Annotated in this window: 52 protein-coding genes (2 of these 52 cut by a window edge); 25 read left to right on the top strand and 27 right to left on the bottom strand. The window is 67.0% G+C overall.

Annotated elements, in window-relative coordinates:
• Nucleotides 1-279, top strand: partial view of a LysR substrate-binding domain-containing protein gene (locus HPA01S_RS06055; protein ID WP_066267855.1) — the end only. 627 nt of this gene lie to the left of the window's left edge; 279 of the gene's 906 nt are visible here — the last part of the coding sequence; its start codon lies off the left edge, out of view; the stop codon is at nucleotides 277-279.
• Nucleotides 280-297: 18 nt separating this feature from the next.
• On the opposite strand, the gene HPA01S_RS06050 is transcribed toward HPA01S_RS06055, so the two are convergent.
• Entirely contained in the window at nucleotides 298-678 is a 381-nt protein-coding gene (locus HPA01S_RS06050) for a hypothetical protein (protein ID WP_066267852.1), read from the bottom strand.
• A gap of 326 nt (nucleotides 679-1,004) precedes the next feature.
• On the opposite strand from HPA01S_RS06050, the gene HPA01S_RS06045 reads away from it, so the two are divergent.
• Nucleotides 1,005-1,877, top strand: a complete 873-nt coding sequence (locus HPA01S_RS06045; protein ID WP_066267851.1) for a DMT family transporter — start codon at nucleotides 1,005-1,007, stop codon at nucleotides 1,875-1,877.
• 69 nt (nucleotides 1,878-1,946) lie between these two features.
• On the top strand, nucleotides 1,947-3,554 hold the full coding sequence (locus tag HPA01S_RS06040) for an MFS transporter (RefSeq protein WP_066267849.1): 1,608 nt from the start codon (nucleotides 1,947-1,949) through the stop codon (nucleotides 3,552-3,554).
• Between the two features lie 42 nt (nucleotides 3,555-3,596).
• Here the strand turns inward: HPA01S_RS06040 and HPA01S_RS06035 are convergent, their stop codons facing one another.
• A complete protein-coding gene (locus HPA01S_RS06035; protein ID WP_066267848.1) occupies nucleotides 3,597-3,983 on the bottom strand; it encodes a DUF1090 domain-containing protein in 387 nt (128 codons plus the stop codon).
• Between the two features lie 50 nt (nucleotides 3,984-4,033).
• Entirely contained in the window at nucleotides 4,034-4,471 is a 438-nt protein-coding gene (locus tag HPA01S_RS06030) for a PACE efflux transporter (protein ID WP_066267847.1), read from the bottom strand.
• A gap of 122 nt (nucleotides 4,472-4,593) precedes the next feature.
• Between HPA01S_RS06030 and HPA01S_RS06025 the strand changes: the two genes are divergently transcribed.
• Nucleotides 4,594-5,490, top strand: coding sequence for a LysR family transcriptional regulator (locus HPA01S_RS06025; RefSeq protein WP_066267845.1), 897 nt, complete (start codon nucleotides 4,594-4,596; stop codon nucleotides 5,488-5,490).
• 18 nt (nucleotides 5,491-5,508) lie between these two features.
• Here HPA01S_RS06025 and HPA01S_RS06020 read toward each other — a convergent pair whose 3' ends face one another.
• Together HPA01S_RS06020 and HPA01S_RS23325 are read right to left on the bottom strand one after the other, a co-directional pair.
• Nucleotides 5,509-5,712: a putative motility protein gene (locus tag HPA01S_RS06020; RefSeq protein ID WP_066267843.1), complete on the bottom strand. Its 204-nt coding sequence runs from the start codon at nucleotides 5,710-5,712 to the stop codon at nucleotides 5,509-5,511.
• 90 nt (nucleotides 5,713-5,802) lie between these two features.
• Entirely contained in the window at nucleotides 5,803-6,750 is a 948-nt protein-coding gene (locus tag HPA01S_RS23325) for a helix-turn-helix domain-containing protein (RefSeq protein ID WP_066267841.1), read from the bottom strand.
• 216 nt (nucleotides 6,751-6,966) lie between these two features.
• On the opposite strand from HPA01S_RS23325, the gene HPA01S_RS23320 reads away from it, so the two are divergent.
• The 7 genes from HPA01S_RS23320 to HPA01S_RS05980 all read left to right on the top strand — a co-directional run bounded on the left by HPA01S_RS23320 (nucleotide 6,967) and on the right by HPA01S_RS05980 (nucleotide 13,790).
• Nucleotides 6,967-7,800 (top strand): nuclear transport factor 2 family protein, encoded by an 834-nt coding sequence (locus tag HPA01S_RS23320; RefSeq protein ID WP_169801506.1) that lies wholly within the window; start codon nucleotides 6,967-6,969, stop codon nucleotides 7,798-7,800.
• Between the two features lie 120 nt (nucleotides 7,801-7,920).
• Complete coding sequence (locus HPA01S_RS06005; protein ID WP_066267839.1) at nucleotides 7,921-8,556, top strand: response regulator transcription factor; 636 nt, start codon at nucleotides 7,921-7,923, stop codon at nucleotides 8,554-8,556.
• Nucleotides 8,553-10,334 (top strand): hybrid sensor histidine kinase/response regulator, encoded by a 1,782-nt coding sequence (locus tag HPA01S_RS06000; RefSeq protein ID WP_066267837.1) that lies wholly within the window; start codon nucleotides 8,553-8,555, stop codon nucleotides 10,332-10,334. The genes HPA01S_RS06005 and HPA01S_RS06000 overlap by 4 nt, the downstream gene beginning before the upstream one ends.
• 188 nt (nucleotides 10,335-10,522) lie before the next feature.
• Nucleotides 10,523-11,461, top strand: a complete 939-nt coding sequence (locus HPA01S_RS05995) for an alpha/beta hydrolase (protein WP_066267835.1) — start codon at nucleotides 10,523-10,525, stop codon at nucleotides 11,459-11,461.
• On the top strand, nucleotides 11,458-12,381 hold the full coding sequence (locus HPA01S_RS05990; protein ID WP_066267833.1) for a patatin-like phospholipase family protein: 924 nt from the start codon (nucleotides 11,458-11,460) through the stop codon (nucleotides 12,379-12,381). Before HPA01S_RS05995 ends, HPA01S_RS05990 begins: the two co-directional genes overlap by 4 nt.
• A gap of 25 nt (nucleotides 12,382-12,406) precedes the next feature.
• Nucleotides 12,407-13,336 (top strand): hypothetical protein, encoded by a 930-nt coding sequence (locus tag HPA01S_RS05985; protein ID WP_066267983.1) that lies wholly within the window; start codon nucleotides 12,407-12,409, stop codon nucleotides 13,334-13,336.
• A 91-nt stretch (nucleotides 13,337-13,427) separates the two neighbouring features.
• Complete coding sequence (locus tag HPA01S_RS05980; RefSeq protein WP_066267830.1) at nucleotides 13,428-13,790, top strand: SEL1-like repeat protein; 363 nt, start codon at nucleotides 13,428-13,430, stop codon at nucleotides 13,788-13,790.
• Nucleotides 13,791-14,054: 264 nt separating this feature from the next.
• On the opposite strand, the gene HPA01S_RS05975 is transcribed toward HPA01S_RS05980, so the two are convergent.
• Nucleotides 14,055-15,485 carry an SIR2 family protein gene (locus HPA01S_RS05975; RefSeq protein WP_066267828.1) on the bottom strand — a complete coding sequence of 477 codons (1,431 nt, stop codon included), beginning with the start codon at nucleotides 15,483-15,485 and terminating at the stop codon, nucleotides 14,055-14,057.
• 591 nt (nucleotides 15,486-16,076) lie between these two features.
• Here HPA01S_RS05975 and HPA01S_RS05970 point away from each other — a divergent pair.
• From HPA01S_RS05970 to HPA01S_RS05960, 3 genes are read left to right on the top strand one after another with little or no spacing between them, the layout of a single operon-like run.
• On the top strand, nucleotides 16,077-16,979 hold the full coding sequence (locus HPA01S_RS05970; RefSeq protein ID WP_066267826.1) for a glutamate ABC transporter substrate-binding protein: 903 nt from the start codon (nucleotides 16,077-16,079) through the stop codon (nucleotides 16,977-16,979).
• Between the two features lie 3 nt (nucleotides 16,980-16,982).
• The gene (locus HPA01S_RS05965; RefSeq protein ID WP_066267822.1) at nucleotides 16,983-17,645 is read left to right on the top strand and encodes an amino acid ABC transporter permease; all 663 of its coding nucleotides are present in this window, start codon (nucleotides 16,983-16,985) and stop codon (nucleotides 17,643-17,645) included.
• The gene (locus tag HPA01S_RS05960; RefSeq protein WP_066267820.1) at nucleotides 17,642-18,442 is read left to right on the top strand and encodes an amino acid ABC transporter permease; all 801 of its coding nucleotides are present in this window, start codon (nucleotides 17,642-17,644) and stop codon (nucleotides 18,440-18,442) included. Before HPA01S_RS05965 ends, HPA01S_RS05960 begins: the two co-directional genes overlap by 4 nt.
• Nucleotides 18,443-18,497: 55 nt before the next feature.
• Here the strand turns inward: HPA01S_RS05960 and mnmH are convergent, their stop codons facing one another.
• From mnmH to HPA01S_RS05940, 4 genes are all read right to left on the bottom strand, one after another.
• Nucleotides 18,498-19,550 (bottom strand): tRNA 2-selenouridine(34) synthase MnmH, encoded by a 1,053-nt coding sequence (mnmH, locus tag HPA01S_RS05955; RefSeq protein WP_066267818.1) that lies wholly within the window; start codon nucleotides 19,548-19,550, stop codon nucleotides 18,498-18,500.
• Nucleotides 19,547-20,626, bottom strand: coding sequence for a selenide, water dikinase SelD (selD, locus tag HPA01S_RS05950; protein ID WP_066267816.1), 1,080 nt, complete (start codon nucleotides 20,624-20,626; stop codon nucleotides 19,547-19,549). The genes mnmH and selD overlap by 4 nt, the downstream gene beginning before the upstream one ends.
• Nucleotides 20,627-20,700: 74 nt before the next feature.
• Nucleotides 20,701-21,660, bottom strand: a complete 960-nt coding sequence (locus HPA01S_RS05945) for a response regulator transcription factor (RefSeq protein WP_066267810.1) — start codon at nucleotides 21,658-21,660, stop codon at nucleotides 20,701-20,703.
• Nucleotides 21,644-25,093: a hybrid sensor histidine kinase/response regulator gene (locus tag HPA01S_RS05940; protein WP_370670981.1), complete on the bottom strand. Its 3,450-nt coding sequence runs from the start codon at nucleotides 25,091-25,093 to the stop codon at nucleotides 21,644-21,646. Before HPA01S_RS05940 ends, HPA01S_RS05945 begins: the two co-directional genes overlap by 17 nt.
• A gap of 124 nt (nucleotides 25,094-25,217) precedes the next feature.
• Between HPA01S_RS05940 and urtA the strand changes: the two genes are divergently transcribed.
• The 7 genes from urtA (at nucleotide 25,218) to HPA01S_RS05905 (ending at nucleotide 31,850) form a co-directional block, all read left to right on the top strand.
• On the top strand, nucleotides 25,218-26,483 hold the full coding sequence (gene urtA / locus HPA01S_RS05935) for an urea ABC transporter substrate-binding protein (protein WP_066267807.1): 1,266 nt from the start codon (nucleotides 25,218-25,220) through the stop codon (nucleotides 26,481-26,483).
• Nucleotides 26,484-26,626: 143 nt separating this feature from the next.
• Nucleotides 26,627-27,541, top strand: coding sequence for an urea ABC transporter permease subunit UrtB (gene urtB, locus HPA01S_RS05930; protein ID WP_066267980.1), 915 nt, complete (start codon nucleotides 26,627-26,629; stop codon nucleotides 27,539-27,541).
• A 24-nt stretch (nucleotides 27,542-27,565) separates the two neighbouring features.
• Complete coding sequence (urtC, locus tag HPA01S_RS05925; protein ID WP_066267806.1) at nucleotides 27,566-28,774, top strand: urea ABC transporter permease subunit UrtC; 1,209 nt, start codon at nucleotides 27,566-27,568, stop codon at nucleotides 28,772-28,774.
• Between the two features lie 19 nt (nucleotides 28,775-28,793).
• Complete coding sequence (urtD, locus tag HPA01S_RS05920; protein ID WP_066267978.1) at nucleotides 28,794-29,537, top strand: urea ABC transporter ATP-binding protein UrtD; 744 nt, start codon at nucleotides 28,794-28,796, stop codon at nucleotides 29,535-29,537.
• A gap of 10 nt (nucleotides 29,538-29,547) precedes the next feature.
• A complete protein-coding gene (gene urtE / locus HPA01S_RS05915) occupies nucleotides 29,548-30,237 on the top strand; it encodes an urea ABC transporter ATP-binding subunit UrtE (protein WP_066267805.1) in 690 nt (229 codons plus the stop codon).
• 37 nt (nucleotides 30,238-30,274) lie between these two features.
• The gene (fmdA, locus tag HPA01S_RS05910; protein WP_066267801.1) at nucleotides 30,275-31,501 is read left to right on the top strand and encodes a formamidase; all 1,227 of its coding nucleotides are present in this window, start codon (nucleotides 30,275-30,277) and stop codon (nucleotides 31,499-31,501) included.
• Between the two features lie 4 nt (nucleotides 31,502-31,505).
• Nucleotides 31,506-31,850, top strand: a complete 345-nt coding sequence (locus tag HPA01S_RS05905; RefSeq protein ID WP_066267800.1) for an FmdB family zinc ribbon protein — start codon at nucleotides 31,506-31,508, stop codon at nucleotides 31,848-31,850.
• Here HPA01S_RS05905 and HPA01S_RS05900 read toward each other — a convergent pair.
• Both HPA01S_RS05900 and HPA01S_RS05895 read right to left on the bottom strand, forming a co-directional pair.
• Nucleotides 31,840-33,519, bottom strand: coding sequence for an FAD-dependent oxidoreductase (locus HPA01S_RS05900; protein ID WP_066267798.1), 1,680 nt, complete (start codon nucleotides 33,517-33,519; stop codon nucleotides 31,840-31,842). The genes HPA01S_RS05905 and HPA01S_RS05900 overlap by 11 nt on opposite strands.
• Nucleotides 33,520-33,526: 7 nt before the next feature.
• Nucleotides 33,527-34,546 carry a Bug family tripartite tricarboxylate transporter substrate binding protein gene (locus HPA01S_RS05895; RefSeq protein WP_066267796.1) on the bottom strand — a complete coding sequence of 340 codons (1,020 nt, stop codon included), beginning with the start codon at nucleotides 34,544-34,546 and terminating at the stop codon, nucleotides 33,527-33,529.
• A 102-nt stretch (nucleotides 34,547-34,648) separates the two neighbouring features.
• Between HPA01S_RS05895 and HPA01S_RS05890 the strand changes: the two genes are divergently transcribed.
• Nucleotides 34,649-35,560 (top strand): LysR family transcriptional regulator, encoded by a 912-nt coding sequence (locus HPA01S_RS05890; protein ID WP_066267976.1) that lies wholly within the window; start codon nucleotides 34,649-34,651, stop codon nucleotides 35,558-35,560.
• A gap of 125 nt (nucleotides 35,561-35,685) precedes the next feature.
• Nucleotides 35,686-35,940: a PsiF family protein gene (locus tag HPA01S_RS05885; protein ID WP_066267794.1), complete on the top strand. Its 255-nt coding sequence runs from the start codon at nucleotides 35,686-35,688 to the stop codon at nucleotides 35,938-35,940.
• A 21-nt stretch (nucleotides 35,941-35,961) separates the two neighbouring features.
• Here the strand turns inward: HPA01S_RS05885 and HPA01S_RS05880 are convergent, their stop codons facing one another.
• Nucleotides 35,962-36,561, bottom strand: a complete 600-nt coding sequence (locus HPA01S_RS05880; RefSeq protein WP_066267792.1) for a hypothetical protein — start codon at nucleotides 36,559-36,561, stop codon at nucleotides 35,962-35,964.
• A 93-nt stretch (nucleotides 36,562-36,654) separates the two neighbouring features.
• Between HPA01S_RS05880 and HPA01S_RS05875 the strand changes: the two genes are divergently transcribed.
• A complete protein-coding gene (locus tag HPA01S_RS05875; RefSeq protein WP_066267791.1) occupies nucleotides 36,655-36,879 on the top strand; it encodes a hypothetical protein in 225 nt (74 codons plus the stop codon).
• 27 nt (nucleotides 36,880-36,906) lie between these two features.
• Here HPA01S_RS05875 and HPA01S_RS05870 read toward each other — a convergent pair whose 3' ends face one another.
• The 6 genes from HPA01S_RS05870 to HPA01S_RS05845 all read right to left on the bottom strand — a co-directional run bounded on the left by HPA01S_RS05870 (nucleotide 36,907) and on the right by HPA01S_RS05845 (nucleotide 44,183).
• On the bottom strand, nucleotides 36,907-37,302 hold the full coding sequence (locus HPA01S_RS05870; protein ID WP_066267790.1) for a RidA family protein: 396 nt from the start codon (nucleotides 37,300-37,302) through the stop codon (nucleotides 36,907-36,909).
• Nucleotides 37,303-37,319: 17 nt separating this feature from the next.
• Nucleotides 37,320-38,972 (bottom strand): AMP-binding protein, encoded by a 1,653-nt coding sequence (locus HPA01S_RS05865; protein ID WP_370670980.1) that lies wholly within the window; start codon nucleotides 38,970-38,972, stop codon nucleotides 37,320-37,322.
• A gap of 118 nt (nucleotides 38,973-39,090) precedes the next feature.
• Nucleotides 39,091-40,290: an acyl-CoA dehydrogenase family protein gene (locus HPA01S_RS05860; RefSeq protein ID WP_066267789.1), complete on the bottom strand. Its 1,200-nt coding sequence runs from the start codon at nucleotides 40,288-40,290 to the stop codon at nucleotides 39,091-39,093.
• Nucleotides 40,291-40,376: 86 nt separating this feature from the next.
• Nucleotides 40,377-41,234: an enoyl-CoA hydratase family protein gene (locus HPA01S_RS05855; protein WP_066267788.1), complete on the bottom strand. Its 858-nt coding sequence runs from the start codon at nucleotides 41,232-41,234 to the stop codon at nucleotides 40,377-40,379.
• A 109-nt stretch (nucleotides 41,235-41,343) separates the two neighbouring features.
• Nucleotides 41,344-41,826 (bottom strand): MarR family winged helix-turn-helix transcriptional regulator, encoded by a 483-nt coding sequence (locus HPA01S_RS05850; protein ID WP_066267787.1) that lies wholly within the window; start codon nucleotides 41,824-41,826, stop codon nucleotides 41,344-41,346.
• A complete protein-coding gene (locus tag HPA01S_RS05845) occupies nucleotides 41,823-44,183 on the bottom strand; it encodes a bifunctional salicylyl-CoA 5-hydroxylase/oxidoreductase (RefSeq protein WP_066267783.1) in 2,361 nt (786 codons plus the stop codon). Before HPA01S_RS05845 ends, HPA01S_RS05850 begins: the two co-directional genes overlap by 4 nt.
• A gap of 181 nt (nucleotides 44,184-44,364) precedes the next feature.
• Here HPA01S_RS05845 and HPA01S_RS05840 point away from each other — a divergent pair, with 181 nt between their 5' ends.
• Nucleotides 44,365-44,694 (top strand): DUF1840 domain-containing protein, encoded by a 330-nt coding sequence (locus HPA01S_RS05840; protein ID WP_066267782.1) that lies wholly within the window; start codon nucleotides 44,365-44,367, stop codon nucleotides 44,692-44,694.
• A gap of 109 nt (nucleotides 44,695-44,803) precedes the next feature.
• Here the strand turns inward: HPA01S_RS05840 and HPA01S_RS05835 are convergent, their stop codons facing one another.
• The 8 genes from HPA01S_RS05835 to HPA01S_RS05800 all read right to left on the bottom strand — a co-directional run.
• Nucleotides 44,804-45,790, bottom strand: a complete 987-nt coding sequence (locus HPA01S_RS05835; RefSeq protein WP_066267781.1) for a tripartite tricarboxylate transporter substrate-binding protein — start codon at nucleotides 45,788-45,790, stop codon at nucleotides 44,804-44,806.
• A gap of 177 nt (nucleotides 45,791-45,967) precedes the next feature.
• On the bottom strand, nucleotides 45,968-47,221 hold the full coding sequence (locus HPA01S_RS05830; protein WP_066267779.1) for a phenylacetate--CoA ligase family protein: 1,254 nt from the start codon (nucleotides 47,219-47,221) through the stop codon (nucleotides 45,968-45,970).
• 116 nt (nucleotides 47,222-47,337) lie between these two features.
• The gene (locus tag HPA01S_RS05825; protein WP_066267777.1) at nucleotides 47,338-48,147 is read right to left on the bottom strand and encodes an ABC transporter ATP-binding protein; all 810 of its coding nucleotides are present in this window, start codon (nucleotides 48,145-48,147) and stop codon (nucleotides 47,338-47,340) included.
• Between the two features lie 180 nt (nucleotides 48,148-48,327).
• Entirely contained in the window at nucleotides 48,328-49,665 is a 1,338-nt protein-coding gene (locus HPA01S_RS05820; protein WP_066267775.1) for an ABC transporter substrate-binding protein, read from the bottom strand.
• A gap of 94 nt (nucleotides 49,666-49,759) precedes the next feature.
• Nucleotides 49,760-50,836 (bottom strand): branched-chain amino acid ABC transporter permease, encoded by a 1,077-nt coding sequence (locus HPA01S_RS05815; RefSeq protein ID WP_066267772.1) that lies wholly within the window; start codon nucleotides 50,834-50,836, stop codon nucleotides 49,760-49,762.
• 11 nt (nucleotides 50,837-50,847) lie between these two features.
• Complete coding sequence (locus tag HPA01S_RS05810; protein WP_066267769.1) at nucleotides 50,848-51,777, bottom strand: branched-chain amino acid ABC transporter permease; 930 nt, start codon at nucleotides 51,775-51,777, stop codon at nucleotides 50,848-50,850.
• A gap of 18 nt (nucleotides 51,778-51,795) precedes the next feature.
• The gene (locus HPA01S_RS05805; protein ID WP_066267765.1) at nucleotides 51,796-52,593 is read right to left on the bottom strand and encodes an ABC transporter ATP-binding protein; all 798 of its coding nucleotides are present in this window, start codon (nucleotides 52,591-52,593) and stop codon (nucleotides 51,796-51,798) included.
• Nucleotides 52,590-54,395: the 3' portion of an AMP-binding protein gene (locus HPA01S_RS05800; RefSeq protein WP_066267763.1), read on the bottom strand. 141 nt of this gene lie beyond the right edge of the window; the window shows 1,806 of its 1,947 coding nt (coding positions 142-1,947); the start codon falls outside the window, past its right edge — the gene reads right to left on this strand; its stop codon occupies nucleotides 52,590-52,592. Before HPA01S_RS05800 ends, HPA01S_RS05805 begins: the two co-directional genes overlap by 4 nt.

Below are 54,395 nucleotides of genomic sequence, written 5' to 3'. Positions count from 1 at the left end.
AGCGTGCCGCACCTGGCGGCGCCGCCGGGGCCGCTGCGCACGTTGGCGAGTTCGCTCATCGCGGCGGTGAGCGTGGGCCAGGGCGTGGCGCTGATGCCCGAGTGCCTGGTCCGCCCTGAGGTGCAGAGCGGTGCGCTGAGCGTGCCGTTCGCTCCCTTCGTGCACAGCGAGGGTTACTTCCTGAGCTACCCCGAGCGCGCGCTGGCGTTGCCGGCCTTCCAGGCCTTTCGCGCCTGGTTGCTGGCGCTGGCCGAACGCACGTTGCAGGCACCCGGGTAGCCCGGGGTGCGCGGTGTATCAGCCGGCGCACTCGATGCGCAGGCGGGCGGTCACCAGATAGGCCAGCAGCAACACGGCGGCAATCAGCATGCCGCTGCCGGTGATCACCATGAACAGGAAGCTGGTGTCGTTCATGGTCTTGAGCAGCGCCAGGCCACTCATCATGAGCACCAGGCCGGCGAGGTGCAGCCAGTACTGCAGCTTGGGCAGGCGCCCGCGCTGCAGATGCGGGTAGTGCGCGTAGAGCAGGCCGATCAAGGCCATGGACACCCAGCCGAGCAGGTTGATGTGGGCGTGCACGGGGACCAGGGTGAAGTTCCCGGTCAGCCCCATGTAGGCGCCGAGGGACACGCCGACCACGAAGAACAGGACGGCGGTATGGATGAAGCGTTGGCACAACACAGAAGGACTCCTTGACGGTGCGGTAGTGGGAGGTGGGTAGGGGTGGGTTGCTGCGCTTGCCGTGCCGGCATCGCTGGCGCTGGGCGGTGCCCTGGCCAGGCAGCAGGCACCAGTCTCGGCGCCGCACGGGGCTTTGGGTACCCACCCAAGGCAGGGCAAACGTGGGCCGCGGCGGGTGAATTTTTCACAGCGCCATGCCCTGCCTTGGGTGGGTGTTCGGGCGGGCCTGCCGTGCCGATGATCTGGCCTCTCTGCAGTGCCGCGATGCGTGCCGCCGGCCGCCAGGGGCTTCCTCAGCGCACGCCCGACCTTCCCAAACTCCCATGCATTTCATCTATTCGGCCATGCTGGCCAGTGCCTTCATGGACGTGGCCATCAAGATGGTCTCGCCCGACGTTCCTACCTGGACCCTCGTCACCTGGCGCTGGGCCATCGCAGTGCTGTTCCTCTGCCCGGTCGTGGTCTGGCGTTTCCGGCCCGGCGACTGGCGGCCGTGCGACAAGGTGCACCTCTGCCGCAGCCTGCTCAACGGCTTCGGCGTGTTCTGCCTTTTCCACGCCCTGCAGAACCTGCCGCTGGCGGTGGTGAGCACGGTGTTTTTTGCCGAGCCGGTGTTCACCACCCTGTTTGCCGGTGTGCTGAAGCAGGAGCGGGTGACGCGCGCCGACTGGCTGGTGAGCGTGCTCGGTTTTCTGGGCGTGGCCACGGTGCTGCTGGGCACGCGGCAACACGGCGCGCTGGCCTGGGCCTGGTTCGACGTTGACGCCGGCATCGCCGTGCTCGGTGCCGCCAGCTTTGGCCTGGCCACCGTCATCACCCGGCGGCTGGCGCAAGGGCACTCGCCGCTGGCGCTGGCCTTCTGGCTCGCGGTGTGCAGCACGCTCATCGGCGCACCGATGGCGGGCCGCGAACTGCTCCAGGTGTCGGCGCCAGACCTGTTGCTGCTCGCCACGGCCGCCGTGCTGGGCAGCGCGTTCGGTCTGCTGTGGGTTGCCGGTTTGAAGCGCATCCCGGCCAGCACCGCCGCGTCGGCGCGTTACGTCACGCTGCCGCTGGGCCACCTGCTGGGTTACCTGTTCTTCGACGAAACCCCCAGCCCGTCGGCCGCGCTCGGTGGTGTGATGTTGCTGGTGGTGATCAGCGGGCTGATGCGCCCGGCCGTGCGCCGCCGCATCGATGCCGTCCTGGGGCGCTGAGCAGCGGGGCAGCGTCGGCCATGGCGGCCTCGGCAGCGGGCCGCCCGGGCCACCCGTTACAGTGCCGTGATGACCGCAGACGACGACAGCCTTTCTCCCATCGCCCCCTTGCGCCGACCGGTGTTCCGCATGTTGTGGATCACCTGGCTCGTGGCCAACGTCTGCATGTGGATGAACGACGTGGCGGCGGCCTGGATGATGACCTCGCTCACCACCACGCCCATCTGGGTCGCGCTGGTGCAGACCGCCTCCACGCTGCCGGTGCTGTTGCTCGGTTTGCCGAGTGGCGCGCTGGCCGACAACGTGGACCGCAAGCGTTATTTCCTGCTCACGCAGCTCTGGGTGGCGCTGGTGGCCATGCTGCTGAGCGCCATCATCTTCCTCGGCGTGATGACGCCGCCCCTGCTGCTGGCGCTGACCTTTGCCAACGGTGTCGGGCTGGCGATGCGCTGGCCGGTGTTCTCGGCCATCGTGCCCGAGCTGGTGCCGCGCACGCAACTGCCCTCGGCGCTGGCGCTCAACGGCGTGTCGATGAACGCTTCGCGCATCATCGGTCCGCTGGTGGCCGGCGCGCTGATCGCCAGCGCCGGCAGTGCCTGGGTGTTTCTGCTCAACGCGGTGCTGTCGGTGGTGGCCGCTGTCATCATCAGCCGCTGGAAACGCGAACACATTCCCAACCCGCTGGGCCGCGAGCGCCTGGGCTCGGCCATGCGCGTGGGCTGGCTGTACGTGACGCAGTCCTACCTGCTGCGCGGCGTGCTGCTGCGCATCTCGATCTTCTTCTTCCACTCAACCGCGCTGATGGCCTTGCTGGCGTTGCTGGCGCGTGGCATGCAGGGCGGTGGAGCGGGTTCCTTCACCGTGCTGCTGGCCTCCATGGGCGCGGGCGCCATCGCCTCCACCGCCGTGTTGCCGCGCCTGCGCCGCCGCTATGTGCGCGACGCGCTGGTGATGCGTGGTGCCGCCTTGCAGGCCGCCTCGATGGCTGTGATGGCGCTGACCGACCAGCTCTGGATCGCGGTGCCCGCCATGTTCATCGGCGGCGCGGCCTGGATCACCACCGCCAACACGCTCAGCGTGTCGATCCAGATGGGCCTGCCCGACTGGGTGCGCGCGCGTGGCATGTCGATCTACCAGATGGCCATCATGGGCGCGAGCGCCATCGGTGCCGCCATCTGGGGCCAGATCGCCACCTGGAGCAGCGTGCCGGTGAGCCTGGGCATCGCCTCGGTCAGCGGCCTGCTGGCGATGTGGCTGGTCAACCGCTACATGCCCGACGCCGGGGTGGAGGACGACATCACGCCCAAGCGCGTCTTCACCGTGCCCTCGGCCGAGCAGCCGCCCAAGAGTGGCCAGGTGGTGGTGCACGTGGAGTACCGCATCGACCCGGCGCGCGCGCCCGAGTTTCGTGCCCTGATGATCAACGAGAGCCGGCGCGGGCGGCTGCGCCACGGCGCGCTGTCGTGGGAACTGCTGCACGACATCAACGACCCGGCGCGGTTCATCGAAGCCATCGTCGACGAGTCCTGGACCGACCACCTGCGGCGCTTTGACCGCGTGACCGCGGCCGACGTCGCCCTGCGCGACCGCAAGCTCACCTTCCATGTGAGCGAGGAGCCGCCGCGGGTCACGCGTTTTCTGATGGAGAGCACCGCCAAGCCCGAGCCGCCGGGCTGAAGTGCGGTGGCGGTGATGGCGCCGCTGGCGGGCGCTGCCGCTTCAGCGCGGAAGCGGTTGTTCCGCGTCGGCCAGCTCGCGGCGGGCTTCGTCCAGCTTGGCCTGGCGCGAGGCCTGTTTTTTGGCGTCACCCTTCTGCTCGGCTTCGCGCAGGCTGGCTTCGCGCTCGTTCACCTTCTTCTGCGCCTGGCGGATCTTGCCCTCGCGCTCTTTCTCCAGTGCGGCGTCGCTGCAGTTGGCCTGGTTGGCGCGCAGCGCCTTCTTCAGCCCCGCCACTTCCTGGCGGCGGCCGCGCTCGGTGGCTGCGGCCAGCTGGGCCTGGATCTGGGCGCGCTTGGCTTCGCAGGCCGGGGACGGCGTGGCCGCAAAAGCCGCGGGCGCGGACAGCGCCAGCCAGGCCGAGACACACAACAGGGTGCTGGTTTTCATGAGCGGGTTCCTTCTATGGAGGCGCGGGATGGCCGCCCATGGCTGGCGCTTCAGGCGCCTTGCGGTGCCGGCTGGGCCGAGCTGGGCAGGCCGAAGATGCGGTCGAACAGCAGGTTGAAGACGAAGGTGTAGACCAGGAAGAACACGATCAGGCCCAGGTCCAGCACGAAGGCCTGCCAGAGCGAGATCTCCAGCCACCAGGCGAACAGCGGCACCAGGGTGATGACCAGGCCACCTTCGAAACCGACGGCGTGCGCCACCCGGCGCGCGATGCTGCGGCCGCGCTTGGCCTGGCGCGCTTCCCAGCGCTCGAACAAGGTGTTGTAGACCAGGTTCCAGACCACGGCGATGGCCGAGGCCGCGACGGCGGCCACGCTGGCATGGCTCATGCCGGAGCCCGACAACAGGGCCAGGCCGATGGTGGACATGCTGATGGCGATGATTTCGTACAGGGTGATGTAGACGACTTTGCGTTTGATGCCTTGCATGGCATTTCTCCAGGAAACGGGGGCCGGGGCCGGATTGGCGCCGAACGATAGGGGGTATGGTATGGCAGCCTGACTGACGACAAAAGTCAGATACTTTCAGAAATTCTGATAAGTTCGGCGCCATGGCCTTTTCCAGCGACAACGTGCGGGTGTTTCTTGCGGTGCTCGACAGCGGTTCGTTTTCGGCCGCCGCGCGGCAACTGGGCCGCGTGCCTTCCGCCATCAGCATGACGATTGCCAACCTGGAGGCCGAGCTCGATCTGGCGCTGTTCGACCGCAGCGCGCGCGAGCCGCGGCCGACCGACGTGGCGCGCGCGCTGGAGCCGCAGGCGCGCCAGATCGCCAGCCAGCTGCGCCAACTGCAGGCACACGCCGAGGGCCTGCACCAGGGGCTGGAGCACAAGCTCACCATTGCCATTGCGCCCGAACTGTTGTCTGCCCCCTGGAGCCAGCCGCTGGCGGTGCTGGCTGAGGAGTACCCGGCCCTGATCGTCGAGGTGCGCTCGGCGCCGCAGGCCGACGCGCTGCGCCAGCTGCACGCCGGTGAGGCGCAACTGGCGCTGGTGTTCGAGCGGCCCGGTACCGACGAGCGCGAAGGCTTCCAGGAGCTTGGGCAGGAGATTCTGGTGGCGGTGATCTCCCCCGACCACCCGGCGGCGCAGTCGCGCCAGGGGCAGATGCAGCTCAACGACCTGATCGACATCCGCCAGATCGCGGTGGTGAGCCGCGACCCGGGCGCGCGCGATCCGCGGCTGATGGTGGCGCGCCACATCTGGCGCACCGACAGCCACCTCGCCACGCTGAGCCTGGTGCAGGCTGGCCTGGGCTGGGCCTACCTGCCGCGCAGCCTGATCGAGCCGCTGGTGGGGGCGGGCACGTTGATGGAAATCCGCTTCGGCAACGTGAGCAACCAGCTGCGCGTGTGGGTGGACGTGGTGTGGCACACCGAGCGCCCGATGGGGCTGGGTGCGCAGCGCTTCATCGAGCTGATGCGCGAGGCTTCGCGCAAGTCCGGCTGAGCCGGGCGCGCGGCCGCTTCAAACCAGGGTGTTGACCTGGGTGCCGAGCGCACCGCCGCTGGCCAGTGGCAACTGGGCCGGCAGCGCGTTGAGCATGGCCATGGCGCTGGAAGACTGGATGTCCATGGCCTTCTTCAGCACCTCGATCTGCACTTCGCTGGTGGCCTGGTCGTGCTTCATGGCGGCGACGGCGTGCACGAGTGCGGCGGGAGAAACGTCCATGGGGCTGGTCTCGGTTGGCAAAAAGGAATGCCTTGTGTATCGGCCACGCAGTGCCGAACTTGATGGCCGGCCCAGAGTGGCGCGCGCGCTTCAGCCGGCGCGCAATTCCCCGGGTGTCATGCCGTAGCGCTCGCGGAAGCGCCGGTAGAAGGTGGACACCTCGCCGAAGCCGGCCGCAAACCCGATCTCTGCCGTGCCGAGGTGGCGCGAGGCCGGGTCGCACAGCATCGTGTGCGCGCGTGCCAGCCGGGCACGCGTGAGGAAGGCATGGAAGCTGCAGTCCGACAGCGCAAACAGCTGGTGCAGCGTGCGCAGCGACAAGCCGAACTGGCCCGCCGCCTGCTGTGGCCGCAGGCCCATGTCGCCCGCGTGTTGTTCCACCCACTGTTGCACCCGCAGCAGCAGGGCGCGGCGCCGCGCCAACTGGCCGTGCTCGCGCCACTCGGGTGCCGCGCCGGCACTGCTGGCCACCAGCGCACAGAGCGTGCCCACGGCCATGTCCAGGTTCTGTGGCGTCAGGTGGTCATGGTGGTGCAGCAAGCTGTCGAGCCAGCTCGCAATCAGGTGGCGCTCGGCCTGCTCGCGGCCGATGCGCAGCATGGGCAGGTCGCCCGAAGGCAGGGCGAGCAGCGGACGCAGGCGTTCGCGCTGGATGCGCCAGAGGCGGAAATCGAAGCGGTCTTCGACCCCGGTGCTGAACGCGAGATTGGGGTCGGCAATGACGATGTCACCCGCCTCAACCACGCAGTGGCGGCCACGCTGGTCGAACCACACGCGGCCCTCGCGCTGCAGGTAGATGTAATAGGTGTCGCCCGGGCCATCGGCGATGTCCTGCTCGCGCCGCTGCACCACGTGGCCGTCGCAGCGGATGTCGGTCACGTCCAGCGCGCCGAGCTGGTGCCGCGCAATGCTGCCCTGGAAGGGTTGGTGTGCCTGGCGTTGTGGGGTGAGTGCGTACACGTGCTCGCAGCACGCCGCGTGCCATTCGTCAAAGCGAACCGCCGCGGGCACGCTGTCGGTGGACCATTGCATCAGCATGGTGTCTGTCTCCGGGTTCTGCGCACACCCCGCAGGATGTTGCGCGCCCGACAGTATGAAATTTCCGGCAGCCGCCCACAAGCGGGCGTGAATATGCACCCAGGCGCAGCGTGGCGATGGCCGGCGCCGGCTCAAGGTGTGCAGGCTGCGCGCTTTGCCAAGGCACGGCGCACGCACTGCGAAGACACCGCGCCCGCGCAAGACCATGATGCCGGCATGCCCAGCCCATCGCCCCTGTCCGTGCACGAGGCACCTGCCGAGCTGCAGGCCCTGCACCGGCGCGCGCTGCAAACCCTGGTGGTACCCGATGCGGCGTTCACCGACGCGCTGGTGGACGCCGATTTCCGCTTCACCGGCAGCGACGGCGCCTGGCTGGACCGCACCGATTACCTGGCGCTCCGGTGCGCGCCGGTGCTGCGCAGCGCGGCGTGCAATGGCATCAGCGTGCGGCGGTACGGGCCTGTTGCGCTGCTGCAGGGCACGCTGTTGCAGACGCCGCCAAGCGGTGGCGGTGCACCCACACGATGTCGCTGCACCGATGTGTACCTGCAAAGGGACTCGGCCTGGCGCCTGGTCAACAGCCAGCACACGCCCGTGCAAGACGACGTGCCCACCGTGCCGCCGCCGGGCGTGGCACCGGCCCATGCACCCTGGACCGGACAGGACCCGGTCGGCCCCACGCTGTTGCTGCTGCAGGCGCTGAACGAGCAGTACGTGCAGGCTTACCGCGCGGCCGACGTGGCCTGGTACGCCGCGCACTTTGCGCCCGAGTACAACGCCGTGCAGGACGACGGCACGCTGTCGGACCGTGCCGCGGCGCTGGCCCGCTTCGCGCAAGGCTCCTACGCCACGCACATGCGGTCTTTCCCGGTGGGCCGGGTGAGCGTGCGGTGCTTCCACGACGTGGCGCTGATCCACGCCGAGAACGCCTACACGCTCAAGGACGGGCGCCAGGGCGTGGCTCGCTACACCGACATCTGGCACCGGCAGCCCGGCGGCCGCTGGTTGTGTGTGTCGGCCCACATCACGGAACAGCGCGCGCCGGCGTGAGGGGATGGCCTCTCCGTTGATCGCGCTGCGCGCATTGCACATCATTCGCGCACGGGTTGCCAAGACAGGCCGGTCACCCGCTCCGAAGATGTGGGTGTGTGTCTTGATGCTTCTCCTTCTGTGGCGGGGTGGGGCGATGCCCCATCCACCGCCGCGGTCACCGTCCTCATTGCCGACGACCACGCCCTGGTGCGCGACGGCATGCGCAGCCTCGTGGCCGCCGTGCTCGGCGAGGTGCATTGCCTGGAGGTGGACGACGGTGACGCGCTGATGCGCGCCGCGCGCCGCCACCCCGGCGCGCGCCTCGCGCTGGTGGATCTGAACATGCCCGGCATGGAGCGTGGCGCCCGCCTGGCCGAGCTGGCGCACGTGCACCCGGGCCTGCCGCTGGTGGTGATTTCGGCCCTCACCTCGCCCGACGTGGTGCGGCGCACGCTCGACATCGCCAGCGTGCACGCCTTCGTCCCCAAGAGTGCGCCGTCGGTGCAGATCAGCGCCGCCATCCACGCCGCCTTGCTCGGCCACAAGCTGCCGTTTGCGCACCGTGCGCCGCAGGCGCGGCGGCCCGAGGTGGTGTTGACGCCGCGCATGGAAGAGGTGCGCCAGCTGCTGCGCCAGGGCATGAGCAACAAGCTCATCGCGCGCACGCTGGGCATCAGCGAAGGCACGGTGAAGAACCACATGAGCGAGATCTTCAAGGCGCTGCAGGTGTCCAACCGCACGCAGGCGGCGCAGCTCGACGCCGAGCGTCTGTGAGCCAGGCCACCATCCACGCGGCGCCCGACGAACGCCCGGACCCGGAGGACAGCGCCCACACCGTGGCCTCGCTCTGGGCGCTGCGCGCCTGCGAGCTGCTGTGCGTCTTCATGTTCGCCACCGCGTTGCCGTGGCAGCAGCCGGTGCTGTGGTTCGCGGTCATCGCCGGCATGGGCCTGCTGCGCGGCTGGCACGTCAACCGCCCGGCGTTTCGAAGCCTGCCCAAGTGGCGCCGCCAGCGCGTGTACCGCCGCTACATGTGGGTGCTGATGTCCTTCGTGGGCAGCGCCTGCTGGTTCCTCTACGTGCCGGGCAACGTGCCGATGCTCGCCGTGCTGATGAGCTACTTGCTCGGCAACGCCACGCTGATCGCGGTGCGCCTCACGGGCGACGTGGTGCGCACCAGCGTGGCGCTGTGCCTGGCGGTGCTGCCCACGTCGCTGCGCCTGATCGCCGACGGCCTGCAGGGCCCGCCGCTGCTGGCGATGATGGGCACCGGCGGCGCGCTCATGACGTTGACCATGGTGGTGCTGTCCCGCACGCAGGAGATCGGCGTGTTGCGCCAGGTGGAGCAGCGCCGCCGCGCCGAGGCCGCGGCCAACACGCTGGCGGCGCTGGGCCTGGCCAAGTCGCGCTTCTTCGCCGCGGTGAGCCACGACCTGCGCCAGCCGGTGCACGCCATTGGCCTCTACCTCGCGCCCTTGCAGCGCCTGGCCGAACGCGCGCAGGACCGCGCGGCCTTGCGCGCCCTCGACGGCATCGACCAGTCGTGGCGCGCGCTCGACGAACTGCTCTCGCAGGTGCTGGACCTGACGCGCATGGACTCGGGCGTGGTGCAGGCCGAGCTGCGGCCGACCGAACTCGCGCCGCTGCTGCGGAGCCTGGTGCGCCAGCACAGCGCGGTGGCCGAGGCGGCGGGCGTGCGCATCGTGGCGCTGGTGCGGCCCGACGCTTTCGCGCTGGCCGACGGCCTGATGCTCGGGCGCGTGGTCTCCAACCTGCTGGACAACGCCATCAAGTTCTCCCCCGGCGGCGGCACCGTGCTGCTGGCCTTGCGCCGGGGTGATGGTGACGCTGGTGGCAGCGACGGCCCGCGCTGGCGGCTGCAGCTGCGCGATGCGGGCATGGGCATCGCGCCGGCGGCACAGGCGCGCGTGTTCGAGGAGTTCGTGCAACTGCACAACGAGGCGCGCGATCGACGCCAGGGACTGGGGCTGGGGCTGGCGATTGCACGCCGTCTGGTGCGGCTGATGAATGGCGACATCACCCTGCGCTCGGCGCTGGGGCAGGGCACCTGCATGACGGTGACGCTGCCCCGGGCCGAGCGCCCGCCGGCCACGCCCGACGCCGGCAGCGACGCGCCGCAAGACCCGGTGTCGTTGCCCGGCGCCTTGTTGCCCCTGGCCGGGCCGCCGGCATGGTCCTTGCCCACGCTCGCGATCCAACGGGTGCTGCTGGTGGAGGACGACGCCCTGGTGGCCGGCGCCACGCGAGACCAGTTGCTGGCCTGGGGCCTGCAGGTGCGCCAGGTGCAGACCGCCGCGGAAGCGCTGGAACACGCGGCGTTCGCCGATGCGGCGATCTGCGACGAGCGCCTGCCGCACGCCTCCTCGGGCTTGGAGCTGGCGCTGCAACTGCGCACGCTGGGCCTGCGTGTGCTGCTGATCAGCGGCGAGACACACGCCGCGCTGCGTGCCTCCGCGGCACGGCACGGCCTGCCCTTGTTGATCAAGCCGGTGTCTAGCGCCCGCTTGTTGAGTGCCTTGCAGGCGCTTTGAAGCGCGAAGAACGGGCACGAGAAGCGCACGAAAAGAGGCGCTTGAAAACCCCTCGAAAGATGGCCGGTTCCGGCCCCCGAAGTGCCACGCAGGCATGACCAATTTCACATGGTTGCGCGCACGCTGCGTCGGTAGATTGGGTGCCCTGCTGCACACGTGGTGTGTGTGGCAACACCCAAGGACTCTCCATGAGACTGCTGTTCTCAACCGCCCTCGAATCCCCCCACACCATGCCCACCCTGCCGCTGCCGCAACCCGGTTTGCGCGTGGGGCGTTTTGCCGAAACGCCGCGCACGCCGTGGCAGCGCCGCGCCTTCGCCGCGCTGTGCCGCTGGGCACCGGCCGTGGCCGCGCGTGTGGCCTACCGCCAACTCGCCACGCCGCCGCGCGCGCCCGTCGGCAAGTGGCCGGTGGCCCTGCGGGAACAGACACGCAGCCGCCGCCTGGTGTGCGGCACGGGTGAGATCGTGGTCTACGAATGGGGCCAGGGTCCGGCCGTGTTGCTGGTGCACGGCTGGGGCGGCAACGCCACGCACATGGGCCGCCTGGCGCTGGCGCTGGTGGCCGCCGGGTTCCGCGTCGTGGCCCTCGATGCGCCCGCGCACGGACGCTCGTCGGGCCGCCGCACCGACATGGTGGGGTTTGCCAATGGCGTGGCCGTTGCCGCGCGCCATGCCGGGCCGCTGCACGCGGTGATCGGCCATTCCTTTGGCGCCGCCATGGCGCTGTTCGCCGCCCGCGACTGGGGGCTGGACACCGCACGCCTGGTGCTCTTCAGCCCCTTCCAGCATTGCCACTGGTTTCTTGAGATGTACGCGCAGCACGTGGGCCTCACGCCCGCGGTGCAGCAGCGGGTGCGCGATCTGTTCGAAGAGCGCTACAGCGGGCGCCTGGACCTGAGCCGCATGTCGGTGGTGGAGATGGCGCGCCAGGCGCACCTGCCGTCGCTGCTGGTGCACGACGAAGACGACGCAGAGATTCCGTTCGCGCACGGCCTGGCGTTGGCCGCTGCAATGCCGGCCGCACAGCTCAAGGCCACGCGCGGGCTCGGCCACCACCGCCTCGTGCGCAACCCGGCGGTGATACGCCGCGTGGTGAATTTCCTCGGCCATCAGGAGGCGGTATGAACAGCCATATCGTGGGCACGCGGCCCCACCGGCTGGCCCTCGTGCTCGGCAGCGGCGGCGTGCGCAGCATTGCCGCGCTCGGCATCGCCGAGCGGTTGGCGCGCGAAGGCATCCGGCCCGATCTCGTGGTGGGCTGCAGCTCGGGCGCGCTGTTCGGTGCCCAGGTCGCACAAGGCCGGCACGACCGCAGCGCGCTGCGCCTGGCCACCACCCTGTGGTCGGCCGAACTCACCGAGCAACGCCGCTGGCGCGCCTACCTGCAACTGGTGGCGCCGAAGCTGGCCGGTTTCGGTGCCGGCTTTGCGCTGCGCGACGACCGGCTGATCGCACAACGCATCCGCGCCGCGTTTGGTGATGCTCGGCTGGAGCAACTGCCCACGCCGCTGCGCGTGGCCGCCACCGAAGCCGGCACCGGCTTGCCGGTGGTGCTCACGCAGGGCAGCGTGGTGGACGCGCTGCGCGCCAGCATGGCCGTGCCCATCCTGTTTCCGAGTGTGGACATCGGTGGGCGGAGGCTGGTGGACGGTGTCTTGTCCGACCCGCTGCCCATCGCCGCCGCGGCCGACGCGCAGGTGGTGCTCTCGCTTGGTTTCCTGGGCCGCATGCCGCGCCGCATCGGCCGCGTCTCGCACCTGGTGGCGCAGACCAGCACCACGCTGATCAACAACCTGATGCAGGCGCGCACCCACGCCGCACGCGCCGCCGGGCAGAAGGTGATCGACATCGAGCTGCACCTGAAGCGCCCCGTTGGCCTGTGGGAAACCGCGGCCATGCCTGAGCTGTTCGAGGCCGGCTGGCACGCGGCCGAAACACACCTGCCCGACATCGTGGCCGCGCTGGAGGCGGCATCTGAAACGCCCGCAGCACCTGCACCACCTGCACCGTCGTTTGCGCCGGGCTCGCTGGCCTTCATTCAATGACCGCACCCCCATGGAGCTGAACCGCATGAGCCTGACCACCGTCAACACCGAGCGCTACGCGCAATGCATTGCGGCCTCGCGCCGCGTGCGCTGGGACATCGACCGCGACGTGATCCGCGCGCGCCGCCTCGACCTGTCCAAACCTTTTCTGCCCGAAGGCCTGTCCCGCATCGGCCGGCTCGAATTCCTCACGCCAACGGAGCGCGTGCGCTTGAGCCAGGTGCAGGGCCGCACCTACGCCAACATGTTCGGCCTGGTTGAACGTTTCATCGGCATCCAGATGCTGTCGTGCAGCCGCCGCCACTGGTTTGGCGACCAGGTGGCGCTGGAGGCGCTGGTGCGTTTCTCCGACGAAGAACTCAAGCACCAGGAGCTGTTCCGCCGCATCGAGCGCCTGGCGGCCGACGGCATGGCGCCGGGCTACGCATTCGCGCCCACCGCCAACGCCGTGGCGTCGCAGGTGCTGGAGGCCTCCACCTGGGCGGTGCTGGCGCTCACCTGCCACATCGAACTGTTCACCCAGGTGCACTACCGCCAGAGCATCGAACCCTCGGCCGACATCGCCGAGCTCTACCGCGACGTCTTCCGCTACCACTGGCAGGAAGAGTCGCAGCACGTCATCCTCGACGAGCTGGAGTGGGCCTGCGAAAACGCGCGCCTCACCCCCAGGGCACGCGACGCGGCGGTGGACGACCTGATTGCGCTGGTGGGTGCGATCGACCACATCCTGCAGCAGCAGGCCACCGCCGACGCCCACTACTTCGCGCACAGCAACCCGAGGGCCTTCTCCACCACCGAGGCCGAACGCATCGCGGCCGGTGTGCTGGACGCCTACCGTTGGCAGTACATCGTCTCCGGCATGCAGGTGCCGCGCTTTCGCCAGACGCTGATCGACATGACCACACCGGCGCAGCAACAGCGCATCCAGGCTGCGCTGCTGCCGCTGACGAACTGAAGGCCTGAACCGCGCTCACGCACAAGCCATTCATTCATCCATCCACATTCATCCATCCACATTCATCCAGAGATCTTCAGAGGACAACGCCATGCCCCATCCAACCCACCTTCATCGCCACACGCTCGCGCGCAACATTGCCGGCGGGGCGCTGTTTCTGTGTGTGGCTTTCGCCGGCGCAGCCCGGGCCGAACCCACGCCTATCGAAGCCGCGCACCAGGCCTACCACCAGGGCCAGTACGAGCGCTCGCTCATGCTGTACGAACAGCTCGCCGCGCAGGGCGACACCGAAGCCGCCGAACGCGCAGGCTACATGCTCATGCTGGGGTCGGCGGTGTATGGCACACAACTGCGCGGCGACCCGTCAAGGGCCGCGACCCTGCTGGAACAAGCCGCCAGCGCCGGCCGCATGCACGCGGTGTTTGTGCTCGGGATGATGAACGGCTCGGATTGATGATGCGCAGCGCGCTCACCGCCGCACACCCCGGGCACGGTGATCAGCGCAGGCCGAAGAAGCTCAGCAGCACGGCAATGACGACGACCAGGCCCACGATGTAGATGATGGTGTTCATGAGTTGCTCCTTGAGTTGTGAGCACCATCGTAGGGAGCGGTGGCTGCGCCGAAGGTCGGTCGGCGAGAGGTGTGTTTGTAGGACTGGGATGGCGTGGACGAAGGCGCCATGCCTTGCGCATCCTCTGCGAGAACGCGCCTGCCAGCCTATGGAGCGATCTTCGCAGCTGCAGCAAGCGCAGCCTTGTCGATATCAACGGCGCCTGTGTCCAGTTCATAGGGTTCGCCATTGATTACTTTTCGGAAGATATCAACCGCCGCATCCGTGTAGCGGTGGGTCAATTGAGGCGACTTGTGTCCGAGCTTCAGCGCGATGTGGTACTTGTTATCGGTTGCGGTGATGTCGAAGCCCTTCTCCTCTTTAATGCGGTTGATGATCTTCCTTACCTCGTGCCAAGTGTCGTAGCCGAGCTGTTGACCGACGCCCGTAGCAGCGTATTTGTAGTCGAGATTCACCTTCGAGGGATCAGCTAGCGACGTGACGCCGAACAGCTTCGCGAAGCTCTCACCCGACTCAACAGCGTGCTCCAACTGCTGGAAGTTAATCTCAATGTGCCTCTTCGGGATGTCTGATCGGATCAGCTCGACTGAACGGGCCATCAGTGCTCGTAAGAGCTTTGTGTTGATCTTCTCCAAGTTGCCCGCTTGTCCGAACGCCTTGAACACCCATTCGAAAGAGTTTGCCGAGATGCTCTTTATCCGAATGTTGATGTCTGGCGCAACCGAGATGACGTATTCGCGAGCCGGATTCGACGACTCGTCGATTGTTTCGTCCCACTGCAGAAGGTATATGTTTGGAACAACATCCGTCGTCGTGGCGCGTACCATGCGATACACGTCGTACAGGATTGCCTTGATGTTCGGATCGTCAGCGCGGTAGCCAATGAAGACGAGAGGGTGTTCAATGAAGTACGTCAGTAGTTTTGCGCTTAGATATTTTTGATCCTCGTCGAAGCGCTGGTAGTCGGCTTCATTGACGACAAGCGACTGTGGCAGTGTCCGGCACCCGTGGATTTTGAAGATTTCGCCGATCGCGAGGTAACCCTTCCTCATAATCTGCTGCCCGATGATTGTCTCGTACTCAGGGAACAGGGGCTCAATCACTTCATCGTAGTTCGTCGTGATGATCGCGTGCGCGCTGATGTTCTGCAGGGCCTCTATCTCTGCATCTAGTTCCGGTGAGCCATAGGAGCCTTTGACGTTCGGACCGAGACCCTTGAGCAGATCAGCAATTGCGTGCTTCACGAAGATGTCGGCAGGCGCACTTGCGTCAAAGTAGTCCTCCGGAAAATCGTTTTTACCCTTCCCCCATGCCCATTCTCGATAGAGGTCAGTGAAGATTGAGCCGATTTTCTTTAAGTCGCCGTGATACGTTTGCTTGTAATAGGCAAAGTCCTTGTCGATCAGCGGGCACTTCTTCGCCAGAGCCGTCAGTAGTTCTTCCCAACTCGGCCCACTCGCGTACCGCTTCGAGAATCCGGATCCCACAAATAATATGGGCTGACATTCGGCATCGGCGAGGACCTTCGCAACATCAGTGGTGACCTCTTTTTGGTACTGCTTGTAGTCGATCGGCATGGGTGGTTTTTTCGTTGCCAGTCAATCAGTATTTCCGCCTGACTTCACTTGCAATCAGCCTACGGTCAGACTCAAATTGCCAGTGCCGGTGTGTTGGCGCCAATCACATTTGCGAGGGGCAATAGTACCCTGTCAGCAGCATTGGAGCGTGCAGCTGCCGAGCCACTCGTGATCGAATTCAGTCGATGGCGTTAAAAAGTGATGGCCAGCTATTTCTGCCGAGACGTTACCGGTGCAGGTCGTCCGGACTGTGTTCAACCCTCGGCCCGTATTCACAGATCAATCCAACTCCCTGCTCACAAGCTTGCGGCAACAACTGCAATCGCTGCCCAAAGACCGCGTTGCTACCTTCAGCTTTCGAACATGCGTTCCAAGTGGTTGTGCACAGTGCGATGGCCCCTACCCAGCATGGCGATGTCGAGGCTGGTCTTGCTTTTGCTAGCCAGGCCGGTCCCCTCGCTTTCACGCAGCGTCAGTGCAACCTCAAGCAGACGTAGGGCACTCGCACCGGCTACTCAAACGCCCACCCAGCCCACGCACACCGCAACTGCTATATATTGATTCGCATCGCAAACCATTCAACAGAACCGCATGTCGATCAAATCCATTCTCAAATTCAACGTGGTGGCACTGGCGCTCGTCTCCGGTGGGTCGCTTTTTGCACAGGGCACGCCCATCAATGCAGCGGCGTTTGACGCACTGGTGGCGCAGGGCCCCGTGGCCGATGCGGCGGCCATTGCGTCGAGCACCTGGGCCAGCAAGATCAAGCAGGCCGGCACGCTGCGCCTCGGTGGCACGCAAACCTCGAATCTGTTCTCGCTGCTCAACGAGAAGGACGGCAAGATGCGCGGCTTCGACGCCGGCCTGGCCCAGCTGCTCACGCGCTACATCCTGGGCGAAGGGGGCAAGATCCAGTTCACGCAGGTGAGTTCGTCCACGCGCGAGCAGGTGCTCATCAACGACCAGGTGGACATGGTGTTCGCCACCTACTCCATCACTCCCGCGCGCGCCGAGAAGATCTCGTTCGCCGGTCCTTACTACACCTCGCAGGCCGGGGTGCTGGTCAAGTCGAACAACAAGACGGTGCAGTCGCACAACGATCTGGCTGGCAAGCGGGTCGCCACGCAGGCGGGCTCCACGGGCCCGGCGATCCTGGCGCAGTACGCGCCCAAGGCGGTCGTGCAAGAGTTCCAGACGCACCAGGAAGCCCTTGACGGGTTGCGCCAGGGCCGCGTGGAGGCCTACGTGACCGACCACACGCTGCTGCTCAACGCGCTGAGCCTGGGCACCGGCGACGCGAAGCTGGCGGGCGCGCCATTTGGTGCGCAAGACCCCTATGGCATCGGCCTGCCCAAGGGCTCGGACGGCGTGGCCTTCGTCAACGCGTTCCTGAAGAAGATTGAAGCCGACGGCACCTGGGCCAAGCTGTGGACGATTTCCATCGGCCAACGCACCGGCAGCACGGCCGTGCCGGCGCCGCCCGCCATCCCCTGAACGATGGGTGAGGTTGCCAGGCTTCTGGCCGACCATGGGCCTGCCTTCGGGCAGGCCCTTTTGTTGACGTGGAAGCTCACGTTGTTGTCGTTCGTGCCCGGCTTCGTGCTGGGCATGGTCGTGACGGTGTTGCGGCTCCTGCCGCTGCCGCCGCTGCGTTTCGTGCTGACCGTCTACGTCGAGATCTTCCGCAACATTCCCAGCGTGGCGCTGCTGATCTTCATCGTGTTTGCGCTGCCCGATCTCAACGTACTGATCGACTACGAGCCCGCCGTGATCCTGACCTTGACGCTGGTCTGCTCCGCGTTCACGGCGGACTACCTGCGCTCGGGCATCAACACCGTTCCCGGCGGCCAGGCCGAGGCCGCGCTCAGCCTGGGCATGCGGCCGATGCGCATCATCACGGCGGTGGTGTTGCCGCAGGCGCTGCGCGCGGTGGTGCAGCCGATGACCTCGCTGCTCATCGCGCTGATGTTGTCGACCTCGCTGGCGTCGCAGGTGCCGTTTCCGGGCCGCGAGCTCACTGCGCTCGTGTCCAAGATCGCCACCGACTCCGCCGCAGGCATGGCCGCGTTTACGGTGGCGGCTGCGATGTACGTTGCTACCGGCCTGCTCATCGCCTGGGCGGGCGCCGCCCTGGAAAAGAAGGTGCGGATACTGCGATGAGCCGCTCTCTCGAAGACATTCTGTTTGGCGTGCCAAGCCCGCAGGCGCAGACCCTCACGCGGCTGGTGAGCGTGGCCGCCGCGGCCGTGCTGCTCCTGCTGGCCGCGGGCATCGTGTACCAGTTCCATTCCGCCGGGCAGCTCGAAGCCCGGTACTGGAAGTTCTTCACCTGGTCGACGACATGGACCTTCCTGGCCAAAGGCCTGCTCGGCACGCTGGCGTCGGCGGCGATGGCCGCCGTCATCGCGCTCAGCCTCGGGCTGGTGCTGATGGTGGGGCGCATGGCGCGTTCGAGGCTGGTGCGTTGGCCGAGCATCGCGCTCATCGAGTTCCTGCGGGGCACGCCGACGCTGCTGCTGATCTATGTGTGTTTCCTGGTGCTGCCGTCGGCCGGCATCAAGCTGAGCACCTACTGGATGTTGACCTTGCCCGTCGGCCTGGCCACCGCCGCCGTGGTGGCCGAGGTGTACCGCGCCGGCGTGCTCGCCGTGCCCCGCGGCCAGACGAATGCGGCGCGCAGCCTGGGGCTGACCGAAGCCCAGGTGTTTTTCTCCGTGGTCTTTCCGCAGGCGCTGCGCTACATCGTTCCGGCGCTGGTGGCGCAGCTGGTCATCGTGGTGAAGGACACCACCTTCGGCTACGTCGTCACCTACGGTGAACTCATGCAGAACGCCAAGGTGCTCATCGCCAACTACAGCTCGCTGGTGCCGGTGTACCTGGTGGTGGCGTTGCTCTACTGCCTGGTGAACTACGCGATCTCCAGGGCAAGCAAACGCCTCGGCCGGCCGGTGCACTGAGCGCGGGCGCAGGCCGCGCGCTCATGGCGATGGCGACGCTGGCGCGCGGCCGTGCTTAGCGGCCCACCGCCGAGGCCGCGATGGCCTGGGCCACGCGGGCAATGCCGGCGTCCGACAGATCGTCGGTGGCCACCGGCGTGCGTTGCGCCCACTGGTTGAATTGCGCGCGCTGCGACTTGGCGTAGGCGGGGTCGTAGTGGCGCTGCGCCAGCTCGGCGAAGAGGCTGCGCAGGTCGCCGGCCTGCGCCATGGCTTGCCAGGCGGCCGTCCTTTCCTTGCCGTGCAATTCCTTCAGCAGCGCCAGCTGGCCGGCCAGCCAGTCGGGCCGGTCGCCCAGGTAGGCGTAGTCGCGCAGCAGGTAGTCCAGCCGCGCGGGGAAGCCGGCCTGCACTTCCACCACCGGGCTCTCGCGCATGCGCTCGACAAGGTCGACCGGCACGTTGAGGCGGCCGATGCGGCGGCTCTCGCCCTCCACGTACAGCGGCCGTTGCAGGTCCACACGCTCCAGCACCGCGGCAATGCCGGTCTCGAACGCGGTCTGAGAAGGCTGCGGCCGGTCGGGCAGGGCGCCCAGCAGCGAACCCTTGTGGCAGGCCAGGCCTTCGAGGTCCAGCACCTGTTCGCCCTGTGCGGCCAATGCGTGCAGCACGCGCGTCTTGGCGCTGCCGGTGGCGCCGCAGAGCACGGTGGTGCGCAACTGCGGCGCCAGGGTGTCGATCAGCTGGATCACATGGCGGCGCCAGCTCTTGTAGCCACCGGCCAGTTGCTGCGCGTTCCAGCCCACCAGGCGCAGCCAGGTGACCATGGAGCCGGAGCGCATGCCGCCGCGCCAGCAGTACACCAGGGGTTTCCAGCTGGCGGGCTTGTCGGCGAACTGTTCGCGCAGGTGGCGCGCCAGGTTGCTGGCCACCATGGCGCCGCCCACCCGCCGCGCCTCGAAAGCGCCCTGTTGTTTGAACAGCGTGCCGACGATGCGGCGTTCTTCGTTGTCCAGCACCGGGCAGTTGATGGCGCCCGGGATGTGGTCGATGGCGTACTCGGCGGGCGAGCGCGCGTCGATCAGCGCATCGTAGTCAGCCCGGTCGGTGACCCGCACCGGTCCCTTCATGGCCGGATGGTCAGGCCGGGTGTGCTGTCGGCTTGCAGGTGGCCGATCACCGCCGCGCCACCGAAGCCCTGGTTCTGGAACAGCGCCAGCACCGCGTCCACCGCATCGGGCGCGCAGCTCACCAGCAGGCCGCCACTGGTTTGTGGATCGGACAGCAGGGCCTGGGCCAGGGGCGGCAGCGCCGGGTCGAGTTGCACGGCGGTGCCATAGCCGGCCCAGTTGCGCCCGGAGGCGCCGGTGATGCAGCCCTGCGCGGCCAGATCCAGCACACCCTCGATCAGCGGCACCGTGCTCCAGTCGATCACGGCACGCAGGCCCGCGCCGCGCGCGAGTTCCAGCGTGTGGCCCGCCAGGCCGAAGCCGGTGATGTCGGTCAGGCCGTGCACACCGTCAAGCGCGGCCAGCGCCGGGCCGGGCGTGTTGAGCTGGGTGGTGGTGGCCACCATGCGCTGGTAGCCCGCGGCGTCCAGCTGTTCTTTCTTCAAGGCTGCAGACAACACGCCCACGCCCAGCGGCTTGCCCAGCACCAGCACGTCGCCCGCGCGCGCATCGCGGTTGCGCCGCACGCGGTCGGGGTGCACCAGCCCCAGCACCACGAGGCCGTAGATGGGCTCGACAGAGTCGATGGTGTGGCCGCCGGCGATGGGAATCCCGGCGAGCTTGCAGACGTCCTGGCCGCCGCGCAGCACCTCGCCGATCACCTGCACCGGCAGCGCGTTGACCGGCATGGCAACGATGGCCAGCGCCATGATGGGCTTGCCTCCCATGGCATAGACGTCGCTGATCGCGTTGGTGGCGGCGATGCGGCCAAAGTCGTAGGGGTCGTCGACGATGGGCATGAAAAAGTCGGTGGTCGCCACCAGCGCCTGCTCGTCGTTGAGCCGATAGACCGCCGCGTCGTCCGACGTCTCGATGCCCACCAGCAACTCGGGCGGAATGATGCCGTTGGCGCTGTGCTGGAGGATGCTGGACAGCACACCCGGCGCGATCTTGCAGCCGCAACCGCCGCCGTGTGAAAAGCTGGTGAGGCGCAGTGGTGCCGCGGGCGAGGAGGTGTGGGGGGATGAAGCGGTCATGGCGCATTGTCGCCATGCAAGGCGCCCCGTCAAACCGACTCGCCAGCGCCTGCCTGTGTGGGCCCCTGCTGCGTTCAATCCTGCGGCAACAACTTTCCTGCAATCGCCGCCGCCGCAGATCGCGTTTCCACCCCCAGCTTTTCGAACACATGCTCCAGGTGCTTGTTCACCGTGCGGTGGCTCATGCCCAGGATGTCGGCGATGTCGCGGTTGGTTTTGCCTTTGGCCAGCCAGGACAGCACTTCGGTTTCGCGCGGCGTCAGGGCGATCTCGCGCAGGCGTTGGGCGCTCGACCCGGCGGCGCTGGCGCTGGCGCTGGCGCTGTCGGCTGGCGTCAGGGTCAGCAGCAGCATGGATTCGCCCAGGTTGCCCTGGCCCATGTGGCGTGCCAGCAGGCGGCCCTGGCGCCCGCCGAGGTCGCGGGTGGTTTCGTTGTGCAAGACCGCGGCGCCCAGCCATTCGCGGCTGCGCTGGCCGGCGTCGGCGCCGTTGCCGAAGGCCAGTTCCAGCCAGGCGGTGGCCTGCGGTGAGCGCCAGGCCATGCGGCCCTGGGTGTCCAGCACCACGGTGCCCATGCCGGCCACGTCCACCGCTTCCTGCGCCAGGCGCGCCACGCGCGCGTTGCGCACATGGGTGGCCAGTCGCGCCATCACCTCGGGAATGCGCAGCGGCTTCACCACATAGTCCACGCCGCCGCAGGCAAAGCCGCGCAGGATCTGCTCGCTTTCCGACAGGCCGGTCATGAAGACGATGGGCACGTGCGACCAGGCCGGTGTGGCCTTGATCTTTTCGCAGAAGGCGAAACCGTCCATGCCGGGCATCACCGCGTCGAGCAGCACGCCGTCGGGCACCGCGACTTCGAAGCGCTCCAGTGCTTCGTCGGCATCGCGCGCGGCCAGCACCACATAGCCTTCGGCCACCAGCGCGTCGCCCAGCATGCGCAGGGTGTCCACCGCGTCATCCACCACCAGGATCACCGGTTGGCTCGCCGGTGGTGGCGACGGAGGGGAAACAGGTTCAATGCTCGATGTCATCGTCGGTCAACTCCGCGGTGTCTCTGAGGTATTCGATCAGGGTCTGAAAGTCGAAGCGGTCGGCGCACGACTGCAGCAGCACCAGCGTGGCGGCGTGCGCGGGGTAGGTGGTCTGGGCCTGCCGCAGGCGTTGGCGCAGCGCGGCGGCCTGGCCCTGGCGCGCCAGGCGTTGCAGCTCTTCGCGCAGGTCGTCGGGCAGGGGTTGGCCGGTGATGCGGTGGCGCGCCACTTGCACCGGTGTGGCGGCCGGCGCCTGCTCGGTCACCCATTCGAGTGCCAGCGCGAACCGCAGCGCGTCGAGCAGCTCGGACTCGGTGATGGGCTTGGCGACGAAGGCCTGGCAGTCCAGCGCGGTGAGTTGTTCGGGCCGGTTGTCGAACAGGTTGGCCGAGACGAACACGATGGGCAGGCGCTCGGGTGGCAGCAGCTTGCGCACTGCGGCGGCGGTCTGCCAGCCGTCCAGGCCGTCCATGGTCAGGTCGAGCAGCAGGCCGTCGGGCGCGTGCTGTTCGATGATCTCCAGGCACTCCTGGCCGCTGGCCGCTTCGCGCACCACGAAACCCAGCGGCACCAGGATGCTGGCCAGCAGCTGGCGGTGCAGAGGCTGGTCGTCCACCACCAGCAGGGTGCGGCGCGGACCGAGGTAGCCGGTGATCGCGCGCAGGGTGGAGGGGATCGGCAGCGGATGCTTGGGGTCGGACGGAATGGGTGGCAGGTACAGCCGCAGCGAGAAGGTGCTGCCGTGGCCGGGCCGGCTCTTGAGCAGCAGCTCGCCGCCCATCATGTCGGTCAGCAGGTGGGTGATGGTCAGGCCCAGACCGGTGCCGCTGTCCAGCGCACGCCGGCCCGCGCTGCCTCGCTCGAACGGCAGGAAGATGCGCTGCTGGTCGCGCGGCGCGATGCCGATGCCGGTGTCCACCACGTCGATGCGGGCCACTTGCTGGCGGAAGTCCAGCCGCAGCGTGATCTGGCCCTCGTCGGTGAAGCGCACCGCGTTGCTCAGCAGGTTGATGAGGATCTGCCGCAACCGCTTGGCGTCGGCGCGCACCCAGGCCGGCAGTTCACCTTCCTGCAGCACCACGAAGCGCAGGCCCTTCGCCTCGGCCTGCGGGCGCACCATGCGCCCCACGTCTTCCAGCAACTGGGCCAGCGGCAGTGGCACCGGGTCCAGCTTCAGGCGGCCGGCCTCGATGCGGGCAAGGTCGAGCGAGCCGTCGATCAGCGCGTGCATGTGCTGCCCGCTGCGTTGCATGGTGGCGATGGTCTCGCGCACCCAGACCGAGAGGTCGTGGTTCTTCAGCAGGATTTGTGCATAGCCCAGGATGCTGGTGAGTGGCGTGCGCAGCTCGTGCGTCATGCCGGCCACATAACGCGTCTTGGCCTGGCTCGCGGCCTCGGCCCGGTCGCGGGCGGACTGCAGTTCGGCATCGGTGCGGCGGTGGGCGTCGATCTCCTGCGTCAGCAACTGGGTTTGCCGTTCGGACTCGTCCTGCGCCATGCGCCGGCTGTCGGTGGTCAGAACCACCCACCAGGCACACACCGCGGCCAGCAGCACCAGGAAGGCGTAGATCTTGAGAAGTGGCGACTGCAGCGCCTCGGCCGGCGCGTGCAGGCTCTCCTGCACATACACCATGCCGATCAGGAAGGCCATGACCGCGCTCAGCGACAGCCAGACCGCGAGGAACTGCCCGGCACGGAAGTTGACGCGCACCACCATGCCCTGCGGCAGCACGGCGGTGAGCGCGCCGCGCAGCTGGTCGATGGCGCGCGAGTTGCTCTTGCAGCGGTCGTGGCAGCGCGATTCGAGCGAGCAGCAGAGCGAGCAGATGGGTGCGCTGTAGGCCGGGCAGCTCGCCATGTCGTCGGCTTCGAACCGGTTCTCGCACACCGCGCAGCGCACCACTTCGCCGGGTGCCCAGTCGCTCGACGGCTGGCGCGCCAGGTAGTAGCGGCCCTGGGTGGCCCAGGCGATCAGCGGCGACAGCAGCAGCGCCAGGCCGAGTGCGATGAAGGGCGAGAACGCTGCGGCGTATTCGCCCATGACACCCGTGTAGGCGAGGCTGGCGACCAGCGCGGCGATCAGCATCGAGCCCATGCCGACCGGGTTGAAGTCGTACAGGTAGGCGCGACGGAACTCGATGCCCTTGGGGCTCAGGCCCAGCGGCTTGTTGATGATGAGGTCGGCCACCAGCGCGCCGACCCAGGCAATCGCCACGTTGCTGTAGACACCCAGCACCTTCTCCAGGCCGGCGAACACGCCCAGCAGCATGAGCAGCGTGGCGATGCAGACGTTGAACACCAGCCAGACCACGCGGCCGGGGTGGCTGTGCGTGACGCGGGCGAAGAAGTTGCTCCAAGCCAGCGAGCCGGCATAGGCATTGGTGACGTTGATCTTGATCTGTGCCAGCACCACGAACACCACCGTCATCACCACCGCCAGGCCGGGGTGGCCCACCGCCTCGGTGAAGCCGGCCAGGAACATCTGCGTCGGCTCCGAGGTGCGTTCGGGGTTGACCTCGAACTGCATGGCGGCAAACGCGAGGAAGGCGCCGCCCACCATCTTGAGCATGCCCATGACGATCCAGCCCGGCCCCGGAATCAGCACCGCCATCCACCAGCGCGCGCGGTTCTGCTTCGTGCGCTCGGGCATGAAGCGCAGAAAGTCCACCTGCTCGCCGATCTGCACCACGAGCGAAAAGATCACCGCCGCGGCGGCGCCGAACATCAGCGGCTGGAAGCTGTTGCTGCCCGAGCGGATGCCGGTGAGGCTGGTGAAGTCGCGGTACAGCTGGGGCTGCGAGAGCGCGATCCACACGAAGGGCAACAGCAGCAGGAACAGATAGAGCGGCTGCGTCCAGGCCTGCAGGCGCGAGATCAGCGTGATGCCGCGGATGGCCAGCGGCACGATCACCAGCGCCGAGACCAGGTAACACCAGGGCAGGGGCCAGCCGGTCGCCATCTCCAGCGCGAGCGCCATGATGACCGCCTCGATGGCGAAGAAGATGAAGGTGAACACCGCGTAGATCAACGAGGTGATGGTCGAGCCCAGGTAACCGAAGCCCGCGCCGCGGGTGAGCAGGTCCATGTCCAGCCCGTAGCGCGCGGCGTAGTAGGCAATCGGCAGGCTGGTGAAGAAGATGATCAGGCCCACCACCAGGATCGCCCACATGGCGTTGGTGAAGCCGTAGTTGACGGCGATGGCGCCACCGATGGCTTCCAGCGCCAGGAAGGACAGCGAGCCGAACGCGGTGTTGGCCACCCGCCACTCGCTCCATTTCCGGAAGCTGCGCGGGGTGTAGCGCAGGGCGTAGTCCTCCATGGTTTCGTCGGCCACCCAGGAGTTGTACTCGCGCCGGAAGCGAAAGATTTTCTGCGTGGCAACGGGTTTGGCGGGCTCGGGTGAGGGCATGCCCAGCACGCTAGCAAGAACCATCCCCGCTCGCCAGACGGGCTCTCTACGTTATTTGACGTATGGGCTGATGCAGGGGCTTTCCCTAGTCTTCAACCCCAGTCGGCAGCCCGCCGGTCTCACAGTCCACAACGTCCTGGAGCCCCTCATGAAGCACCTCTCCGAACCCCACGCCGTCTCCCTCGAAACGCCCGAAGCCAGCCGCCGCCGTGTGCTGCAGATGCTGGGCGCCGCCGGCCTGGCCGGCCTGCCGGCCTGGAGCTTTGGCCAGCCCACCGCCTCGGTGAACACCACCAAGCTGGCGGTGACCGACACCGAGGTCACGGTCGGCATCCTGCACTCGTCCACCGGCACCATGGCGATCTCGGAAACCGGTTCGATCCAGGCCGAGCAGCTCGCCATCGACGAGATCAACGCCATGGGCGGCATCCTGGGCCGCAAGATCAAGGTCATCAAGGAAGACGGCGCCTCCGATTGGCCCAACTTCGCCGAGAAGTCCAAGAAGCTGCTCATCAACGACCGCTGCGCCGCCGTCTTCGGCTGCTGGACCTCGGCCTCGCGCAAGGCCGTGCTGCCGGTGTTCGAGAAGGAAAACGGCCTGCTGTACTACCCCACCTTCTACGAAGGCCTGGAGCAGTCCAAGAACGTGATCTACACCGGCCAGGAAGCCACGCAGCAGATTCTGTACAGCCTGGACTGGGCGCAGAAAGAGAAGAAGGCCAAGACCTTCTTCCTGATCGGCTCCGACTACATCTGGCCGCGCACCTCGATGAAGATCGCGCGCAAGCACATCGAGAATTTCCAGAAGGGCAAGGTCGTCGGCGAGGAGTACTACCCGCTGGGCAGCACCAACTTCGGCTCGCTGATGAACAAGATCAAGCTGCAAAAGCCCGACTGCATCTTCTGCGCCGTGGTCGGTGGCTCCAACGTGGCCTTCTACAAGGCGCTCAAGGCGGCCGGCATCACCGGCGACAAGCAGCTGCTGGTGACGCTGTCGGTGACCGAGGACGAAATGACCGGCGTGGGCGGTGAAAACTTCGCCGGCTTCTACTCGTCGATGAAGTACTTCCAGACGCTCGACAACGAGAACAACAAGAAATTCGTGGCCGCCTTCAAGGCCAAATTCGGCAAGGACGCGGTGATCGGCGACGTGACCCAGGCCGCCTACCTCGGCCCCTGGCTGTGGAAGGCCGCGGTGGAAAAAGCCAAGAGCTTCGACGTGGCCAAGGTCGTGGCCGCTTCGCCCGGCATCGAGCTCAAGACCGCGCCGGAAGGCTACGTGAAGATCGATGCCAACCACCACCTGTGGAGCAAGTCGCGCATCGCCATGGGCATGCCGGACGCGACCTTCAAGGTGGTCTCCGAGTCGCCGGACCTGATCAAACCCGATCCGTTTCCCAAGGGTTATCAGTAAGCCCACTCCCGCCACGGCGCAGCAGCGCCGTGACCCCCTCAAGGGGGCGATGCGTGCGGACCGGGAAACCCGGATCCGCCGCATCCTGGACTTGAGCTTCTGCTCTCGTTGCCTTTTCTTTTGCCTGGAGAGTCCTCATGGACATGAGTTTCAACGACTTGCTCAACATCGGCCTGATGCAGGGCTTCGCCGGCCTCAGCCTGTTTGCGGTGCTGCTGCTCATGGGCCTGGGGCTGGCCATCATCTTCGGGCAGATGGGCGTGATCAACATGGCGCACGGCGAGTTCATGACCATCGGTGCCTACACCGTCTTTCTGGGCTCGACATTGGCCAACGCCATCAGCCCCGGCGCGGTGGCGGCGTACTTTCCGTTCGCCATCCTGGCCGCTTTTCTCTTCGCCTTCATCGCGGGCTGGCTGGTGGAGTGGGCGCTGATCCGCCACCTCTACAAGCGCCCGCTGGACACGCTGCTGGCCACCTGGGGCATCAGCCTGGCGCTGCAACAGTGCTTCCGCACCTTCATCGGGCCGAAGGAAGTGAGCCCCACGCTGCCCGACTGGCTGCTGGGTTCGTGGGCACCGGCCGAAGGGCTGGACATTCCCATCAACGGCATGTTCGTGCTCGCACTCGCCGCAGTGGTCACGGCCGGCGTGCTGATCGCGCTGCACAAGAGCCGCTGGGGCCTGCGGGTGCGCGCCACGGTGAGCAACCGCGTGATGGCCAATGCCATCGGCATCGACACGAAGAAGACCGACCGCCTGACCTTCGCCATGGGTTGCGGCATCGCCGGCGTGGCCGGTGCGGCCTTCACCACCATCGGCTCCACCGGCCCGACCTCGGGTTCGCTCTACATCGTTGACGCCTTCCTGGTCGTCACCTTCGGCGGTGCGGCCAGCCTGCTGGGCACCGTGGTCTCGGCCTTCGGCATCGCCCAGACGCAGTCGATCTCCGAGTTCTTCATGGCCGGCTCCATGGCCAAGATGCTCACGCTCTCGCTGATCGTGGTGATCCTGATGTTCCGCCCCCAAGGCTTGTTCGCCAGCAAAGTCCGTCGCTGATTTTTTTGCACCCGGAGTACGTTCATGAACGCCCTGAAAGCCTGGATCAACCGCTACCAGCTCGCCAGCCTGGTGCTGCTCACGCTGCTGCTGGCGGTGGTGCTGCCGCTCAGCCTCGACATCTTCCGCCTCAACCTGGTCGGCAAGTACCTCACCTACGCCTTCGTCGCCATCGGCCTGGTGATGCTCTGGGGCTACGGTGGCGTGCTCAGCCTGGGGCAGGGCGTGTTCTTCGGCCTGGGCGGTTACGCCATGGCGATGTTCCTGAAGCTGGAGGCCTCGGACCCCGAGAGCACCAAGATCCAGTCCACCCCCGGCATTCCGGACTTCATGGACTGGAACCAGATCACCGAGCTGCCCGGCTTCTGGGTGCCGTTCAAGAGCTTTCCCTTCGCGCTGGCCGCCGTCATCGTGGTGCCGATGCTGCTGGCCTGGATCATCAGCTTCGCCATGTTCAAGCGCCGCGTGGGCGGCGTGTATTTCGCCATCATCACGCAGGCCGTGGCACTCATCCTCACCGTGCTCATCATCGGCCAGCAGGGCTATACCGGCGGCGTGAACGGCATGACCGACCTCAAGACCCTGATGGGCTGGGACACGCGAACCGACAGCGCCAAATACATCCTGTATTACGTCTGCGTCGGTCTGCTGGTGCTGTCCATCGTGCTGTGCCGTTGGGTGCAGACCAGCAAGCTCGGTACGCTGCTGCTGGCCATGCGCGACAAGGAAGACCGCGTGCGCTTCTCGGGCTACGACGTGGCCGACTTCCGCATCTTCGTGTTTTGTCTCGCGGCTGCGCTGTCGGGCATCGGTGGCGCCATGTTCACGCTGCAGGTGGGCTTCATGTCGCCGAGCTTCGTGGGCATCGTGCCTTCGATCGAGATGGTGATCTACGCCGCCGTGGGCGGACGCATGAGCCTGGTGGGTGCGGTGTATGGCGCGCTGCTGGTCAACGCCGGCAAGACCTTCTTCTCCGAGAGCTTCCCGGACGCCTGGCTGTTCCTCATGGCCGCGCTGTTCATCGGCGTGACCATGGCCTTCCCGATGGGACTGGCCGGCCTGTGGGAAAGCAGGATCGTGCCGTGGTGGAAGTCGCGTCAGGCCGCGCTGCGCGAAGCGTCTGCCGCCCGGCCCCAGCCGCCCTCGCCACCCCCACACGCCCCAATGGCGAAGAGCAACCCGCCTGCGGTGGACGTGACGCTGCCCGATGGCACCCGCGGCCAGGGCGTGTGACCACGGGGAGAACACCATCATGAGCAACACCGACTTCGCCCTCTCCGTGGAAGACCTCAGCGTCTCCTTCGACGGCTTCAAGGCCATCGACAACCTCACCCTCTACGTCGACAAGAACGAGCTGCGCGTGATCATCGGCCCCAACGGCGCGGGCAAGACCACGCTGCTGGACCTGATCTGCGGCAAGACCAAGGCCAGCGGCGGCAGCATCAAGTTCAAGAACGAGGAAATCATCAAGGTGCCCGAGCACAAGCGGGTGCGCAAGGGCATCGGCCGCAAGTTCCAGACACCGTCGATCTACGAGAACCTCTCGGTGCTGCAGAACCTGGAGGTGTCGTTCCCGGCGGGCCGCTCGGTGTGGGGCGCGCTGGCCTTCACCGCCACCGAGGAGATCCAGGCGCGCGTGAAGGCCGTGGCCGAAGACATCGGCCTGGCCGACAAGCTCGACACCGAGGCCGGCTTGCTCTCGCACGGCCAGAAGCAGTGGCTGGAGATCGGCATGCTGCTGATGCAGGAGCCCGAGCTGCTGATGCTCGACGAACCCATTGCCGGCATGAGCGCCAAGGAGCGCGACCTCACCGCCGAGCTGCTGCACCGCATCTGCCAGAACCGCGCCGTGATCGTGATCGAGCACGACATGGACTTCGTCAAGAAGATCGCGCACAAGGTCACCGTCATGCACCAGGGAAAGATCCTGGCCGAAGGGCCGATGGACCAGGTGCAGGCCGACCCCAAGGTCATCGACGTGTACCTCGGCCATTGAAGGAACCACCATGCTGAAAGTCAAGGACCTTGTCGTCGCCTATGGCCAGAGCCAGGCGCTGCATGGCATCTCGTTCGAGGCGCGCGAGAACGAGGCGGTGGCCATCATGGGCCGCAACGGCATGGGCAAGACCACGCTGTTCAAGAGCCTCATGGGTGTGTTGCCTGCCAAGAGCGGCCACATCTCGGTGGCCGGGCAGGACGTGACGAAGCTCGAGAGCTACCAGCGCGTGGCCAAGGGCATTGCCTATGTGCCGCAGGGCCGCATGATCTTTCCCACGCTCACCGTGGAAGAGAACATCCAGACCGGCCTGGAGAACGCGAAGTACAAGGTGGTGCCCGAAGAGATCTACGCGCTGTTCCCCGTGCTGTGGGAGATGCGCCGGCGCAAGGGCGGCAACCTCTCGGGCGGCCAGCAACAGCAGCTGGCCATCGCGCGCGCGCTCGTCACCGACCCCAAGGTGCTGCTGCTCGACGAGCCCACCGAAGGCATCCAGCCCTCGATCATCAAGGACATCGCCAAGGCGCTCAACGAGATCCGCAAGATGCGAAAGATCACCATCGTGGTCTCCGAGCAGGTGCTCTCGTTCGCCATGGACGTGGCCGACCGCCTGTTCGTCATCGAAGGCGGCCGCCTGGTGCACGAGACCGACCGCGCCGACACCGACCAGCAGCGCATCAAGTCCTACCTCTCCGTCTGATTCCCTTTTTTTTCCGCCCACCCAAGGAGCACAAGCCATGCCTGAAACCCTCATCAAAGTCGATCTGAACCAACCCGCACCTTCCAACGAGATGGTGCACAACCGCTGGCACCCGGACATTCCCATGGCCTGCTGGGTCAACCCCGGCGACGACTTCGTGCTGGAGACCTACGACTGGACCGGTGGTTTCATCCAGAACAACGACAGCGCGGACGACGTGCGCGACATCGACCTGACCACGGTGCACTATCTCAGCGGCCCGGTGGGCGTGAAGGGCGCGCAGCCGGGTGACCTGCTGGTGGTCGAGCTGCTCGACATCGGTGCCAAGGACGACAGCCTCTGGGGCTTCAACGGTTTCTTCAGCAAGAAGAACGGTGGTGGCTTCCTCACCGAGCATTTCCCGCAGGCGCAGAAGTCGATCTGGGACTTCCATGGCATGTTCACCACCTCGCGCCACGTGCCCGGTGTGAAGTACGCCGGCCTGATCCACCCCGGCCTCATCGGTTGCCTGCCCGACCCGAAGATGCTGGAGACCTGGAACACGCGCGAGCAGGCGCTGATCGATTCCGACCCGGCCACCAGCGGCCTGGCCAACCCGCCCTTTGCCGGCACCGCGCACATGGGCAAGCTCACCGGCGACGCCAAGGCCAAGGCGGCGGCCACCGGCGCGCGCACCGTGCCCCCGCGCGAACACGGTGGCAATTGCGACATCAAGGACCTCTCGCGCGGCTCCAAAGTCTTCTTCCCGGTGTACGTGGAAGGCGCGGGCCTGAGCGTGGGCGACCTGCACTTCAGCCAGGGTGACGGCGAGATCACCTTCTGCGGCGCCATCGAAATGGCCGGCTGGGTGCACATGAAGGTGTCGATCATCAAGGACGGCATGGCCAAGTACGGCATCAAGAACCCGATCTTCAAGCCCAGCCCGATCGTGCCGACCTACAACGACTACGTGATCTTCGAAGGCATCAGCGTCGACGAAAGCGGCAAGCAGTACTACCTGGACGTGAACGTGGCCTACCGCCAGGCCTGCCTGAACGCCATCGAGTACCTGAAGAAGTTCGGTTACTCGGGCGCGCAGGCCTACTCCATCCTCGGCACCGCGCCGGTGCAGGGCCACATCAGCGGTGTGGTGGACGTGCCCAATGCCTGCGCCACGCTGTGGCTGCCGACGCAGATCTTCGAGTTCGACATCAACCCGAACGCGAACGGGCCGATCAAGCACCTCGATGGTTCGGTGGTGATGCCCCTGTCGCCAGACCTCTGACGCCATGCCCACCTACGACTACGACTGCCCGGCCTGCGGTGGCTTCGATGCGTTCCGTCCCTTGAGCGAACGCAACGAACCGGCCTGTTGCCCGGACTGCGGCACCGCCTCGCCGCGCGTGTTCGTGAGCGCGCCGCGCCTGGCGCTCATGGACGGCGGCACGCGCACCGCCATCGGCATCAACGAGCGCGCGCGGCACGAACCGAAGATGTCGCGCGACTACCAGCGGCTCAAACACCCGGCCGGGTGCGGCTGCTGCAGCACCGCCGGGCGCAGCAAGGCCACGGTGACGGCCCCGAACGGGGCCAAGGCCTTCCCGTCAAAGCGCCCCTGGATGATCAGCCACTGAGTGCCTCGGGCACCAGCGCATGGGCGCGCCCGCACAGGCGGGCGACCAACGCACCGGCGTCCTCGGGCACGCGCTCGCCGCGCCACACCACGTGCTGGTCGGCGCGGCACAGCACCAGCGGGTGGCGGTAGCCTTCGGGCAGCTGCGCGGCCGCCACATCGATCACGGCCAATGGCATGCCCGCTTGCCGCGCGGCCTGCAGCAGGGGCTCGATGTCCACCGCGCGGTTGCTGCGCAACAGCGTGTAGCCCGGGCCGAAGGCGTCGTACAGCGAGCGTCCGTCCTCCAGCCAGAAGTGGGGCGCGCGGCAGCCGGGCACGGTGGACGCGGTGAAGCTGCCCATGGTGTAAGGCGGTGGCGCCTCGCCATCGGACACGATCAACGGAGAGTCCGCATAGAAGTAGCCGAAGTTCAGGCCCGCGCAGCAGAACTGCTGCACGTTGAGTTCGTAGGCTTCCTGTCCCATGGCGGCGCGCAAGGCCTCGCCATCGGGGCCGGGCGCCTCGATGTCCGGCGGCACGGCGCTGCGGGCGCGGATCATCTTCTGCGCGTGGTCCATGGCGAAGTGCGACACCTGTTCGGTGATCGGCTGGCGTTCGAGCTCGTACGCGTCCAGCGCCTGTTCGTCGGCCCAGCCCTGGATGCAGGCGCCGAGCAGCCAGCCGAGGTTGACCGCGTCGGCAATGCCGGCGTTCATGCCGTAACCCGCATAGGGCACCCACAGGTGAGCGGCGTCGCCGGCGAGGAAGACACGGCCTTGCCGGAACCGGTCTGCCACCAGGCGTCGGCCCACCCAGTCTTCCTTGCTGATCACTTCGTATTCGAAGTCGGGCCCGACACCGAGAATCTCCCGGATCGACTGGTCGCGGTCGATCGACTCGAAGTCCGGCTCGTGCGGGTTGAGGTGGTTGTGGACCAGCCAGCGGTCTTGCCCGTCGATGGCGAAGACCGTGCCGCAGCGGCGCGGGTTGACCGCGTAACACGACCAGGCCGGCGTGCCGGGCACGCGTTCAAGCAGACCCGGTGCGCGGATGTAGGTCGACTGCACGCGCTGGATCACCGGCGTGCCTTCGAGCTTCGCGCCCATGCTCTTGCGCACGGTCGAGCTGCCGCCGTCGCAGCCCACCATGTAGCGGCAACGGATGTCGAAACTGTGGCCGTCGTCCAGGCCCAGGGCGGTGGCGACCACGCCGTCATCGTCCTGCGTGAAGCCGGTGATCTGCGTGCGGTCGTGCAGCGACACGCCGGGCAAGGCCGCCGCGTGCTCCAGCAGGATCGGCTCCAGGTAAATCTGGTTGATCCGGTGCGGTGGCTCCGGCGTGGGCCACCAGGTGTCCGGGCCACCTTCGGCGGTGTAGCGGTCGCGCCGGCAGGGAATGGGAATGCGCGTGAGCTCCTGGCCGGTGAAGGACGTGCGGAACACCACGTCGTTCGGGTAGTCCTCGGGCAGGCCAGCCTGGCGCACCTTCTGCGCCACGCCCAGGCGGCGGAACTGCTCCATGGTGCGGGCGGCCACGTGGTTGCACTTCACGCTGGGGGGCTCGCCACGGCGGCGGGTTTCGGCGATTACGACGCGCACGCCGCGCGAAGCGAGATCCATGGCGAGGGTCAGGCCCACCGGGCCTGCGCCCACGATGAGCACGTCGGCGGTCAAAGTCTGTTGGTTCATCGGTTGTTCAGTCGAGCTTGATGCGGGCGGTGCGGATCACCGTGGCCCACTTGGAGGTTTCGGATGCGATGTAGCTGGCGAACTGCGCAGGCGTGCCCGGCGCCGGGGCCACGCCCATGGTGTGCATCGTGGCGCGCGTCTGCTCGTCGCGCAGGCCGGCGTTGATTTCGGCGTTCAGCCGCGAGACGATGGCGTCTGGCGTGCCGGCCGGTGCCACGATGCCGAACCAGCCGGTGGAGTCGTAGCCGGGCACGCCGGCCTCGGCCATCGTCGGCACGTCGGGCAGGCTGGGCAGCCGCTGGGTGCCGGTCGCGGCGTAGGCGATCAGCCTGCCCGCCTGGATGTGTTGCAAGGACGCCGGCAGATCGACGATGGCGAGCGGCACCTGCCCGCCGAGGGTGTCCAGCGTTGCCGGGCCGGAGCCGCGATACGCCACCTCCACCAGCTTGATGCCCGCCATCTGCTGGAACAGCGCGGCCGACAGGTGCATGGCGGTGCCGTTGCCCCCGTGTGCGATAGACAGCTTGTCTGGCGCAGACTTGGCGCGTTCGATCAGGGCCTTCAGCGTGCGCGGCTCCATCGACGGGTGCCCGACGAGCACGAAAGGAATGCCCGCCAGCATGGCCACGGGCTTGAGATCGCGCTGGACATCAAAGGGCATCTGCTCGTACAGGCTCACGTTGGCAGACAGCGCCCCCGCGGCACCCAGGCCCAGCGTGTAGCCGTCGTTGGGCGACTTGGCCACCAGCGACATGCCGACGTTGCCGCCCGCACCCGGCCGGTTGTCGACGATCACGGGCTGGCCGAGCTTTTCGCCCAGCCTGGGCACCAGCAGGCGGAAGACCGCGTCGGCGCTGCCACCGGGCGGAAACGTCACCACCACGCGAATCGGCTTGTTGGGGTAGTCGGAAGCCGTCTGGCCGCGGGCCAGGCCCGTGGCGGACAGGCCGGCCATGGACATGGCGGCCAGGGCGGTGCGGCGGCTGAGCCCGCCGGGCGCGTGCGCTGTGGTGGATGTTGGCTTCATGGTGCTTGTCTCCTTTTGTTGTGGTATCCGGAAGCTCGCATTGAACGCTGGCTTGATTCATTCGTAAATCAATAAATTCAGAAGCAAATATGATGTTTGCTGATGAATCCGAATTTCAGCCCCACGATCCGGCAACTGCGCGCCTTTGTGCAGGTGCACCATCTGCGCAAGCTCAGTGCCGCCGCGGAAAAATTGTTCGTCACGCAGTCGGCGGTCAGCATGCTCCTGCGCCAGCTGGAGGAGGGCCTGGGCGCGCGCTTGTTCGACCGCACCACGCGCTCGCTCCAGCCCACCCCGGCCGCCACCGAAATGCTGCCGATGGCCGAGCGCATCCTGCGCGACGTGGACGCGCTGTCGGGCGGCTTCCGGGATCTGGCGCAGCTCGAACGTGGGCGCATCAGCGTGGCGATCACACCGACGCTGGCTTCCTTCCTCCTGCCCGAAGCCGTCCGGCGCTTCACGCAGCAGCATCCGCACGTGCGGCTGCTGGTGGACGACTGCGCGCCCGATCAGTTCGTCTCGCGCATCATGGGCGAGCACGTGGACTTCGGGATCGGCACCCCCGAGCGGCCGGGTGCCGAGGTCGATGTGCAGACCTTGCTGCGCGACCACCTCGCGCTCGTGTGTCTGCCCACGCATCCCCTGGCGCGCTTGCGCAGCGTGCGCTGGGTCGACCTGGCCGGGCACTCGCTGGTGACGGTGCGGCCGGGCTACGGCATCCGCCCGATGATCGAGACCACCGCGGCGCAGGTGGGGGTGAGCCTGGAGGTGAGCAACGAGGTGTCGTTCCTGTCCACCGCGCTGTGGATGACCTCCAGCGGCATGGGCGCGGCCATCATGCCCTCGGCCTACGCCCGCGCCGAAAGCAACCCGGAACTGGTGATCCGGCCGATTTCGACGCCACGCGTCTCGCGCGATGTGTCGGTGGTCACCAAGCGGGGCCGCTCGCTGTCGGCCGCCAGCCTCAGCTTCATCGAAACCCTGCGCGGCACGCTGGCGCGCCATTCGCGCTGATCGGGCTTCCCGCCCGCGCCGGCCCCGGCGCCCGCGCATGATGAAAGGCTACCCCGGGAGGGTATGGTTGACAGCCTTGGTGTCTGCCCCTTCCAATGGGGTTCCTTCTGTTCTGGAGAAATTCCATGCGCCTCGTTGTCCTGTGTTCTTTTGCGCTGGCCGCCCTCATGCCGATGGCTTCGTTCGCGCAGGGCGCGACGACCACTTGCAATGCCGCTGCGACCGAGAAAAAACTCTCCGGTGCCGCAAAAACCTCGTTCCTCAAGAAATGCGAGAAGGACGCTGCAGCAACGTGCAACATCTCGGCCGCCGAGAAAAAGCTCTCCGGTGCCGCCAAGAACAGCTTCAACAAGAAGTGCACACGGGACGCGGTCGGCTGACACGCGCCCCGCTGGCCGGGCTCAGAGCCCGGTGAGTTCGGTGTAGGCCCGGCGCGTTGCGGGGCTGACCGAAGCGAGCACCTGCTCATGGCTGGTCTGGTGGCGCTGCAGCAGGCGCACCGAGGCCGTGGCGCGCGAGCGGCAGAACCAGTGGCAGGTGTGCTGCATCAGGAACAGCTCGGCGGACAGCACGAAGGCCTTGTCGCGCGCTGACCGCTGTGCCTCGTTGGCCACGGCCTCGGCAATGCCTTGTGCGTGGATCTTGAAGGCCTCGCGCGCGTCGAAGCTGCCCTGGGGCAGCAGGCCGGTGAGCAGCGGCAGGGGGAACCTGTTGACGCGCGCGGCCTGGGCGTCCACGTTGGCGAAGTCGCGGGCGAAGCGGCCGAACTGCTCGGCAATCGAAGTTTCGGCGCCGGTGAGCAGGCTCCAGATCTGGTCGCGCCGTTCGGCATCGTCTTCGCCCAGCGCACGCAGGTAGCCCTGCGTGAGGTTTTCCATCAACGCTTCGATCTGGTACTGGCCCAGCACGCGGCTGAGCAGGGCAATGCGCTTCTTTTGCTGCTGCGCGTTGAAGAAGGCGATGCCGGTGGCCGCCACCATGGCCAGAATCAGAATGTCCATTGCGTGTTGTTCGTTGGAGAAGGACGCCAGTGTAGTGACCCACAAACGCCGGCCGCGGTGCGAGAATGAATTCCCGAATTCCGACCAGCAACCATGTTCAGACACCAACGCCTCTTCGCCACTGCCGCCCTGGCCTGGGCCCTCAGCCTGTTGCTGGTGGCCTGGGTGCTGGGCGTCTGGCTGAACCGTTCGCTGGGCCTGGCCGAGCTGATGCTGACCGGCCTGCTGCTGTTGCTGCCCCTGGTGTTCGTGGTGGTAGACCGGTTGCAGCGTGACCGCCGCAAGATCGACGGCATGCGCGACTCGGCGCTCTGGTGAGCACCGGCGCCGGCCGGTGGCGCTGCTTCAGTCCGGCACCACCGCCGTCACTTCAATCTCCACCTTGGCGCGCTCCTCCATCAGCGCGCTGACCTCGACGCAGGTCATGGCGGGGAAGTTCTTGCCCATCACTTCGCGGTACACCGCACCGAGTTCGCGCAGGCGCGCGTTGTACTCCACGCGGTCGATCACGTACCAGGTCATGCGCACCATGTGCTGCGGCCCGGCGTCGGCGCAGGCCATCACGTCGCGCACGTTGATCAGGGTCTGGCGCGTCTGGTCGATGAAGTCGTCGCTCTCGAACACCTGGGAGGCGTTCCAGCCGATCTGTCCACCCACGTAGACGTGGGTGCCACGCACGGCGATGCCGTTGGCATAACCCCGGGGGGCGGCCCAACCGGGCGGTTGCAGTTGTTTCATCATGGTCGTCTCTGTCGGTCTCAATGTTGGGCTTGCTGGCGCAGCGCGAAACGCTGCAGCTTGCCGGTTTCGGTGCGAGGCAGATGGGTCACGAAGACCACCTCGCGCGGGTATTTGTAGGGCGCCATGTTCTGCTTCACGTGCTCCTGCAGTGCCTTCACCTGGGCGGCGTCGCCGGCCTGGCCGGGCTTGAGCACCACGTAGGCGAGCACGATCTGGCCACGCTGCTCGTCGGCCTTGCCGACCACGCCGCACTCGGCCACGGACGGGTGCTGCAGCAGCGCGGCTTCCACCTCGGGGCCGGCCACGTTGTAGCCGGCGGTGATGATCATGTCGTCGGTGCGCGCCTGGTAGAAAAAGTAGCCGTCGGCGTCCTGGCGGAACGCATCGCCGGGGAAGTTCCAGCCGTCCTTCACGTACTGGGTCTGGCGCGGTTCGTCGAGGTACTTGCAGCCGGTCGGGCCGATCACGGCCAGCTTGCCCACCTCGCCGATCGGCAGCGGCTCGCCGTCGTCGTTCACCACGCGCGCTTCGTAACCCGGCACCACCTGGCCAATGGCGCCGCGGCGCACCGACTCGGGTGGCGACGAGATGAAGATGTGGAACATCTCGGTGGCGCCGATGCCGTCGAGCATCTCCAGGCCGCTGGCCTCTTTCCACAGCTGGCGCGTGGCGTCCGGCAGGCCTTCGCCGGCGCTCACGCTGATGCGCAGCGTGCCCACGCCATGCTGCTGCGCGAACGGGGCCATCTGTCGGTAGAAGGTGGGCGCGGTGTAGCAGATGGTGGCGCCGATGCGGCCAATGAGCTGCACCATGGCCTCGGGCGTGTAGGGAATGGACGGGAAATACACCGAGGCACCGGCCCACATCGGGAACACCAGCAGGCCACCGAGGCCGAAGGTGAAGGCCAGCGGCGGCGAGCCGACCACGATGTCATCGGGCCTGGCGCGCAGCACGTGGCGTGGCCAGGTTTCGCAGGCGGCGAGCACGTCGCGGTGGGTGTGCACCGCGGCCTTGGGTGTGCCGGTGGTGCCGGAGGTGAAGGCCAGCAAGGCGATGTCGGTGGCGGCGGTGGGGCAGGGTGCGCTGCGCTCCAGCTGGCGCGACGCCAGGGCTTCGAGCGAGGGCGTGCCGTCGTCGGCACCGCCGGTGTTGAACACCAGCAGCGGCATGCCGGCGTGCTGCTGGTCGGCCGCCAGTGCGGCGCGCAGTTCGTCCTGCAGTTTCACGTCGCACAGTGCCGCGGCCGGCTGTGCCTTGGCGATCACGGCGCCGAGTTCCTTGGCGCGCAGCAGCGGCATGGTGGCCACCGCGATCAGGCCGGCCTGCACCGTGGCCAGCCAGGCCAGCGCCATGGCCACCGAGTTGCCGCCACGCAGCAGCACCCGGTTGCCGGGCACCAGGCCGAGTTCCACCGTGAGCACGTTGGCGATGCGGTTCACCTCCGACTGCGCCTGCGCGTAGCTGAGCGTGCGCTCGTCGCTGCGGAACATCGGGCGCCCGGCATGGCCGGCCCGGATGGCGCGGTCAAACAGCGCCTGCACCACGTTGAACTGCGCCGGCAACTCCAGCTCGGGCCGCTCGTAACGCAGCTCGGGCCATTGTTCGGGCGGCGGCAGGCGGTCGTGCACGAAGCGGTCGACTTGGGCGGAGGGGATTGCGAGCGTCATCATTTGGCCCTGCTTTCATTCGGAGCGAAATGCCTTGAACCAGAAATGCCGCGGAACCGGCTTCGCCGGGCCGCAGGCATTGCCCCCTGGAGGGGGTCGCGCAAAGCGCGGCGGGGGTGTTTCATGATTTCAATGCCGCCTTGCCGAGGATGAGCAACTGCACCTCGCTCGCACCCTCGTAGATGCGCAGCGAGCGGATGTCGCGGTACAGGCTTTCGATCTTCTGGCCCACCTGCACGCCGCGCCCGCCAAACATCTGCAGCGCCATGTCGATCACGCGCTGCGCGTTCTCGGTGGCGGTGAGCTTGGCGGTGGCCGCGGCCGTGGTGTAGGCCGGCGTGCCGGCGCCTTGTGTGCTGCTGCAGTCGCGCAGCCACGCGGCGCGGTAGGTGAGCAGGGCAGCGGCTTCGATCAGTGCGCTCATCTCGCCCAGGCGGGCTTGCGTGAGCTGGAAGTCGGCCAGCGTCTGGCCGAACATCTTGCGGTATTTGGCGTGCGCCACCGCTTCGGCAAAAGCGCGCCGCGCCATGCCGAGCGCGGCCGCTGCCACCGAGGCGCGGAAGATGTCCAGCGTCTGCATGGCGAGCTTGAAGCCGCCGTGCAGCGGGCCGACCATGGCGTCCTGGCCGAGCGCGATGCCGTTCAGGCGCAGCGTGGCCAGCGGGTGCGGTGCCATCACGTGGATATGTTCGCTGCTGTCCAGGCCGGGCTGTCTGGCGTCGACGATGAAGGCACTGATGCCGCGCGCACCGGCATCGGGGTCGGTCTTGGCGAAGACGACGTAAAAGTCGGCCAGGTCGCCGTTGCTGATCCAGGTCTTGCTGCCGTTCAGTTGCCAGCCGGTGGGGGTTGGCGTGGCGCGCGTGGCCATGGCGGCCACGTCCGAACCGGCTTCGGGTTCGCTCAAGGCGAAGGCGGCGATCTTCTGGCCGCTGGCCACCGCGTTCAGGTAAGCGGCCTGCTGCGCGGGCGTGCCGGCGAGCGTGATGACGCCGCTGCCCAGGCCCTGCATGGCGAAGGCGAAGTCGGCCAGCGGGGAATGGAAGGCGAGCGTTTCGCGCAGGATCACCAGCGAGCGTGAATCGAGTGCGGGCAGCGCACCGCCGTGGGCCTGCGGCACGCAGTAACGCAGCCAGCCGTCGTGGCCCAGGCGTTGCACCCAGTCGCGGCAGGCGGCGCGGTCGTCGGACTCGTCCACCTGCTGCTTCGCGGCCCAGCCGGCCAGGCGCGGTGCCATCTCGCGGTGCAGGCCGTCGAAGAAGGGCAGTTCCCACTGCGCCTGCGGCGGGTTCAATCCATGGGGGTGTTCAAAAGCGACCATTCAAGTCTCCAGGGAGGGTGGCGTGCTTCAGGCACGCACCACGGGAACCGGCTTTGCCGCGCCGCAGCGCAGAGGGGTGTTTCGCATCAATCTCCTTCGAAGACCGGGCGCTGCTTGGCCGCAAAGGCCTCGTAGGCGCGGCGGAAGTCCTGCGTCTGCATGCAGATGGCTTGCGCCTGGGCTTCGGCTTCGATGGCCTGGTCCAGCGTCATGGCCCATTCCTGGTGCAGCATGGTCTTGGTCATGCCGTGCGCGAAGGTCGGGCCTTGCGCGAGTTGCGCGGCGAGCTTGTGCGCGGCCGGCAGCAGCGCGGCGCTGTCGTGCAGGGCGTTGAAGAAGCCCCAGGCGTGGCCTTCGGTGGCGTTCATGGCGCGGCCGGTGAACAGCAGCTCGCTGGCGCGGCCCTGGCCGATCATGCGCGGCAGCAGTGCGCAGGCGCCCATGTCGGCGCCGGCTAGGCCGACACGCGTGAACAGGAAGGCGGTGTTGGTCTGCGGCGTGCCCAGGCGCAGGTCGGAGGCCAGCGCCATCATGGCGCCGGCACCGGCACAGACGCCGTCGATGGCGGCCACGATGGGTTGCGGGCAGGCGCGCATGGCGCTCACCAGGGCGCCGGTCATGCGCGTGAAGGCGAGCAGCTCGGGCATCGTCATTTTGGTGAGCGGGCCGATGATTTCGTGCACGTCACCGCCCGAGCAGAAGTTGTCGCCCGCGCCGGTGAGCACCACGGCGCGCACGTCGGTGGCTTTCTGCAGGCCCAGGAACCAGTCGCGCAGCTCGGCGTAGGAATCAAAGGTGAGCGGGTTCTTGCGCTCGGGCCGGTTGAGCGTGACGGTGGCCACGCCGTCGTCGCCCACGCTGAGCGCGAAGTGGGTGGGGGCGGGTGTGGCCTTGGGGCCGTACTGGCCGCGCATCGGGTTGTGGTCGGGGATGGGGTGTTTCATTCAGAGGGTCCTTTTCGAAGCCGGAGCGCGTGTCCTGTCGGGGGATGTCATGGAGCAGGGTCATGGCCATCGCCCCTTGAGGAGCGCGTGCGAAGCGCGGCAGGGGTGTTCATTTCATGTCGAGCTGGTGCTGTTTGACCTTGCCGAGCAGCTTGTGCAGGCTGTCGAGGTCGCGCGGGTTCAGGCCTTCGAAGGCCTCGACGATCCATTGCTCGTGCAGGCGTGCCATGTGCACGAAGGCGTTGCGGCCGTGGTCGGTCAGGCGCACGCGGAAGGCGCGGCGGTCGCCGTCCACGCCCAGGCGCTCCACCAGGCCTTCGGCCACCAGCTGGTCGGTGATGCCGGTGACGTTGCCGCCGGTGACCATGAGCCGGTGCGACAGCTCCTTCATCTTCAGGCCGTCGGGGTGGCGCTCCAGCTGGGCCATGAGATCAAAGCGCGGCAGCGTGGTGTCGAACTCTTCGCGCAGGCCGGTGCGCACGCGTTTCTCGATCAGCTGCGAGCAGGTCAGCAGGCGCAGCCACAGGCGCAGCTCGTGCGCGTGTTCGCTGTGGGCGCGGGCTTCGAGGTCGAGCGGCGAGGCGGTGTTCATGGCGTGCTCGGGTTCATGGCTTGCTGGCGGGCGATCTCGCGGTACAGCTGGTCGCGTCCGCTCTCGTAGGGGCGCGGCCATTCGATGGCGCGGGTCTGCAGCTTTGCGGCTTCGTGCAGCGTCCAGGCCGGGTCGGCCAGGTGCGGGCGTGCAACGGCGCAAAGGTCGGCGCGGCCGGCGGCGATGATGCTGTTGGCGTGGTCGGCTTCGCTGATCGCGCCCACCGCCATGGTGAGGATATCGGCTTCGTTGCGCACGCGGTCGGCGAAGGGCGTCTGGTACATGCGGCCGTACACCGGCTTGGCCTGCCGCGTGGTCTGGCCGGAAGAGACATCAATCACATCGCAGCCGGCCTGCTTGAACAGGTGGGCGATGGCGACCGCGTCGTCCGGCGTGTTGCCGCCGGGTGCCCAGTCGTGTGCGGAGATGCGCACGCTGAAGGGCTTGTCGGCCGGCCACACGGCGCGCATGGCCTTGAACACTTCCAGCGGGTAACGGCAGCGGTTCTCCAGCGAGCCGCCGTACCCGTCGCTGCGTTGGTTGGTGAGCGGGCAGATGAAGGCCGACAGCAGGTAGCCGTGGGCGGCGTGCAGTTCCAGCCAGTCGAAGCCGGCGGCGGCGGCGCGGCGCGTGCTGTCGACGAAGGCGGCGGTGAGCGTGTCCATGTCGGCGCGCGTCATCGCTTTCGGCACCTGGTTCTGTTCGCCGTAGGCAACGGCGCTGGCCGACAGCAGCGGCCAGTTGCCCTCGGGCAGGGGCTCGTCGATCTGTTGCCAGCCGAGCTGCGTGGAGCCCTTGGCGCCGCTGTGGCCGAGCTGGATGCCGATCTTTGCGCTGCTGCTGCCGTGCACGAACGCGACGATGCGTTGCAGGCCGGCCTGCTGCGCGTCGTTCCAGAGGCCGGGGCAGCCAGGGGTGATGCGGCCTTCGGGTGTGGGGCTGGTCATCTCCACCATCACCAGCGCGGCGCCACCCATGGCGCGCGCGCCCAGGTGCACCAGGTGGTAGTCACCCACCACGCCGTCCACCGCGCTGTACTGCGCCATCGGCGAGACCACGATGCGGTTCTTCAGCGTGAGGCCGCGCACCGTGAGCGGCAGCAGCATCGGCGGTGTCGGGTGTTTCTTCGGCGGCAGGCCGGGCAGGGCCTGCTGCGCGAGCCAGTTCTCGTAACCCTCCAGCCACTTCGCATCGCGCAGGCGCAGGTTTTCGTGGCTGATGCGCTGGCTGCGCGTGAGCAGCGAGTAGGCGAACTGCTCGACCTCCATGCCGGTGTAGCGGTCCACGTTCTCGAACCATTCGGTGGAATTGCGCGCGGCGTTCTGGATCTTCAGCACCTCGACGCTGCGGCGCGCTTCGTAGCCCTGCAGCACCTCGGCCACGTCGGCATTGGCGTGGCGCGAGAACTCGTCGGCCAGGTCGATCGCGTCTTCCAGCGCCAGCTTGGTGCCGCTGCCGATGGAGAAGTGCGCGGTGTGCGCGGCATCGCCCATCAGCACGATGGGGGTCTTGCGGCCCGCGATGTCTTGCCAGTGCACCCAGGTGTTGCAGATCACGCGCGGGAAGCGGATCCAGTTGGCCGAGCCGCGCAGGTGCTTGGCGTTGCTGATGAGCGCATGGCCGTCGAGCCAGGGGGCGAAGAGTTTTTCGCAGAAGGCCACGCCCTCGGCCTGTTCCATCTGGTCGATGCCGTGGGCCTGCCAGACTTCTTCGGGCGTTTCCACGATGAAGGTGGAGGTCTCGCCGTCGAACTTGTAGGCGTGGGCCTGGAACCAGCCGTGTTCGGTCTGCACGAAGGCGAAGGTGAAGGCGTCGAAGGTTTTCTTGGTGCCAAGCCAGACGAAGCGGCAGTGCCGGGTGTCGATGTCGGGCTGGAAGGTCTCGGCGTAGCGCGTGCGGATGCGGCTGTTGAGGCCGTCGCTGGCGATCACGAGGTCGGCGTTGTACTGCGCGGCCAGTGCCTGGTCGTCGGTGACGTCGGTCTCGAACACCAGATCCACCCCGAGCGCCAGGCAGCGCTCCTGCAGGATGTTGAGCAGCTTCTTGCGCCCGATGCCGCAGAAACCGTGGCCTCCCGAGCGCACGCGGCCGTCCTTGTAGAAGACCTCGATGTCGTCCCAGTGGTTGAAGGCCTCGCCGATCAGCGCTGCCGAGGCCGGGTCGGCCGCACGCAGGTTGCCCAAGGTCTGGTCTGACAGCACCACGCCCCAGCCGAAGGTGTCGAACGGGCGGTTGCGTTCGACCACGGTGACGGTGAGCGAGGGGTCGCGCTGTTTCATCAACAGGGCGAAGTACAGGCCGGCCGGGCCGCCACCGATGCAGAGGATGCGCTGGAGTGCGGACGAATAGGGTTTCATGCCTAATTAGTTTAGGCTTAAAATATAGCGCGCCAACCGGGTAAACCCGTGGTCCACACGGCCGCGACGAAGCCCGCACCTCTTGTCCTACATCCCCATGGGCATGTGTCCTACAAAGCCACCGGCTTTGTGTGGCCCCACGGTGCAAGAATGGTCCAACCCCTTACACAGGAGGCATTTGATGTCTGTTTATCGATTCAAGTCCCGCGAAACGGGCGACCTCGTGATGCTCCCGCAGCACGGCAAGCGGCTGCTGGAGATCCTGGGCAAAGACCCGTCGGGCCCCGGCGTGATCCAGCCAGCAGAAATGACCGGTGCCGTGGCGGCCATCCGCGCCGCGGTGGCGCAGGACGAAGCGCAGCGCCAGCCCCAGAAAACCGCGGACGACGACGGCGACGACAACGACGGTGCCTCGTCCGACGAAGTCAGCCTGCGCCTGCGCAGCGCGCCTTTCATCGAGATGCTGCAGCGCTGCGAACAGGCGGGTGTGGACATCGTCTGGGGCGTCTGAGCTTTCCGTTTCCAGTGGCCCGCCAGACGCTGGCGCGCAGCCACAAAAAAAGCCGCCCGAGGGCGGCTTTTTGCATGGCCCACCCGGTTGGGCAGGCACTGCACAAACATCAGTCGGCGAACTGGCCGGCGGCGTCGATGGCGGTCTTGAGCTTGGCGATTTCGCTCGCGACGAAGGCCTTGTGGCCGGCCGGGGTCATGCGGTTGTCGGTCACCACGATGGCGCCCAGGTCTTCCTGGCTCTTGATGAACTCGGGGTCTTTCAGCGCGGCGATGAGCGCGTCGTTGAGCTTCTTGGCCACGTCAGCCGGCAGGCCCTTGGGGCCGTACATGCCGTGCCAGATGGTCAGGTTGAAGTCCTTCAGGCCCATTTCCTGCAGCGACGGGTAGTCCTTCAGCAGCTTGTGCTTGTCCAGGCGTTTGGCGGTGGTCACGGCAAATGCCTTGACGCGGCCAGCCTCGATCTGCGAGGTGGTGTTGGTGGTCTGGTCGCACATCACGTCCACCTGGCCGCCGATCAGGTCGTTCATGGCCGGTGCCGTGCCGCGGTAGGCGATGGTGGTCATGGACTTGTCGAGCTTCACAGCCGATTGCCACATCAGGCCGCAGATGTGCGATGCCGAACCCAGGCCGGCGTGGGCCAGGTTGAGCTTGCCGCCGTTGGCGCGGATGTAGGACTCGAAGTCGCGGTAGGTGTTGGCGTTGAGCTTGTTGGTGCCCAGCAGCGTCATCGGCACGTCGTTGATGGCGCCCAGGTAGTCAAAGTCTTCCAGCGGCTTGAAGGTCTGCTTGCGGTACAGGCTGGTGGTGGCGGCCATGCCGATGTGCCACACCAGCAGGGTGTAGCCGTCGGGTGCTGCGCGGGCCACCTTGGTGGCGGCGATGGTGCCACCGGCGCCGGCAGCGTTTTCCACCACGATGTTGGCGCCGCCCATGGGCTTGCGCATGGCTTCGGCCAGGCGGCGGGCCACCAGGTCGGTCGGGCCGCCGGCGGCGAAAGGCACCACGAGAGTGATGGGCTTGCTCGGGAAAGCCTGCGCGAACGCGCCGGACGTAGCGGCCACCGAGAGGGCGGCCAGGGCAAGAATCTTTTTCATACGGTGCTCCAGGGAAAGTTGATTACCCGTGCATGGTAGTGCCCGACAAGGGGGGGTGAATCGCGGAAATTACTTAGCCCCGGGCCGGGGAAAACCCTCGTCAGGTGGCCGTCAGGGCGCGTGGGTCTGGCCCTGTGCGCGGCCTCTTTGCAACCTGTGTGAATCCTGCGTTGCCGCTCATTGATAACTGCGTGCGTCCTCGATCACCTTGCCATCGTTGGGCAGGCTGCCCGGGGTCACCAGTTCCACCTGGCCACGCAGTTTGGTCACTTCGCGCACGGCGGTTTCGAGCTGGTTGCGCAGGCCGTCGCTGGTTTCGCTGGACTCCACGCGCAGGCACATCTGGTCGTTGGCCATCTCGCCGCTGACCACCAGGCGTGCCTTGGCTACCTGCGGGAAACGCCGCACGATGTCGGCCACTTGCGAGGGGTGCACGAACATGCCGCGCACCTTGGTGGTCTGGTCCGCACGGCCCAGCCAGCCCTTGATGCGGTCCGCGGTGCGACCGGTGGGGCAGGCGCCGGGCAGGATGGCCGACAGGTCACCGGTGCCGAAGCGCACCAGCGGGTAGGCCGGGTTGAGTGTGGTCACCACCAGCTCGCCCACTTCGCCCTCGGGCACCGGGTCGCCGGTGCCGGGGCGCACGATTTCCACGATCACGCCTTCGTCCAGCACCAGGCCTTCGCGGGCCTGCGTTTCGTAGGCCACCATGCCGAGGTCGGCGGTGGCGTAGCTCTGGTAGATCGCCAGTCCACGTTCGGTGAACCAGTCGCGCAGGCTGGGCGGAAACGCTTCGCCGCCCACCACGCCCTTGCGCAGGCTGCGAATGTCGGTGCCGCTCTCCAGCGCCTTCTCGACCAGGATGCGCAGGAAGCTGGGTGTGCCGGTGTAACCATCGGGTCGCAGTTCGGCAATCGCCTGCAGCTGTTGTTCGGTCTGGCCGGTGCCGGCCGGAAACACGGAGCAGCCCACCGCGTGCGCGCCGGATTCGAGGATGAAGGCCCCCGGCGTCATGTGGTAACTGAAGGCGTTGTGCACCAGATCGCCGGCGCGGAACCCGGCTGCGAACAGGCAACGGCCGGCGCGCCAGTAATCGCGCGTGGAACCTTCGGGCTCGTAGATCGGGCCGGGCGACGCGAACACGCGCGGCATCTGCACGCCACGCCTCAGCGCCGAGAAGCCGCCGAACGGGTCGCTGGCGCGCTGCGCCTTCTGCCGTTCCAGCAGCTCGTGCTTGCGGATCACCGGCAGCGTTGCCAGCGCGGCGCGCGAGGTGATGGTGCTTGCGTCCACGCCCGCCAGCAGTTCGGCAAAGGCGGGCGCGTGCTGCTGTGCATGCGCCACCTGCGCCGGCAAGGCCGCCATGAACGCTGCCTCACGCTCGTCGGTCGAGCGGGTTTCCAGTGCATTGAAGAATTCGGTCTGTGCCATGGCTGCAAAGGTGGAATGAGGTGTCTGAATCCAGAGAGGCCGAGGAACCGGCTTTGCCGGGCCTCAGGCATCGCCCCTGAGGGGTGACGCGCCGGAGGCGCGGCGCGCGGGGCGCTTCATGCCAGCCAGCGCTTTCTGCGCTTGTAGCTTTTCACGTCCTTGAACGATTTGCGCTCGCCGCCGCCCATGCCGAGGTAGAACTCCTTCACGTCCTCGTTGTTGCGCAACTCGCTGGCCACGCCGTCCATCACGATGCGGCCGCTTTCCATGATGTAGCCGTAGTCGGCGTACTTCAGCGCCATGTTGGTGTTCTGCTCGGCCAGCAGGAAGGTGACCTTCTCCTTCTGGTTCAGGTCCTTCACGATCTCGAACACCTCTTCCACGATCTGCGGCGCCAGGCCCATCGAGGGTTCGTCGAGCAGCATCACGCTGGGGTTGGTCATGAGGGCGCGGCCGATGGCGCACATCTGCTGCTCGCCGCCCGAGGTGTAGGCGGCCTGGCTGGTGCGGCGCGTCTTCAGGCGCGGGAAGTAGTTGTAGACCTTCTCCAGGTTGGCCGCGATCTCGGCCTTGCTCTTGCGTGTGTACGAGCCGGTCATGAGGTTTTCTTCGATGGTCAGGTGGGCGAAACAATGCCGCCCCTCCATCACCTGCACCACGCCGCGCTGCACCAGGTCGGCCGGCGACAGGTTCTCGATGCGCTCGCCGCGCAGCTCGATGCTGCCCTTCGTCACCTCGCCGCGTTCGCCCTTGAGCAGGTTGGAGATCGCACGCAGCGTGGTCGTCTTGCCCGCGCCGTTGCCGCCCAGGATCGCGGCGATCTTGCCGTCCGGCACATTGAGCGAAACGCCCTTGAGCACGAGGATGACGTGGTTGTAGATGACCTCGATGCCATTGACGTTGAGGACGATGTTGGGTGTGCTCATGAGGTGATTTCCTTCTGGACCATTTGAAAGGGCAGCGCGCCACCCTTGCAAATGGCGCCGCAGAAGAGGTGCCTCCGGTCGCGTGGCACCGAGGATCCGGCTTTGCCGGTCCTCTGGTGCCGCCCCTTGAGGGGACGCGCGAAGCGCGGTGGGGTGTTCCTCGTTCTGCGGCGGGGGTGCTTAACTCTGGCAGTCCGCCGGCGTGCGGGCCGTCAGCTTCTTCTCGGCGGCGTACTTGGCGGCGGTGGCGCGGACCATCGGGCGGATGATCTGCTGGTCGGCCTCGATCCAGTCCGAGGTGAAGTTCCACTTGGTGCCGTCCCAGGTGTGGATGCGCGCCGCACCGGCACCGACGTGGTCGGCGCAAGAGGTGCTGATCGGGCCGCGCAGCACGCCCTTGAAGCCCAGTGCGTCGAGCTTGGCCTGCGTCAGGTTCAGGTTTTCCAGGCCCCAGCGCACCTGCTCACCCGTCATGACCTTGCCCTTGCCGAAGCGCTCCTGCGCGGCACGGATGCCTTCGATGCCCACCGCGGCGCTGACCACGCCACGCAGGTACAGCGTTTCACCGACCTCGTCGCGCGGGCCGGTGCCCTGGCCCTTGTCGTGCAGCTTGGCGAGGATTTCCTTGATCACCGGCGCGTTCTTGTCGGTGCCGTGCTGCAGCGTGACGCCGTTGTAGCCCTTGGCACCCTGGCCCACGTCCCGCACGTCAGGCTCGGCACTGGACCACCACACGCCGTACATCTTCTCGCGCGGGTAGCCAGTGGCTTGCGCTTCCTTCAGCGCGGTGGAGTTCATCACGCCCCAGCCCCAGAGCAGGGTGTAGTCCGGACGCGCCTGGCGGATCTGCAGCCAGGTGGCTTTCTGCTCCACGCCGGGTGCGGCCACCGGCAGCAGCTGCAGGTCGAAGCCGTGCATCTTGCTGCGCTCCTGCAGCAGCGGGATCGGTTCCTTGCCGAACGGCGAGTCGTGGTACACGAGGGCGATCTTCTTGCCCTTGAGCTTGTCCAGGCCGCCTTCCTTCTGCGCGATGGCCTGCACGATCACGTCGGCCGCCACCCAGTAGGTGCCCAGCAGCGGGAAGTTCCATTTGAAGATGGTGCCGTCCGCGCTCTCGCTGCGGCCGTAGCCGGTGGTGATCAGCGGAATCTTGTCGACCGCGGCCTTCTCGGTCAGCGCGAAGGTCGCGCCCGTGGCCCAGGGGTGGATCAGCGTGGCGCCGCCGTTCTTGCCCTTGAGGCGTTCGTAGCACTCCACGCTGCGCGCGGTGTCGTACATGGTTTCGCACTCTTCCACCAGCAGCTTGACGCCGTTGATGCCACCGCGTTCGTTCACCAGCTTGTAGTAGTCGACGATGCCGTTGGCGGTGGGCGTGCCGTTGGGGGCATAGGCGCCGGTGCGGTACGACAGCACCGGCAGGTATTGCTCCTTGGCCTGGGCCAGGGCGGCCGTGCTGACCAGCGAGGCAGAGCCCGCGATGGCCACGGTGGCGGCGACGACGATCTTGCGAATTTTCATACTTGTCTCCATCTCGTTAAAAGGTTGAAACACACTCACTCGGTAAACGCGCAAACACCTCGGAAAACAGGGCACTTGCGAACACCTTCCCCGTTCAGTGCGGGAAGGGCCACAGGCGCAGCTTCTGTTTTCCAATGGACCACAGCCGCGCCAGGCCGTGCGGTTCGACGATCAGGAACCACACGATCAACCCACCGAAGATCATCAGCTCGGCATGCGAGACCGCGGTGGTGGAGATGGAGAAGCCGAACAGCCCGGCCACGAGGGGCAGGAGCTGGCTCAGCGCAATGGGCAGCACCACGATGAAGGCGGCGCCGAAGAAGCTGCCCATGATGGAGCCGAGGCCGCCGATGATCACCATGAAGAGCAGGCGGAAGGAGTAGTCCACCGAGAACGCCGAGGGCTCCCAGGCGCCGAGGTAGATGAAGGCCCAGAGCGCGCCGGCCACGCCGATGATGAAGCTGCTGACCGCGAAGGCGCTGAGCTTGGCGTACATCGGGCGGATGCCGATCACGGCGGCGGCCACGTCCATGTCGCGGATCGCCATCCACTCGCGGCCGATGGCGCTGCGCACCAGGTTCTTGGCCAGCAGCGCGATCACTGCGAGCACGGCGAGACAGAACAGGTACTTGCTGGCCGCGCTCTCCAGCGGCATGCCGAACACCTGCAGGTTGGACACCGCCACCGAGCCCGAGGGCGTGTCCAGCGTGAACCACTTGATGCGCAGGAACATCCAGTCGGCGAAGAACTGCGCGGCCAGCGTGGCCACCGCGAGGTACAGGCCACGCACGCGCAGGCTCGGCAGCCCGAACAGGATGCCGAAGAAGGTGGCGCACAGGCCGCCCAGGATGAGCGCCGGAATCAGCGGCATGCCGGGCACGCGCACGAAGAAGTTGTAGGCCCCGTAGGCGCCCACCGCCATGAAGGCACCCGAGCCCAGGCTGATCTGGCCGCAGTAGCCCACCAGGATGTTCACCCCCACCGCCGCGAGCGAGAAGATGAGGAAGGGAATCAGGATGGCGCGCATCAGGTAGTCGCTGGCCAGCATCGGCACCGCGATGAAGGCGAGGGCGATGAGCGCGAGGATGAACCAGCGGTCTTGCGCGATCGGGAAGATCTGCTGGTCGGCACGGTAGGTGGTCTTGAACTGACCGTTTTCTCTGTAGAACATGTGTCAGTTCCTCACACGCGATCGATGATCTTCTCGCCGAACAGACCTTGCGGGCGGAAGAGAAGGAAAACAAGCGCCAGCACGTAGGCGAACCAGATCTCGATGCCGCCGCCCACGAAGGGGCCGAGGTAGACCTCGGAGAGCTTCTCGCCCACGCCGATGATCAGGCCGCCGATGATGGCGCCCGGCACCGAGGTGAGCCCGCCCAGGATCACCACCGGCAGCGCGCGCAGCGCCACCGTGGTCAGCGAGAACTGCACACCCAGCTTGGAACCCCAGATCATCCCGGCCACCAGCGCCACGAGGCCGGCCACGCACCACACGATGACCCAGATGCGGTTGAGCGGGATGCCGATGGACTGCGCCGCCTGGTGGTCGTCGGCCACCGCGCGCAGCGCCCGGCCGGTGGCGGTCTTCTGGAAGAACAGGCTCAGCGCGATCACCATGGCGGCAGCGATGGCGGCGGCGATGATGTCTTCCTGGTTCAGCAGCAGACCGCCCTGGAACACCGAGTCCAGCACGAAGACCGGGTCTTTCGGCATGCCGATGTCGATCTTGTAGATGTTGCTGCCGAAGATGGACTGGCCCAGGCCGTCGATGAAGTAGGTGATGCCCAGCGTGGCCATCAGCAGCGTGGCCGCTTCCTGGTTGACCAGGTGGCGCAGCACCAGCCGTTCGATCAGCCAGGCCATGACGAACATCAGCAGGCCCGCCAGCACGAAGGCAACCCCGTTGGCAAACCACAGGTTGCTGATGCCGGTCCATTGCGGAATCCACTCGGAGAAACGGGCCATCGCCAGGGCCGCGAACAGCACCATCGCGCCCTGCGCGAAGTTGAAGACGCCGGAGGCCTTGAAGATCAGCACGAAGCCCAGGGCCACGAGCGAATACAGCATGCCCACCATGAGGCCGCCGAAAAGAGTCTCTAGAAAAAATGCCATGTCGTGTGCCTCTGGCGGTCAGTGGGAAGTGCCGAGGTAGGCGCTGATCACCTCCTCGTTGTTGCGCACCTCGTCCGGGGTGCCGTCGCCGATCTTCTTGCCGTAGTCGAGCACCACCACGCGGTCGGAGATGTCCATCACCACGCCCATGTCGTGCTCGATCAGCACGATGGTGGTGCCGAACTCGTCGTTCACGTCGAGGATGAAGCGGCTCATGTCCTGCTTCTCTTCCAGGTTCATGCCGGCCATGGGCTCGTCCAGCAGCAGCACCTTGGGCTCCATCGCCAGCGCACGGCCCAGGTCCACCCGTTTTTGCAGGCCGTAGGGCAGCTGCCCCACGGGTGTCTTGCGGTGCGCCTGGATTTCGAGGAAGTCGATGATGTGTTCGACGAACTCGCGGTGCGCCTCTTCTTCCTTCTGCGCGCCACCGATGCCGAAGGGGTTGCGGATCGCCTGCATGAACAGGTTGCTTTTGATGCGCAGGTTGCGCCCGGTCATGATGTTGTCGATCACGCTCATGCCCTTGAACAGCGCCAGGTTCTGGAAGGTGCGCGCGATGCCCATCTCGGCCACCTGGCGGCTGTTCATGTGCTTGAAGGTCTGCCCCCGGAAGCTGATCGAGCCGTCCTGCGGCTGGTACACGCCGTTGATGCAGTTGAGCATGGAGCTCTTGCCGGCGCCGTTGGGGCCGATGATGGCGCGCACCTCGTGCTCGCGCACGTCGAAGCTGATGTCGGTGAGCGCCTTCACGCCGCCGAAGCGCAGGCTGATGTTCCTGACGTCGAGCACGACGTCGCCGATTTTTTTGCTTGTCATGCGGCGGCCTTCACGGGCGAGAACACTTTGGCGTCCGCGATCTTCAGCGTGGCGCTGACCGACCCGGTACGACCGTCCTCGAATTTCACCTGGGTTTCAATGTGTTGTTCGGTCTTGCCGGCGTACAGCGCGTCAACCAGCACCGCGTACTTCTCGGCGATGAAGCCGCGGCGCACCTTGTTGGTCCGCGTGAGCTCACCGTCGTCGGCGTCCAGCTCCTTGTGCAGCACCAGGAAGCGGCTGATCTGGCTGCCCGCGAGCAGTTCGTCGCGGCTGAGGTCGGCGTTGACCTTCTCCACGCACTCGCGGATCAGCTCGTACACCTCCGGCTTCTGCGCCAGGTCGGTGTAGCCGGCGTAGGGCAGGTTGCGCCGCTCGGCCCAGTTGCCCACGGCGTCGAAGTCGATGTTGAGCATCACGCAGACCCGCTCGCGCTGGTCGCCGTAGGCCACGGCTTCCTTGATGTACGAGAAGAACTTGAGCTTGTTCTCCACGTACTTGGGCGCGAACATGGCGCCGTCGTGCACACCCCCTTTGACGCGGCCGACGTCCTTCACGCGGTCGATGATCTTCAGGTGCCCGTTGGCGTCGATGAAGCCGGCGTCGCTGGTGTGGTACCAGCCGTCGGCGGTCAGCACCTCGGCGGTGGCGGCCTCGTTCTTGTAGTAGCCCTTGAGCAGGCCGGGCGACTTCACCAGGATCTCGCCGGTTTCGCTGAGCTTGATTTCCACGCCTTCGCAGGGCACGCCCACGGTGTCGGCGCGCGCCTGGTTGTCGGGCTGCAGGCAGACGAACACCGCGGTCTCGGTGGAGCCGTAGAGCTGCTTGAGGTTGATGCCGATGGAGCGGTAGAAGCTGAACAGGTCGGGCCCGATGGCCTCGCCGGCGGTGTAGGCCACACGCACACGGCTCATGCCGAGGTTGTTGCGCAGCGGGCCATACACCAGCCAGTCGCCCAGGCGGTACTTGATGCTGTCGATCAGGCCGATGGATTTGCCGTCCATGCGGTCCGGCCCCACGCGGCGCGCCAGCGCCATGCAGGCCTGGAACATCTTGCGCTTGACCGCACCGGCGTCTTCCATGCGGATCATCACGCTGGTGAGCAGGCCCTCGAACACGCGGGGCGGGGCGAAGTAGTAAGTCGGCCCAACCTCCTTCAGGTCGATGGTGACGGTGGACGCCGACTCGGGGCAATTGACCACATAGCCGGCCGCGAGCCACTGCGCATACGAGAAGATGTTCTGCCCGATCCAGGCCGGTGGCAGGTAGGCCAGCACCTCGTCGGCGGGGGTGAGCTTGTCGAACGCAGCGCCCACCGAGGCGCGGTTGATCAGCGAGCGGTGGGTGTGCACCACGCCCTTGGGGTTGCCGGTGGTGCCGCTGGTGAAGAACATGGCGGCCACGTCGTCGGCCTGGCCGCGCTCGACCTGCTCGCGAAACAGCCCGGGCTGGGCCTGCGCGAGGGCGCGGCCGGCGTCGATCAGCGTGGCCATGGCGCTCAGGCCCGGCTGGTTGTAGTTGCGCAGGCCACGCGGGTCGTCGTAATAGATCTGGCTGAGCTGCGGGCACTGCTCGCGGATCTCCAGCATCTTGTCGACCTGCTCCTGGTCTTCCACCACGCAGATGCGCACCTCGGCGTTGTTGATCGGGAAGACGCACTCGGCGGCCACCGCATCCTGGTACAGCGGGATCGGAATCGCACCCAGCGATTGCGCCGCCAGCATGGTGGCGTAGAGGCGCGGCCGGTTGGCACCGATCACCACCAGGTGCTCGCCGCGCTGCAAGCCCGCCTGGTGCAGCCC

Source organism: Hydrogenophaga palleronii NBRC 102513, from assembly GCF_001571225.1.
GTDB lineage: Bacteria > Pseudomonadota > Gammaproteobacteria > Burkholderiales > Burkholderiaceae_C > Hydrogenophaga > Hydrogenophaga palleronii.
Note: the sequence above shows the minus strand (reverse complement) of the source record. Positions and strands in the feature narration are given on the sequence as shown.

What these genes read in the sequence shown, in the direction of transcription:
- urtD (WP_066267978.1), top strand. Translation starts at nt 28,794, where the DNA reads ATGAGCAACACCGACTTCGCCCTCTCCGTGGAAGACCTCAGCGTCTCC.
- HPA01S_RS05985 (WP_066267983.1), top strand. Translation starts at nt 12,407, where the DNA reads ATGAGCCTGACCACCGTCAACACCGAGCGCTACGCGCAATGCATTGCG.
- HPA01S_RS05875 (WP_066267791.1), top strand. Translation starts at nt 36,655, where the DNA reads ATGTTCAGACACCAACGCCTCTTCGCCACTGCCGCCCTGGCCTGGGCC.
- selD (WP_066267816.1), bottom strand. Translation starts at nt 20,626, where the DNA reads ATGACCGCTTCATCCCCCCACACCTCCTCGCCCGCGGCACCACTGCGC.
- HPA01S_RS05890 (WP_066267976.1), top strand. Translation starts at nt 34,649, where the DNA reads ATGAATCCGAATTTCAGCCCCACGATCCGGCAACTGCGCGCCTTTGTG.
- HPA01S_RS05815 (WP_066267772.1), bottom strand. Translation starts at nt 50,836, where the DNA reads ATGTTCTACAGAGAAAACGGTCAGTTCAAGACCACCTACCGTGCCGAC.
- HPA01S_RS05995 (WP_066267835.1), top strand. Translation starts at nt 10,523, where the DNA reads ATGAGACTGCTGTTCTCAACCGCCCTCGAATCCCCCCACACCATGCCC.
- mnmH (WP_066267818.1), bottom strand. Translation starts at nt 19,550, where the DNA reads ATGAAGGGACCGGTGCGGGTCACCGACCGGGCTGACTACGATGCGCTG.
- HPA01S_RS06020 (WP_066267843.1), bottom strand. Translation starts at nt 5,712, where the DNA reads ATGGACGTTTCTCCCGCCGCACTCGTGCACGCCGTCGCCGCCATGAAG.
- HPA01S_RS23320 (WP_169801506.1), top strand. Translation starts at nt 6,967, where the DNA reads ATGCCCAGCCCATCGCCCCTGTCCGTGCACGAGGCACCTGCCGAGCTG.
- HPA01S_RS06045 (WP_066267851.1), top strand. Translation starts at nt 1,005, where the DNA reads ATGCATTTCATCTATTCGGCCATGCTGGCCAGTGCCTTCATGGACGTG.
- HPA01S_RS05945 (WP_066267810.1), bottom strand. Translation starts at nt 21,660, where the DNA reads ATGACATCGAGCATTGAACCTGTTTCCCCTCCGTCGCCACCACCGGCG.
- HPA01S_RS05850 (WP_066267787.1), bottom strand. Translation starts at nt 41,826, where the DNA reads ATGAACACCGCCTCGCCGCTCGACCTCGAAGCCCGCGCCCACAGCGAA.
- HPA01S_RS05940 (WP_370670981.1), bottom strand. Translation starts at nt 25,093, where the DNA reads ATGGTTCTTGCTAGCGTGCTGGGCATGCCCTCACCCGAGCCCGCCAAA.
- HPA01S_RS05805 (WP_066267765.1), bottom strand. Translation starts at nt 52,593, where the DNA reads ATGACAAGCAAAAAAATCGGCGACGTCGTGCTCGACGTCAGGAACATC.
- HPA01S_RS05840 (WP_066267782.1), top strand. Translation starts at nt 44,365, where the DNA reads ATGTCTGTTTATCGATTCAAGTCCCGCGAAACGGGCGACCTCGTGATG.
- HPA01S_RS05970 (WP_066267826.1), top strand. Translation starts at nt 16,077, where the DNA reads ATGTCGATCAAATCCATTCTCAAATTCAACGTGGTGGCACTGGCGCTC.
- fmdA (WP_066267801.1), top strand. Translation starts at nt 30,275, where the DNA reads ATGCCTGAAACCCTCATCAAAGTCGATCTGAACCAACCCGCACCTTCC.
- HPA01S_RS05960 (WP_066267820.1), top strand. Translation starts at nt 17,642, where the DNA reads ATGAGCCGCTCTCTCGAAGACATTCTGTTTGGCGTGCCAAGCCCGCAG.
- urtC (WP_066267806.1), top strand. Translation starts at nt 27,566, where the DNA reads ATGAACGCCCTGAAAGCCTGGATCAACCGCTACCAGCTCGCCAGCCTG.
- HPA01S_RS23325 (WP_066267841.1), bottom strand. Translation starts at nt 6,750, where the DNA reads ATGCTGATGCAATGGTCCACCGACAGCGTGCCCGCGGCGGTTCGCTTT.
- urtE (WP_066267805.1), top strand. Translation starts at nt 29,548, where the DNA reads ATGCTGAAAGTCAAGGACCTTGTCGTCGCCTATGGCCAGAGCCAGGCG.
- HPA01S_RS06040 (WP_066267849.1), top strand. Translation starts at nt 1,947, where the DNA reads ATGACCGCAGACGACGACAGCCTTTCTCCCATCGCCCCCTTGCGCCGA.
- HPA01S_RS05880 (WP_066267792.1), bottom strand. Translation starts at nt 36,561, where the DNA reads ATGGACATTCTGATTCTGGCCATGGTGGCGGCCACCGGCATCGCCTTC.
- HPA01S_RS05885 (WP_066267794.1), top strand. Translation starts at nt 35,686, where the DNA reads ATGCGCCTCGTTGTCCTGTGTTCTTTTGCGCTGGCCGCCCTCATGCCG.
- HPA01S_RS05825 (WP_066267777.1), bottom strand. Translation starts at nt 48,147, where the DNA reads ATGAGCACACCCAACATCGTCCTCAACGTCAATGGCATCGAGGTCATC.
- urtA (WP_066267807.1), top strand. Translation starts at nt 25,218, where the DNA reads ATGAAGCACCTCTCCGAACCCCACGCCGTCTCCCTCGAAACGCCCGAA.
- HPA01S_RS05830 (WP_066267779.1), bottom strand. Translation starts at nt 47,221, where the DNA reads ATGGCACAGACCGAATTCTTCAATGCACTGGAAACCCGCTCGACCGAC.
- HPA01S_RS06025 (WP_066267845.1), top strand. Translation starts at nt 4,594, where the DNA reads ATGGCCTTTTCCAGCGACAACGTGCGGGTGTTTCTTGCGGTGCTCGAC.
- HPA01S_RS05845 (WP_066267783.1), bottom strand. Translation starts at nt 44,183, where the DNA reads ATGAAACCCTATTCGTCCGCACTCCAGCGCATCCTCTGCATCGGTGGC.
- HPA01S_RS05870 (WP_066267790.1), bottom strand. Translation starts at nt 37,302, where the DNA reads ATGATGAAACAACTGCAACCGCCCGGTTGGGCCGCCCCCCGGGGTTAT.
- HPA01S_RS05860 (WP_066267789.1), bottom strand. Translation starts at nt 40,290, where the DNA reads ATGGTCGCTTTTGAACACCCCCATGGATTGAACCCGCCGCAGGCGCAG.
- HPA01S_RS06035 (WP_066267848.1), bottom strand. Translation starts at nt 3,983, where the DNA reads ATGAAAACCAGCACCCTGTTGTGTGTCTCGGCCTGGCTGGCGCTGTCC.
- HPA01S_RS05990 (WP_066267833.1), top strand. Translation starts at nt 11,458, where the DNA reads ATGAACAGCCATATCGTGGGCACGCGGCCCCACCGGCTGGCCCTCGTG.
- HPA01S_RS05965 (WP_066267822.1), top strand. Translation starts at nt 16,983, where the DNA reads ATGGGTGAGGTTGCCAGGCTTCTGGCCGACCATGGGCCTGCCTTCGGG.
- HPA01S_RS05810 (WP_066267769.1), bottom strand. Translation starts at nt 51,777, where the DNA reads ATGGCATTTTTTCTAGAGACTCTTTTCGGCGGCCTCATGGTGGGCATG.
- HPA01S_RS05855 (WP_066267788.1), bottom strand. Translation starts at nt 41,234, where the DNA reads ATGAAACACCCCATCCCCGACCACAACCCGATGCGCGGCCAGTACGGC.
- HPA01S_RS05895 (WP_066267796.1), bottom strand. Translation starts at nt 34,546, where the DNA reads ATGAAGCCAACATCCACCACAGCGCACGCGCCCGGCGGGCTCAGCCGC.
- HPA01S_RS05905 (WP_066267800.1), top strand. Translation starts at nt 31,506, where the DNA reads ATGCCCACCTACGACTACGACTGCCCGGCCTGCGGTGGCTTCGATGCG.
- HPA01S_RS05975 (WP_066267828.1), bottom strand. Translation starts at nt 15,485, where the DNA reads ATGCCGATCGACTACAAGCAGTACCAAAAAGAGGTCACCACTGATGTT.
- HPA01S_RS05835 (WP_066267781.1), bottom strand. Translation starts at nt 45,790, where the DNA reads ATGAAAAAGATTCTTGCCCTGGCCGCCCTCTCGGTGGCCGCTACGTCC.
- HPA01S_RS05820 (WP_066267775.1), bottom strand. Translation starts at nt 49,665, where the DNA reads ATGAAAATTCGCAAGATCGTCGTCGCCGCCACCGTGGCCATCGCGGGC.
- urtB (WP_066267980.1), top strand. Translation starts at nt 26,627, where the DNA reads ATGAGTTTCAACGACTTGCTCAACATCGGCCTGATGCAGGGCTTCGCC.
- HPA01S_RS05900 (WP_066267798.1), bottom strand. Translation starts at nt 33,519, where the DNA reads ATGAACCAACAGACTTTGACCGCCGACGTGCTCATCGTGGGCGCAGGC.
- HPA01S_RS05865 (WP_370670980.1), bottom strand. Translation starts at nt 38,972, where the DNA reads ATGATGACGCTCGCAATCCCCTCCGCCCAAGTCGACCGCTTCGTGCAC.
- HPA01S_RS05980 (WP_066267830.1), top strand. Translation starts at nt 13,428, where the DNA reads ATGCCCCATCCAACCCACCTTCATCGCCACACGCTCGCGCGCAACATT.
- HPA01S_RS06030 (WP_066267847.1), bottom strand. Translation starts at nt 4,471, where the DNA reads ATGCAAGGCATCAAACGCAAAGTCGTCTACATCACCCTGTACGAAATC.